The sequence below is a fragment of the Arthrobacter sp. NPDC089319 genome (genome assembly GCF_040684925.1).
Taxonomy (GTDB): domain Bacteria; phylum Actinomycetota; class Actinomycetes; order Actinomycetales; family Micrococcaceae; genus Crystallibacter.
Genome location: NZ_JBFBGZ010000002.1, coordinates 112902 through 170572 on the forward strand (window position 1 = coordinate 112902; position 57671 = coordinate 170572).

Here is a 57671-nt window from a genome sequence, read left to right on the forward strand (position 1 = left end):
CATGGTCGAAGGCATGCAGGGAGCCATGGGCCAGATCGACGCCATCCTCGCGGAAACCGCAACGGTCTGAGCCTGGTAACGGAACACCCGCCCGGAAGGAACTGCGCCCGTGCCCACATTCTCTGATAGCCAGCCCGTGATCGTCGCCTTGCCCACCCAGGACCGCCGCAAGTCGCACGACTTCTACACGGCCCTGGGACTCAAGGCCACCGGCGAGCCCGGCGACGACGGCTTGCCCGAGCCGCTCCAGTTCGACGTGAACGAGGGCCTGCGGCTCATGTTCGTCCCACCCGGAGGCTTCGGCTGGGTCACCAACAACCGGCCCACCGCCACCGGCGAGGCGACCGAATGCCTGCTGGGCCTGCCGGTCGGATCGCCGCAGGACGTGGACAACCTGATCGGCACGGCCAGGCAAGCGGGCGGCAAGATTGTCATGGAGCCGGCCCAGCAGCCGTGGGGCTATTCGGCGGTCTTCGCCGACCCGGACGACCACCTTTGGCAGGTCACCGCGGGGTAGTTCGCACCGCTGGGCCGTGTGGGACACAACGTGGGCCCGCAACACTGAGGGGGAATGACGACGGCGGTGCCCACCGCCGTCGTCGTCCCCCGTTTGAGGTGGGCAACGGTGCGCGGGGGACTACCATTCAGACATGGACGACCGGATCACCCTGCGTTTCCTCGCCTCGCCGACCGATGTCTCGGAGGACGGGACCACGGTGCAGGCCGGCCGGGTGCTGGAGTGGATCGACAAGGCCGGCTACGCCTGCGCCACCGGGTACAGCGGGAGCTACTGCGTCACCGCGTACGTGGGCAACGTGCACTTCACCCGCCCGATCCGCAACGGCGACCTGATCGAGATTGACGCGCGGATTGTGCATACCGGCCGGTCCAGCATGCAGGTGGTGGTCACGGTCGACGCGGCGGACGTCCGCGAACGCGACTTCCGCCCCGCCATGGACTGCATCCTGGTGTTCGTGGCGATGGGCGAGGACCGGCGTCCGAAGCCTATTCCGCAGTGGTCGCCGTCGGACGATGAATCGGCCCGGCTGGCCGAAGGTGCCGCCGGCCGGATTGCCGCGCGGGCGGAGATCCGGGACGCCATGCGCGCTCAGGCCTACACCGATGCGGGCACCACGGCGAAGGAGCACTTCCGGTTCCTGGCCGCACCGTCGGACGTGAACTGGGGCGGGAACGCACACGGCGGCATCGTGATGCGCTGGATCGACGAAGTGGCCCGGGCCTGCGCCATGTCCTGGTGCGGCCGCGACGCGGTGGCTGTCTACTCAGGCGGCATCCACTTCCTGAACCCCGTGCACATCGGCGACCTGGTGGAGGCGGAGGCCCGGCTCATCCACACCGGCCCGCACAGCATGCACATCGCCGTACACGTCCGCGCCCGCGACCCGCGCGGCGGCGAGTGGCGGCCCACCACCCAGTGCATGACCATCTTTGTCACCCGCAACGACGCCGGCCACGCCGCCGAAGTTCCCCAGTTGATGCTGCGCACCGACGAGGACCGTCGGCTGGATGCCCATGCCCTCGACTTGATGCGGCGCCGGGCCGAACTGCCGCCGCTGCAGTTCGCCGTCGAGCGGACGTACTGACCAGGCCGCCGCACCACTGCCCTCGCAGCAACGGCGGTGTCCGGCCCGCGTGCCCTCCGCCGGCTACGGGCTCCAGCGCACCGGGCCGTCCGTGCAGAACACCGTCCCCACGGCGTCGCCGCCCAGGCAGGCCGCGTCGACCAGGTCGCGGTTCCCGACAGGTTCGGACAGCTCCACGTTCACCGGCACGGTGTTGTTTCCTTGGCAGTCGTAGGTATCGCCGGTCAGCGGCTCGACGTCTGTCCGGATGACAATCCGGTCCCTCTCGAACTGAACGTCTGGCTCCAGCACGGTTCCGGTTTCCCCGCCGGCACATTCCAGCCTTGTCACGCCCAGCCGGAGCGATATTGAGGCCGGCCCTACCTCCGCCGCGTCGAGCAGTTCCCACACGCCGGTGGACCCTTCCGACGCGCCGGCGGACCTTTCCGACGCGGCCGGGGCGCCGCAACCGCTGAGAACGACGACGGCGGCGCAACCGATTGCCGCTGCCACCCACCGCGCTACCGGGGGCGGGGCCGCAACCTGGCGTGGTGTCTGCACCCGGACCTCCTTGTGGCTGCCCTGCGATGCGTTCGTGGCAGCTGGCCCGCTTGCCGGGCCACGCCCGCATCCTTCTCCGCCCACTATCCCCTGACCGAGGGTGGGTAGGCTACAGCCATGGCCATCATTTACGACGCTGTGCTCAATCCCTCCAAGCAGGATCTCCTGAAGACGTGGCTGCCGAACCAGCCCTGGTTCCAGGAACTCGGAGCCGACGCTGCCGGGCTGGAGCACCTCGGCGCCTTCCGCTTCGACGACCCGGCCGGTGAGGTCGGAATGGAAACCCATCTGCTCCGCACCGCCGAGGGCGCCATCGTGCACGTCCCGCTGACCTACCGTGGCGCCCCGCTGTCCGGAGCCGAGGAATTCCTCGCCGGGACCATGGAACACTCGGTCCTCGGCGACCGCTGGATCTACGACGCCTGCGCCGACCCGGTCTACGCCACCGCGCTCGCCGCCGTCATGGTGCAGGGCGGCGCCGGTGCCGAACAGTTCCTGGACGTGGACGGAAAACTCGAACCCCTGTCCGGGGCCATTCCGGTCCGCGGCAGCGGCGGTCCCGGCGGCACCATCCCGGAGATTACGACGGCGGCGCCCACCACCTCCGGCACCCTCACCACCATCGACGCCGGCCCGCTGACCCTCACGGTCCACCGCGCCCCGGACGCCGGCGAGCAGCCCGGCACCGGCCTGCAGTTGACCTGCACCCTGCCCGGCCAGCCCCCGCTCATCCTCGCCTCCGCCTAGGAGGCAGCCCTATTCGACCATGGCTCCGGGGAGCCATGGTCGAACTGAAGGATGAACGCTGCGGCCACGTCTGCTGCCGGCACCGGGCCGAGCCGATGCCCTACGCGAGGGTCGGAACCATAGCCGAGCCTTCGCCGTCGTGCGCAACCGCCACGAAGCCCAGAGTGCCCGCCGCCACACCCAAGCACCCTTCTCGATTTGACCCGCGGAGCCGCGGAAGATAAGTTTTCGTGGCGTAGGTCACCAGCCGGCCCCTTCCGGGGCGCGCAGGGAAGGCCTGAAATCGCCATGGCCGGACGCCGAAGAAGCCCGTTCCGGCCGGTCCAACCGGAAACTTCCGCAGCTGCGAAGTCCCACCCTAAGGAACGCATGAGCACCACCAGTACAGAACCCCATCTGCGGCGGGCTCTGTCCAGCCGCCATATCCAGCTGATTGCCATCGGCGGGGCCATCGGCACCGGCCTCTTCATGGGCTCGGGCAAGACCATCTCGGTAGCCGGCCCGTCGGTCATCTTCGTCTACATGATCATCGGCTTCATGCTGTTCTTCGTCATGCGGGCCATGGGCGAGCTGCTGCTGAGCAACACCGAATACAAGAACTTCAGCGACTTCGCCGGCGATATCCTCGGCCCGTGGGCGGCGTTCTTCACCGGCTGGACCTACTGGTTCTGCTGGGTGGTCACCGGCATTGCGGACGTCGTGGCGATCGCGCACTACGTGGCCTTCTGGTGGCCGGACCTGCCGCTGTGGGTGCCAGCCCTGGCCTGCATCCTGCTGCTGCTGGCGCTGAACCTGCCCACTGTGCGGGCCTTCGGCGAGACCGAATTCTGGTTCGCGCTGATCAAGATTGTGGCCATCGTGGCGCTGATCGTGGTGGGCCTGGTCATGATCATCACCGGTTTCGAGCACGACGGCGCCCGCGCCTCCTTCTCCAACCTGTGGGAGCACGGCGGCATGTTCCCCACCGGCTTCATGGGCTTCGTGGCCGGCTTCCAGATCGCCGTCTTCGCTTTCGTCGGCATCGAACTGGTGGGCACCACCGCCGCCGAGACGAAGGACCCGGAGAAGAACCTGCCCCGCGCGGTCAACTCCATCCCCATCCGCATCCTGATCTTCTACGTAGGCGCGCTGATCGTGCTGATGGCCGTGGAACCGTGGACGGCGTTCAGCGCCGACGCCTCGCCGTTCGTGGGCATGTTCGCGCTGGCCGGGCTGGTGGGTGCGGCCGGCGTGGTGAACTTCGTGGTGCTGACCTCGGCAACCTCGTCGGCGAACTCCGGGATCTACTCCACCTCGCGGATGATCTACGGACTGTCCCAGGAGGGCGATGCGCCGAAGCGGTTCGGCAAGCTGTCCGGCCGCGGCGTGCCGCGCAACGCCCTGCTGTTCTCCTGCATGTTCCTGCTGGCCGGCGTGGTGCTCCTCTACGCCGAGGGCAGCGTGTCCGAGGCATTCACCCTGGTCACCACCATCTCGGCGCTGTGCTTCATGTTCGTCTGGACCATCATCCTGCTCAGCTACGTGGTGTACCGCCGCCGCCGCCCGCAGCTGCACGCGGCCAGCAAGTTCAAGATGCCCGGCGGAACGTTCATGCCCTACGTGGTGATGGCCTTCTTCGCCTTCATCCTCTGGGCGCTGACCACCCAGTCGGACACGCTCACGGCCCTGCTGTTCACCCCGCTCTGGTTCGTCGGGCTCGGCATCGGCTACCTGGTGCTGCGCCGCAACCCGGAGCACGCCCGGATCCGCGCCGCCCACGACGCCAAGGTGGCCGAGGAGAAGGCCGACCGCGACGGCCGCGAACGGGAAACCGTCTCCGCACCGTAGCGCCCGGTTTCCCGCGGCCCAGCCGCCGTCGTCGTTTCAACGGAACAACGACGGCGGTGCCCGCCGAACGCTGTGAAGCCGCCTTGCCCGCCACGTGGGCAAGGCGGCTTTGGCGTACCTTCCCAGCCGCGGGAAGACCGGCAAGAATGTTGGCGGCAAGCACCCGCAGACCTTCTGTCCGAAAGGCACACCATGGCACTGGACCTGAACCCCTACCTGCAGTTCAGCGGCAACGCCGCCGAAGCCATCGAGTTCTACCACTCCGTGTTCGGCGGTGAGCTGAACAAGATGACCTACGCAGAGGGAATGGGAGACGACCACCCGGAGACCGGTGCCAACATCATGCACTCCTCGGTGTCCGTGGAGCGGGGGTTTCTCCTGATGGCCTCGGACGTTCCGGCCGACGTGCCCGCCTCGCCCAACGGCTACATCTGCATCAGTTCCAGCGGACAGGATGCGGGCGACGACGCCAAGCTGCGCCAGTATTGGGACGGCCTCAGCGACGGCGCCACCATCAACCAGCCGCTGGAGCAGGCGCCGTGGGGCGACTACTTCGGGCAGCTCACCGACCGGTTCGGTGTGAATTGGATGGTCAACATCACCGGCCAGGGCAGCGCGGGCAGTAGGACCGAGTGAGCATCACCGACTTCGAGCGCTATCCACTCACCTTCGGACCCAGCCCGGTGCACCACCTGCCGCGGCTCAGCCAGCACCTGGGCGGCGCGCAGCTCTGGGCCAAGCGGGAGGACGTGAACTCCGGCCTGGCTTTCGGCGGCAACAAGACCCGAAAGCTCGAGTACATCGTCCCGGACATCCTCGGCGAAGGCGCCGACACGATCGTCTCGATCGGCGGCTTCCAGTCCAACCACACCCGGCAGGTCGCGGCGGTGGCCGCCAAGCTGGGACTGAAGGCGCTGCTGGTGCAGGAGAGCTGGGTGGACTGGCCGGACCCGCTCAATGACCGGGTCGGCAACATCCTGCTCTCCCGGCTGATGGGTGCGGACGTGCGGCTGGATCCGGCCGGTTTCGACATCGGGGTCCGCGACTCCTGGCAGAACGCCATCGCGGAGGTGGAGTCGGCCGGCGGCAAGCCCTACCCCATCCCGGCCGGCGCCTCGGAGCACAAGTTCGGCGGACTGGGCTTCGCCAACTGGGCCTACGAGGTGCAGCAGCAGGAGGCCGAGCTCGGCGTCTTCTTCGACACCATTGTGGTCTGCACGGTCACCGGCTCCACCCACGCGGGCATGATCGCCGGCTTCGCCGCACTGGAGGACGCCGGCGGCCGTCCGCGCCGCGTGGTCGGCATCGACGCCTCCGCCACCCTGGCCAAGACCCGCGAGCAGGTTGGTCGGATCGCGCGCAACACCGCCAAGCTCATCGGCCTGGAGCGGGACCTGCGCGAGGACGAGATCACCGTGCTGGAAGGCTGGGCCGGCGACGTCTACGGCATCCCGGTCGACTCCACCCTGGCAGCCATGCGGCTCAGCGCCTCGCTCGAAGCGATGATCACCGACCCGGTTTACGAGGGCAAGTCCATGGCCGGCATGATCGACCTGGTCAGCAGCAAACAGATCCCCGCCGACAGCAACGTGCTCTACGCCCACCTCGGCGGCCAACCCGCCCTCAACGCCTACAGCGGCCTGTTCAGAAGCTAAAAAACAACGACGGCGGCGCTCGCCTGGGCGCCGCCGGCTCCGGATTCACGGGTGGTTTGCGGACCTGCGGAACTCTCGCGTTCGATGGTTACGGCAGCCGCCCGGGTCTGGGCCGGACCGCGGCACCGGCTTCTTCGGGTCTGAGTTGGACCCGGCTGAGCAGGACCGCCGGTCCGCGATGCAGGATTCCGCTCGACAGCGGCTGGCAGCGCAGGCCGCCGCGCCCGCGCATGGCGGCGTGGGCGCCTGGCGCCAGCATCCTGTCCATCCAGACGCAAGGGTGGGCGTGTCGGCCGCCGCGAAACCGCACTTCTTCGCCCTGGGATTCCACCGCGAACTCCTCGCCAACCAGCGGCGCCAACTGGGCTCCCCGCAGCACCACGTTGCGCCGGGCCAGCAGCGGATCAAACTTCGGAAGATCAAGGTCTGCGGCGATGGCCTCGAGCGACTCCACCGCCATGAACGTGACCGCCGCATCCATGTGGGCCGCCTTGCCGAAGAACCGGTCGCCCACAATGCCCTTGCCCGCCACCACTTCAGCCCGGTCTCGATCCTCCGCGGGCACATCGGCGGCGCCATCCTTCGCCCGGCCAAAGTAGGCATGAGCCGGCGACACCAGCAGGTGCAGGATCTCAACCGGGTACCGGTACGTCGTCATGCCTCCAGCTTGCCGTACATCGGTTGGCAGTGTGGCTGGCTTAAACCGGTGTTCGGCTCAGCTCCACGATCCACTCGGGCGTTTGTTGCCCGATCTTCCGGTCCGTCACCACCCGGAGCTTGGCGGCCCCGGCCATGACGCGTTCGTCCTCCGGGGCGCCGGTGACCCGGGTCGAGGGCTGCTTGGCGTCCACACCCTCAAGGGCCGTGACCTTTTGGGCCAGGCTGTCGTTCGAAGCGACCTGAAGGATTCGGGCTTCTTCTTCGCCGGCCAGACTGCTTTCGGCCAAGAGCGTCAGCACGCCCAAACCGATCACTCGCCGGTCCATGCTGGAGGACATCGACGCATCCAGTGCCCATTCGGCCCGCTCCCACCACTGGGTGCGGCGGTTGGCTTCGGCTTGGGTCTGCATGCTGCGCCAGCCAATGAAAGCAGCGATGAGCGCGGCCACAAGGATCGCCAGCGGACCCAGCGAGGCTAGAACATCCCACCCGTCTGGGGCGCCGTTTTGGACCACAACCTCGACTGGCTCGGGAACCGTCTGCGCGACCATGGGACCAATCTAGGGCACGCTCCCGTCTATAGTGCCGTACGTCGTGCCGCAAGCCGGGTTTCCACCGACATCTATGCGAGCGGGGTCGCTGTGGAGGAGGGGATTAGACACCCGCCCGGAAACTGGGATGATCGGGCCATGAGCAACCCACTGATGATCACCTCGGATCTGGCGCGCGCCGCACGCGCCCTCACGCAGGTCTCCGCCAAGGTCATTGCCAGGAACGCCGGCTTGGACAAGGAACAAGTACGCGACTTCGAGAAGGGCAACGCACCGTTGACTCCGGAAGAAAACCAGCAGCTGCGCCGGGCCTTGGGACAGTTCGGCGTCGTCTTCATCGAGGATGACGACCACGGCGGCTACGGCGTCCGCCGCAAATTCAACCCCACAAAGATCAAGCGCCTCGAAACCTGGGAAGGCGAAGGCGGAACCGCCTACGAGGACGATATCTAGGGAATCCCTCCCAATCGCTTACGGCTTCAGGCTGCCGGACCGATCTCGAAGCTCAGAGATGATTGCTTCCTCCAAGGCGTTGATCGCGCCATCCACAGCGGCCACCCGATTCGCCGCGTCGACGACGTCGCTCAGATCCCCTGACTCGCTGTCTATGCGTCGCCACACCTCGGCGGGGTCGATATCGACGAGACGAGCGAGTTGCTCATCGACCACGTGATGCTTATCCCGGACCAGCCTCACCAGGTTGCGGAACAAAAGGGCTTCTTCATCGGCGATCTTGCTGTCCGCATTAATGACGAGCCACGCCACCCACAGCATAAGTTGAGGGTGCTTACTCCGCTCGCTCAGATTCTCGGCAAGTTCGATTACCTGCGCTTCGTTCCGGAAGACGGCTTGGGCATGCCGCCCTGCGACCAGCGTCGTGTAGCGGTTCAGCACCACTGCGAGCGGTACGCCGACTAGCGGGATGCCGATCTTGATCATGTTGCGCTGCAGGAGGAATTTTCCGACGACGGGAAGCCCCCTTGCTGCGGCCAGGACGCCTCTGGAATAGAAGCGCTTGATGAGAGGCCGCATCATGGCAGGAACAACCCTGACTACGCCCTCACGTACGACTTCCCCGCTCTTGATCGTGAAGGCCACCCGGATGAGCTTCCACATGTCTTCGGGGTCGGACAGATCGAGAGGGATCCGGTAGAGGACCGCGACGTCGTAGGCCAGGCGGAGCTGGAGTTGGGTAAGGAACGCGACATCGAGCATGACGGTCGCGATAGCCGCCGGGACAGTCGCCGGCGAGGAACCACCAAGGGTCCCCAGGGTGGTGATGATGGCCGCCGAGTAGGCGCCGGCGGATAGTCCACCTTCGAGCGCGGCGTATCGAGTCGCCATCTTGATCCGCTGATCCACGATGGCGTCCGCGGGTACGCCCTCGTATCGTTCCTGGAAGTACTGCCAGGTGACCTTGTCGGTGTATGAGCTTAGGGCCTGAGCGCAGAGCTTGGTGAACCATCCGCCCGACCTGATGTCGTCCGGGCTCAGTCCTTTGATGAACTCCCGCAGCCTGGCTTGCTCATCCTCGACAACCATCCGGTCGTCATCGACAGAATCGACGAAATCGTCGGCGTCGACAGCGTCGATCGGAGCTTCGGGCATGGCATGTCCTCCCAGATGGGGTCGATGGCGGCCAGCCCGCAGCGCAGGTGTGCGCGACCCGGAGTGACACCCGCAACATCCTATAGACGGTCGCGAACACTTATGGACTAGCTTCTCGGCGTGTCCCCCGGGTAAGTGAAGTCAACCGATCACAGAGCGCCGGATGGCTTTGTAAGTAGATCTGCCCCGGCGTTCATTCACTTTGCTTCCCCAGCGGCCGCCGGCCCGCTCGACCGTCGGGCTGCTTGTGGCAACTTTAGACCGCGACCGCAGCCTTCGAAGGAGACTTTTCCAGCAGGTAGTTCTAGGTGCGTCGCACGCGGTGGTTCAGGACGCGAAAGATGCCGGCGTGTGGGTGTTCGGCGGCGGCATCGATGAGAGCATCCCGCCCGTTATGGTCGACGGCGATGGCGCCGTGCGTGAAGGCACTGATCCGCAGACGACGCACCTCGAAGGCGGCTACTCGGTGCTGGAGCTGCCCTCATATGATGCGGCCCTGGAGCGGGCCGCGAAGTTTGCGGTCGCTTGCCGTTGCGCCCAGGAGGTGCGGGCTTTCGGATACGAACCCTCCAGCTAGGTCATTTGGCCTACTTGACCGGCTCACGGGGCAACAAGTCCGGTAGCTCGCCGACATCTCGCACAGTGTCCTCAATGGCATCGACCGAAGGCAGCGCAGGCTGAGCCATCGTACTTGGGTGCCGGTTGCCCCGGCCACAGAGGCCGGAGCAAGGAAAATAACGGCGGGAGCCCGCCTCGGCGATGTGCAGCCGGCCGTCTCTACTTAGCGTGTTCTCCTGCCAGTAACGCCCGCGCCTGCTCGGCGTACCAGTCAATCGCTTCGGGATTCGCTAGGGAGCCGCGGTTGACGGCGACGGCAGGGTCGTGGCCTGCGAAGAGTTTCTTGACCGGGACTTCGATTTTCTTCAGGGCGTGCGTGACCGGGACCGCCGGGGCCTGAATGATCACGTCGGGCACGTGGCGGGCGCTCGCGCGTTCCTTGATGGTGGCTGCGATGCGGTCGCGCAGGGCATCCGTGAGCTGCGCGCCGTCGTCCAGGACCACGAACAACGGCATATAGTAGTCGCCGCCGGGCCGCTCCAGCCCGATCACCATGGACTCGCGGACCTCGGACACGTGCTGCAGGGCGGCATAGATATCCGCGGAGCCCAGGCGGACTCCGGCGCGGTTCAGCGTGGCGTCCGAGCGGCCATGCACCACGAATGAACCCCGGGAGGTCTCGGTGATCCAGTCGCCGTGCGTCCAGACATCCGTGAACTCCTTGAAGTAGGCATTGCGGTACTTGGCGCCGTCGTCGTCGCCCCAGAAGAACACCGGCATGGAAGGCATTGGCCGAGTGATGACCATGTCCCCGACGGCATCCACCACACGGTTGCCGGACTGGTCCCACGCCTCCACCGCGACGCCCAGCAGCGGTCCCTGGAGCTCGCCCAGGCGGACCGGCTCCAGCGGATTGGAACCGATGAAGCCGGAGCAGATGTCCGTGCCGCCCGAATCCGACCCCAAATGCACGTCCGGCTTGACCGCCCGGTGCACCCACTGCCAAGTGGAATCGGGCAGCGGCGAGCCCGTGGACATGATGGACCGCAGCCGGGACAGGTCCCAGCCCTGGCCCGGCGCCAGTCCCGACTTTTCCACCAGCTGCAGGTAGGCCGCCCCGGTGGCGAACATGGTGGCGCCGGTGTTGGCGATGATCTGGAACTGCCGGTCCTTGCGGCCGAACATCGGCGAGCCGGCGTAGGTGACCACCGCCGCCCCGGCCATCATGTTGTTGACCAGCGTGTTCCACACCATCCAGGATGTGTTGGCCGCGACGTAGTAGAGGTCGCCGGGGCCCAGGTCCTGGTTCAGCGCAGCACCCTTGACCGCCTCCAGTGCCATGCCGCCGTGGCTGTGCACTATGCCCTTCGGCGCCCCGGTGGTGCCGGAGGAGAACAGGACCCACAGCGGATGGTCGAACGGCAACCGCTCGTAGGAAGGTTCGACGTCGTCGCGCAGTTGCGCGGTGAAGTCCAGCCGTGCTTCGCCGGCCCCGGCGGCGCCTCCGGCGACGACGCCCGGATCGGCGTCAGGGTCCAGTTCGCGGACCAGCAGCGTGTGCTGCAGCGTGGAGAGCCCGGCTTCGACCTCCGCCAAATGGCTCCGGCGGTCGAACTCCTTGCCGTTGAACCGGTAGCCGTCCACGCCGATCAGCACCTTGGGCTCCAGTTGGCGCAGACGGTCCAGGGTGGCCTTGGCCGACAGGTCGGGCGAGTTGACCGTCCAGATGGCGCCGACGGAGGCCGCGGCGAGCAGGCCGATGATGGCCTCCGGAAGGTTCGGCAGCACGGCGGCCACCCGGTCGCCCGGACCGACGCCGAGAGCGCGAAGCCGGCTGGCGAACGAGGCGACCTCGGCCTCCAGTTGCCGCCAACTGCGCGCGGCGGTCGAATCGTCCTCCTGCACGGTCAGCAGCGCCGTCGTGTCCGCAACATCCGGGTCCGCGGCGTGGCGGAAGATGTTCTCCGCGAAGTTGAGCCGGGCGTTGGGGTACCAGGCCGCGCCCGGCATCCGGTCTTCTGCCAGCGCCGGCTCGTCAAAGCCCTCGCCGATCAGTCCGAAGTACTCCCTTACCGCATCCCAGAACCCGGACAGGTCCGTCACCGACCACCGATGGACTTCACGGTAATCCGAAAGCGCCACTGCACGATGCTCACGGACCCAGCCCATGAAGTCCCACAGACGCGAGGCGCGGCGCTGTTCCTCGCTCGGTGCCCACATGACGGTGGGCGCATCCGCTGCGGCTGCCTGCTGGGTAGTCTGTGCGTCGGTCATCGTGGTCCTTTCAGAGTGCCGGTGGTGCTGGTGCGTCGGCGGTGATGGCGGCCCGGCGGAAACGGGGGTGTCAGCCGGCCGCCCTAAACCCCCGCGGCAGTGGCTAAACGAACTCGTTACGGAGGGAGCCGATGCCTTCCACGGTGCTGGTGAGGACGTTACCCGGCTGCAGCGCGATGCCATGCGCCTTGCCCACCCCTGCTGGCGTTCCCGTGAAGATGAGGTCGCCCGGGAAGAGGGTGACGACCCGGGACAGCTCGGCGATGATCTGCGGCACCGAGAAGATCATGTTGCGAGTGTTGCCGTCCTGGACCTTCCAGCCACCGGCCGGGCCCTGTCCCTCGATCACGGTCGAGAGCGGCAGTCCTTCATAATCCGGCAGCTCGTCAAGCGTGACGACGGCGGGGCCGAAGGGGGAGAAGTTCGGGAAGGATTTGCCCAGGCTGAACTGGGGCACCGGCGGGCGCAGTTGGATCTCGCGCTCGCTGAAGTCCTGTCCCACGCTCAGCCCCGCCACACCGTCCCAGGCCTCGGTTTCGTCGACCTTGTGCATCTCCTTGCCGACGACGGCGACCAGTTCCACCTCGTAGTCCACGGTCTCGGAGGGCAGTTCGACGACGGCGTGCGGGCCGGCGAGCGAAGACTGGAACTTGGTGAAAACAAACAGGTGCTCTGGGTACGGCAGGCTCGCCTCGTCCGCGTGGTCCTTGTAGTTCAGGCCGATCGCGAAGATCTGGCGCGGGTTGGGGATCGGGGCACCCAGATCCTTATCGTCGAAGGGCAGAGCGGACGAGTAGTCCGCGTCCACGGCCCAGGCTCGGAAGGCGTCCCAGTCCTCGTAGAGGCCCAGGGGAGCGGGGCCGAACTTGCCGTCCGAGGCCTGTTCAATGTCGAGGGCTAGTCCGTCGCGGACCAGGGCGGCCCGGCCGTGGAGATTGGCGATGCGCATGGAAGTGTCCTTTAGCTGAGGGAGGTAGGGCTTAGTCGATGCCGATGGGGAGGGCGCCTTCGCCTGCGGGGACGCCGTCGGCGAGTTCCGGCTGGGCAGCCAGCCGGGCGGGCCACACATCGGGGAAGGACACGTCCGGGTTGGCGTCAGCCGGGGTGTACTCACCGGCGTAGGCCTTCTTCTGGATGGTGTCGAAGTCCAGGCCTGAAGCACGTGCGGCCAGCAACTGCTCGGGGTCAAACTGCGGGCCCACCTGGTCCTCGCTGAATTCCTGCGAGGCCCACATCCACTCCTTGGAGACGGCCCAGTCGTGCCAGGCGTCCACCTGGATCTCCACGCCGTTGCCGTCCGGGTCGATGTAGTACATGGACATGGTCATCCCGTGGTGCAGGTTCACTGCGGGCAGGATGCCCTGGTCGCGCAGCCGGGCGTAGTTGTCCAGCCACTGGTCGAAGGACTCGTACTCGAAGGCAGTGTGGTGCAGGCCGGCGGTGTGGGGCTTGTCCACCGGCGGCTTGGTGCCGGGCAGCCGGAGCAGCGCGATGCGGTGGTTGGCCTCGTCGTTGGTCAGCCACGCGGCATGTTCGGCGTAATAGACCGGCTGCAAGCCGCAGACCAGTCGTACCAGCGAACCATCGCGTCCACGTCCAGGGTCATGAAGGTGGCGTGGTGCAGCTTCGGCACCGAGATGGGGCGCGGCTTGGGGTTGCGGGCGTAATTGGACTTTTCAATGGCCATGGTGGGCCTCACTTTCTGGAGTTGCGGCGACCGGTTGCTTCAGCCGCACGGGTGAGAAGGAAGGATTACGGGTTGTGTGAGAGTTTGGAACTAGCCGAGCCGTTCGACCACCATCGCCATGCCTTGCCCGCCGCCGATGCACATGGTGGCGAGCCCGAGTTGCTGGTCCCGGGCCTGCAGGCCGTTCAGCAGCGTGGTGAGCAGCCGCGCTCCGGTCGCCCCGTAGGGGTGCCCCAGCGCGATCGACCCGCCGAAGGGGTTCAGTTGGCTTTCGACGTCGATGCCCAGCTTGCGTGCGGACGGCAGCACCTGCGCGGCGAAGGCCTCGTTCAGCTCGACGATGTCGATGGCGCCGATCTCCAGCCGTGCCCGGGCCAATGCCTGCCGGCTTGCCTCCACCGGTCCCAAACCCATGATTTCCGGCGACAGTCCGCTCAGACCGGTGGAGACGATGCGTGCCAGCGCTGTCAGTCCATGCTTCCGGGCCACGGCTCCCGAGACGACCACGACGCCGGCGGCGCCGTCGTTCAACGGGCAGGCGTTGCCCGCGGTCACGGTTCCGTTGGGAGAGAAGATCGGCTGTAGTTCCGCCAGCCTTTCCGCGGTGGTGCCGGGGCGCGGGCAGTCGTCGGTGCTGCGGGTGGAACCGTCTTCGGCGGTGACCGGAATGATCTCCCGGGCAAAGAAGCCTGCATCCACCGCTGCCACCGCCAACTGCTGCGAGCGGGCGGCGTACTCGTCCTGGTCGACGCGGGTGGTTCCGGTCAGCTGCGCGACGTTCTCCGCGGTGTGCCCCATGGCGATGTACGAATCGGGGAGCAAGCCATCATCACGTGGATCGCTCCATCCCGTGCTCTCGGCCATTCGCCGCACCGTCCGCGCCGCCGCCTCCTCGAAGCGGGGGTTGGCTGCCTCCCGCACCTCCTGGTAGCGCGAGACAGACTCCACGCCGCCGACCAGGTACGCGCCGCCCTCACCGGCCCGGATTGCGTGCAGGGCCATGCGAGCACCTTGCAGCGATGAGGCGCAGAACCGGTTGACGGTAGTGCCCGGTAATTCGTCGTGCCCCATGAGGACGGCGACCCGGCGGGCCATGTTCCAGCCATGTTCGTCCTGGGGCATGGCGTTACCCAAAATTAGGTCGCCCAGCTCGTCAACCGGCAGGCCGGGCACCTGGGCCAGCACGCCGGCCAGCGTCTCCGCGGCGAGGTCGTCGGGCCGAATGCCGGTCATGCTGCCCTTGCGGGCGCGGCCGATCGGGGAACGCCCGGCGGCGACGATGACGGCGTCGTCGTTCTTCAGCGTTGTCATGCTGCTCCTGAAGTCTTGGCGGGAACGGTGAGGTGGAGGGCGTCGGGAAGCGAGCGCACCAGGCCGGACAGTTCGTCCTGGTCGGCGGCGCCGCCGTAGATGAAGAAGTCGGGACGGATCAGCTGCGCGATCTGCCCGCGCGCCGCGAGCTCCGGCAGATACCGGTCGTCTTCATCGGTGACGGTCAGGACGCTAGAGGAGCCGCCGGTAGGGGCGGAGCCCTTGGGCAGCACCCTCACTACCAGGGCGGGCAGCCCGTCGGGCAGCAGATTGGCCAGCACCGCGGCCGTATCATCGTCAACCGCGCGTCCGTCGAGGAGCACGGTGAACCGCCCGAAGGTGCTGCGGTCCAGCAGGTCGACCGTTCCGGCGGCGTGTCCGACCCGGCCCTGCACGCTGATCAGCCCGGCCACCGGGGAGAGCGTCGGGTCCGTTTGCGGGAACGCGCCGGGACCCAGCCGCTCCGGCGGGACCGGTGGCAACACGTCCTGGGGCAGCGGGCCGTTGGCCAGGAAGTGCGCGTCGCGCTCCGCCACGGCCGCCGGATCGGTCTGGCAGATCACGCGGCCCAGCTCGACGGACATGCCCAGCGCGAACTGTACGTGCGCCGCACGCTCCGTTGTGTAGGTGTCCAGCAACGCGTCGCCGGCCACCCCGTTCAGGACCAGATCCAACTTCCAGGCCAGATTCGCCGAGTCGCGGATCCCACTGACCAGGCCTTGTCCGTAGAAGGGCGGCATCTGGTGGGCGGCGTCGCCGGCCAGGAACACCCGGCCGTCTCGCCAGTTCTCCACCCACTTTGCCTGGAACCGGTAGATGGCCCGGCGTTCCAGCGTGGCCGTTTCCGGAGTGACGCCCCACGGCGCCAGCAACTGCCAGGCGAACTCGTCGGTGTCGAACACGGTCAGGTCGTCGCCCGGCATCCGCATGAACTCGAAGCGCCGCCGGCCCGGCCCCGCGCTGACCGTCGTCGTGGGTCGATCCGGATCGCAGACCTGCAGGTTGTCCGGTTCCCAGACCCGTCCGTCGGTGGGCAGCAGGTCCACGATCAACCAGTCGTAAAAGAAGCCCAAATCCTTGACCGCCGTGTTCATGTACTGGCGGACAAAACTGTTGGAGCCGTCGGCGCCCACAGCGTACTTTGCCCGCAGCGTCCGCTGCTTCAGCGTGCGGCCGGTGACACGCAGTTCCACTAAGCCGTCCTGCTGGTCGAACCCGACCACCTCGGTGCCGCGGTAGACCTTCAGGTCCGGGAAGTCCGCGCCGCGGGTCCGCAGCCGTTCCTCCAACGCGGGCTGGTTAAACATGGAGGACTCCGGCCAGCCCTGGTTGCCGGCAGCGGAGTAGTCGAATCGGAGCATGGTTTGTCGGTCGGCTGTTTGCCATTCGTAAGAGGCGGTGGGCGATGCGAACTCGGCCATGAAATCGGCCAGGCCCAGACCGTCGAGCAGGCGGGAGACGTCCGGGTCGTAGTGTACGGCCCGCGGCAACGGGTACGGGTTCGGCTGCTTTTCGACGACGACGACGTTGTGGCCGCGTTGTGCGAGCAGCAGGCCGAGGGTTTGTCCCACCGGTCCGAGACCCACGATGGCGACGTCGTAGACGCGGGGAGCGGCGGTCAGTTGGGTTTCGGCGGCATCCGTCCGAGTTGGACGTTCCGCTGGTCTTCCGGCCATGCCTCAACTTCCTTCGCGCTCATCGGCCCGTGGTAACTGCGGATATCCGCCGCCGAGGGCCTGTGTCCTGGGTCATGCCAGCTTGGCAGGCCATATCCGATAAATCAAGCAATTATCGATAATTCCTCAATTCACGGAGAGGATGTACTGTTTTGGCATGGCAACCCAACCCCGCTCCGCCACCCTGACCGCTCACGTGCATGAACAGCTGCGAGCCGAAATCCTCAGCAATGTGTACGCGCCGGGGAGTCCGTTGCGCCTGGCTGCGCTGTCCAAGCACTACGGAACCAGCATGTCGGTCATCCGGGAGGCGCTGGTCCGGCTTGCCGAGCAGCACCTGGTGGTGCTGCTGCCGAACCAGGGGTTCCGGGTTGCTGAGATCTCGCGCGAAGACCTGATCGACCTCACCGAACTGCGCATCATGCTTGAAGGGCTCGCCCTGCGGCGATCCATCGAGCGTGGCGATATGGAGTGGGAAGCGAAGGTCGTCTCCACGCATCACATCCTGGAGCGGGCCGAGCTGCACCGGGAGGGCGAGCCGGGCACAACGGCTGAGTGGAGTGCCGCGCATGCCGCCTTCCATGACGCCCTGGGGGTCGCCTGTGGCAGCCCGCGCTTGATCAGCATGGTCCGCGGCCTCCGTGACAGTTCGGAGCTGTACCGCCAGCTCTCCGGAACCGGTGAGGCCGAAGTGAAGCGCGACATCCCGGCGGAGCACCGCGAACTCATGGAACTCGCGAGGGATCGGCGGCCCGACGAGGCCGTCGAGGCATTGGGGCGCCACTTCCAACGCACAACCGACCTTCTCTTGCAGGCTGTCCTGGCGGACGAAGCCGGCCCCGCACCGGCGATGTATTGATGACAATTTAGAAGATTTTCGATAATCCCTTGCATTGCCCATCAAAATGGTCGATGCTGGCTGAACACGGACGCGCAACGAGATGCGCATCACAGTCTTAAGGGGATTTCACATGACAAGCTCGTCTTCCTCGGGAGCTCATGCGGCTTCGGTCATCGCGGCCGACCCGGGCGGCGGACGAGGCGGCCTGGGCACCGCCTTCCAGGGCGTGCTCCTCCTCCTGGGCAGCTGCCTGCCGGTTCTGGGCGCCGTGCTCCTGGCGCCCGTCCTGCCCACCGTCGCGGCACATTTCGCGGACACTCCCGGCGTCGCCATCCTTGTCCCGATGGTCCTGACCGTCCCGGCCCTGCTGGTCGCCCTGGTATCGCCGGTGGCCGGCGCGGTCGCCGACAAGGTTGGGCGGAAGAACCTGCTGCTCTGGGCAATGGTCGCCTACGCCATCTTCGGCGTCGCCCCGTTCTTCATGGATTCGCTGGTCGGCATCGTTGTAACGCGCGCTTTCGTGGGCGTCTGCGAAGCCTTCATCATGACCTGCTGCACCACACTCATTGGTGACTACTTCCACGAGACCCGCCGCAACAAGTACCTCTCCCTGCAGACCGTCTTTACAACGCTCAGCGCTGTAGCATTCCTGGCCATTGGCGGTTTCCTGGGTGCCGGCGGCTGGCGGAACACTTTCTGGATGTACGGGGTGGCCGTAGTCCTCGCCGCCGTCATGGCGTTCGTGCTCTGGGAGCCACTTAAGAGTCCCACCCGCAATCTGCGCCAGGCCGTCCCGTGGCGGCAGATCACCAAGCCGGCCCTGGTCACGCTGTTCGGTGGTATCGCGTTCTACACGCTGGTAGTACACCTCGCTTACGTCCTCACCGAGCTGGGCCTGAACGACGTAGCCCGCATCGGACTGATGGCGGCCCTCGCCTCGCTCGCCACGGCCATCGGCGCCTTCTCCTTCCGGCTCATTCACGGCCTCGGCACGTACCGGCTGCTGCCTCTCGCGTTCGGCCTGACTGCCGTCGGTTTCGTTGTGATCTGGTCCGCGTCCTCCATCCCGGTAGCAATGACTGGCGCCGTTCTGGCCAGTGCGGGCACCGGGCTGCTGCTGCCTTCCCTGATCACTTGGGCACTGGGTCTGTTGTCACAGGAAGTGCGCGGCACCGGCACTGGCATCTGGACCAGTGCCCTGTGGATCGGTCAGTTCATCTCGCCGTTCGTGATCGCGGCCCTCGGGGCTGCCGCCGGCGGCCTCGCCGGGGGCATCGGCCTTCTGGGCTTACTCGCGGCGGTGATGGCCGTGGTCAGCTTCTTCGTCGCCCGACGGCCTTCCCAGGCCGAAAGCTTGGCCCAAGCGGCAGTCTGAGATGGAAGCGGAAGAAATTCGCCAGGCTGAAGACAGAGGATCGAGGCCTTGGTAAACCGCGACCTCCCGGCCCTCGACCTGCTCTGCGACGATCGGTTGGTCTACACACATTCGGTCGGCCGGCGGGATGACAAGACCGCTTTCCTCGCCGCGGTGGAATCGGGTGCTGTCATCTACCCAACCGTGGAGCATGAGTTTGACGATGTGGCGGCCGAGAACGGGATGGCCTGGACCTCCGGGGGCATACGCGCCAGCATCGCTGCCGGAGGCCAGCAGATCGCCGTCGACGCTTTGACCACCTCCGTCTGGGTTCACCGAGGCAACAGTTGGAAGCTCTTGGCCCTGCAGGCCACCGCCCGCGCTTAGCTCAACCTAGCTGCACAATCGGCACGTAAAACTTCCATCCTCAACGACGAGAGACACGGCCCGGCGGCAGCGCCCGGCCCAACCTAGGAGGCAACCATGAAGCACATCGAAGTTCCCGTACTAATTGTCGGAGCAGGCGGCGCCGGGCTGACGGCCTCGATGCTGTTCGCGGATCTCGGCATCGAATCCCTGACCATCAGCAGCACCGCATCCACCTCCGTGCTGCCCAAGGCTCACGTGATCAACCAGCGTTCCATGGAGGTTTACCGGAAGCTCGGCGTCGCCGAAGACATTTACGCCCACGGCACTCCGCCGGAAAATATGGCCGCCACCGGCTGGTACGCCGGCCTCGTCGGCAAGGACCCCATCTACGGCAAAGAGATCGCGCGCCAAGAATCGTGGGGCGCCGGCTACACAGACCCTGACTACATCGCCGCCAGCCCCTGCCGCCAGACCAACCTGCCGCAGATCCGGCTGGAACCTATCCTGCTCAAGCACGCGCTGAAGAAGTCGCCCGAAGGTGTGCTCTTCAATAATGAGTTGATCTCTTTTGAGCAGGACGACGACGGTGTCACCTCCACGGTGCTCAACAAGGAAACCGGCGAAACGTACACCGTCCGCAGCGCTTACCTGCTGGGCTGCGACGGCGGCCGGACGGTCGGCAGTGCTCTCGGGATTGAAATGCAGGGGCAGCGAAACATCCTCTACAGCGTCTCCGTGCACTTCTCAGCAGATCTCAGCCAGCATGTCAGCGACCCCAGCGTGCTGATCCATTGGATGTGGCCCGCGCATACCGGCCTGCTCACCCTGCTGATTCCCATGGGCCCGGAGAAGTGGGGGCCGGACTCGGAAGAGTGGGTCTTCCACGAGAACTACGCCGCGGACGACAAGCGCATCTTCGACGACGAGGCGATGGTTGCAGATATGAAGATGGCACTGGGGCTGCCTGACCTTGAGCCAGAAGTCCACAAGATCACGCGGTGGTCCTTTGAGGCGCTCGTTGCGGAGCGGTTCCAGGAGAACCGGGCGTTCTTGCTGGGCGACGCCGCGCATCGCCATGGCCCTACGGGCGGACTTGGCCTCAACACAGCCATTCAGGACGCCTACAACATCTGTTGGAAGATCGCCGCCGTGCTGCGTGGCCAGGCCGCTCCGGAGCTGCTGGCCACCTACGAACAGGAGCGTCAGCCTGTCGCCGCGACCAACGTCAGGCGTTCCACCGAGAACGCCATGAACCACATGGCCATCGGCCAGGCGCTCGGCGTCTCGCCAATGCAGTCCGAAGAGGAGAACCTCGCCGCTCTAAAGCGAAATTGGAGCGACGACCCAGCGGACGACGAGTTCCGCGCCAAACTTCGGTCCGCCATCGCGGCGCAGTCCATGGAATTCCGCGAACACAATATCGAAGCGGGCTACCGCTATGAGTCGCTGGCGGTTGTTACGGACGGGAGTCCCGGGCCGCAGCCGGTGGAAGAGATCCGCGTCTACGAACCCTCCACCAGGCCGGGCTCGCCCCTGCCGCACGCATGGCTCGAGGACCACCGTGGAAACCGGTTCGCCCTCCAGGACCTCGGCGACGTGGGACAGTATGTGCTGGTCGCCGGGGAAGCGGGTGCCGGATGGGTGGAGGCTGCCCGCTCCGCCGCTGCTGAAGAAGGGATCGACGTCCTCGCGTTCACGGTCGGTCATACCGAGGGCGACTATCTGGATCCCCGATGCGCCTGGACGCGCAACCGCGGCCACGGTCCAGCCGGCGCCGTCCTCATCAGGCCCGACAAGTTCGTCGCCTGGCGCGCGGATGCGGCGGCGGAAGAAGCCCCCGGCCAACTGCGGCAGGTGCTCCGAGCCATCCACCAGAAGCACTAGCTCCGGGAAAGCAGCAACGAAGAACGCCGGGTGCGGCTCCCTACGTGGAGCCGCACCCGGCGTTTTCATTCGCTGTGCTTCCGCAGGGGCCGCCGGTCCGCCCGACCGTCGGGCTGCATGTGGCGAAAGTAGCGTGGACCTGGCGGCCCTGCGGAAAGTCTTCGGTGCCGGCAGTTGACCAGGGGCTGGCTATTGGACCCCGGTCAACCGCCGGACGGATGGTGGCAACTTAGGCTGCAGCAACCACCTTCAGAGGCGACTTCTCCAGCAGGTAGTTCTGGTAGGCGGGGATCGTCAGGAAGGCCGGGAACTCTTCGCCGAGGGCACACTCTTCGAAGATTTCACGGGCGTCGTCGAACCGGTCGCCGTCGAACCGGGGCAGGGCGGCGAACTCTTCCTCGAGCAGCTCGCGGACCCATTCGCGGGTGACGATCTCGCCGTCGTCGGTCAGGGCGTGGGCGTGGATCCACTGCCAGATCTGCGAGCGGGAGATCTCCGCCGTCGCGGCGTCCTCCATCAGGTTGTGGATGGCCACCGCGCCGTTGCCGCGCAGCCAGGACTCGATGTACTGGATGCCGACTTCCAGGTTGGTGCGGATGCCGGTCTCGGTGATGGTCCCTTCGGTGCCGGCGATGTTCAGGAGGGCACCGTCGTCGGGCGTGACATCCTCACGCTGGCGGTCCATCTGGTTGGGCCGGTCACCGAGCACGGAGTCGAACACCTCGCGGCAGACCGGGACCAGGTCCGGGTGCGCCACCCAGGAGCCGTCGAACCCGTCGGAGGCCTCGCGGGTCTTGTCCGCGTGCACCTTCTCCATGGCGATGGCGTTGGCCTCCGGGTCTAGTGATCGGGCGCTGCCAAAAGTGTGTAACAGTGGCCTCGAAGCAGTACGATGGTTGCGGGCAATAACCGGCAGGCTTTGCGCATGAAGCTGCACTCCTGCCGTCAGAAGTTCCGCTTCCCGCCAATACACGAAGTTTGTTGTCCCGGCTTGGAGTACAAGGGACACTCCCGTGGCATTACCCTGAACAGCTCCTAATGATTGAATCGAATTGAGGCTAGGATGACTGCGACGTCGGATCTCCATCCCTCACGTCTTGAAACTGTTTCCGCAGTTGATGCTGCCGGGGCCTATCTTAGGAGGGAAATCCTCCGCGGAGCCTTCGAACCGGGGGAGCGAATCCGCGAATCTCCTCTTGCCGCTTCCCTCGGAATTTCCCGACACACGTTGCGGGCAGCCTTCGCCCGGTTGGAGTCCGTCGGTCTTGTGACTTATCGGGAGAACCGAGGCTGGTCCGTTCCTGTCTTCGATCGTGCCGAATATGAGGACATCCTCCTGCTGCGCCAGAGCTTGGAATCGACTGCTTATCGGATCATTCTCGAGCGCGCCATCGTCCCGGACGCGCGTGTCGAGGCAGCGCTCCGACGAGTGCAGGGAGTGACGGAAGAAGTGGAATGGTCTGAACGACTTGAAGTTGACGGAGATCTGCATCAGACGTTGGTTGATCTAGCCGGGAGCCGCAGGCTGAGCCAGTCGTTCGCCGACATGCTGATCGAGCTTCGACTATGCCGGCTGCAGTCGGTTGAGTGGCTCGAGCAGCGTGGGCTAGAGCATTGGAAACAGCTTCACGTCGATTTGGTGGAGGCCCTTCGGCGTGGAGACCGCGCCGTGCTGCAAGATGCTGGCTCTCACTTTGCCTCCCACCCGTGGGCCGATGATGCTGAGACGGCCGAGCAAGTATCCACGGACGCCTAGGCCGGATGGTCTAGCCAGAGGCGAAGCGGAAGAGTGTCGCATGGGACAGGATCTGATGAGAGTCATGGCATCAACATACGGGGACCGGGACTTGGTCTGGAGTGTAAAAGACACCTTCATCCGATACATTGGTTCCCTTCCTGACGGCACATTGACGCCGCTGAATGGGGCGGAGCCATTCTCCACCGCTGGGGGCCCGGAGTGGCGCTTCCCGTACGTTGGGCAGAGCGCGGACGATGACGAGCTGACTCTGCGGTACCAAGGTGAGCTGCGGATCAGCGGCCACAACGGAATGCTGCTCGTCATCTTGATGGATCCTTGGCTGACGTTTACTGCCACCGAAACGCAGCTGAGCGTGGTCGAGCTAATGTCTTGGCCTGATACTTCTGTACGAGAGGTCATCGCCACGGGACCTGCTTGCTCCGATGGCTATATGGATGCCGCCGGACAGGGTTTCCCCCTGGGGCTGACGGCGACCGCCGTCGAGCTTTTCAACAATGTCTATGCTGCTGGGACTCCGCTTGGGCCGGCTCGACTTGTGCCACCAGTTGTTTAGCAAGCAAACCGCCGCAATGAGTGGCGTGCAGGAGAATGCTCCATGGGTACGGGCCGGGGAAGCTGGCCGGTCTCTGGGGCCCGTGCCCATGGAGTAGTCGAAGCCAATTGTCCTAAGTTGCGCGAGCGCTCCCGCCAGGGGCCACTACTTAGCGATCTGCTACTTCAAGCTTCCCTTGGCACGTTCTTCCCGTTCTAAGTAACCGTCAAGTCCCAGTACCCGCATCATGTCGAGGTTCGCGGGGAGCGCTTTCGGATTCGTATCAAAGTATTTCTCGGCACTGCCGTGTTCGCGAAGATCGCCATAATAGCCAATCAGCGCAGAGCTTGCCGCCTCGAGCGAGGCCAGGGGGGTAATCACCATTCCGGCGCCCAGAGCGATTACGTCTTCACTCGTGTATCCCGCAGGCGGGTCGAGGGTTACTACCGGATGCCCGATTCGTTCAATGAGGTCGGCATAGATGGCCATACGTTCTTCTGGCCTTCGGTCTGTAATGGGAAATCCATCGAGGTTGCGGACCATCGGCAGCACCAAATCCGCGCCAGCCTCGGCGTACAGGCGGGACCGCTCGATAATTTCGTCCGTGGAGATGTCATCGGCGTCAGTCCGCGCAATGATGAGGAAATCCTCTGAACGTCGGGCTTCGACGGCGGCTCGAACACGACCCACAGCTGCGTCGCGGGGCAGGACTTGGCGGCCTCCGAGGAACGGGCATCGCTTGGGTTCGGCCTGGTCTTCGATCTGCACTGCCGCCACTCCCGCTCGTTCGAAAGCCCGGATCGTGCGGCGTATGCTGTTGGGCCCCCCGAAACCGGTGTCAATGTCGCAAATGACGCTGGCTGAGGTGGCCTCAACCATGCGTGCGGCATGGTCCACCAACTCCGACATTGTAGACATTGCCATGTCTGGCGCGCCCAGCTGCGTCGCCTCGAAGGCAAATCCGGAAAGGTAGACCGCTTCGAACCCAGCACGTTCTGCAAGTACTGCAGACAGCGAATCATGCGCGCCGGGGACCGCTAGGCCTCCGGCCTCAAGCAGCTTTCGAAGTCTTGCCATGGCTTTTCCTCCTTAGCCCCGCTACACAATCCGGTGCGGAGGTCATTAAAAATGGCGCAGGTTGCGCCTGTTTGTTCCACTGTTCCACACCAAGCCAGTTGACGTGTGACTCTAGTCATGTTCTACTGTGTAACAGTTCGACAATACAGCAACGGAGGTCAGGACTCATATGAGCGCCGTCCAGGAAACCCCAATCAGCACGACTTACCCGGTTCCCTACCCTATGCAGTCACGGCAGGACACCATCATCGCGGCGCAGCTGGAGCGCGAGACGCAAAGCCTGCGTGAAGAGTACGGTCCCGTCGTCCCCGCGATCATGCCGTTCGGCGAGGGGCGCGCTTGGATCGCAATCGGGTATGACGAGGCCCAGCAGGTGATGAGCGACGAGCGCTTCGTCGTTTGGAAGCATCGGGGCAACAATTACCCGCGCATGCGTCACAGCGAAGGCCACAAGCCGCCGTTCCGACTTGCCTTCGACAAGATGGACGGTCCGGAACAGATAGCCCGCCGCCGTGTTCTTGCCAGGCACCTCTCGGTCAAGCGGGTCATGGCGCAGCGAGAGCACACCCGCCAGACCATCGAAGGTTTCCTCGATGAGTTCCAGGCCATGGGGCCGGGCGCGGACCTTATGAAGAATTTCGTGGAGCGTGTGCCGTTGGCAGTTATCTCCCGGCTCTTGGGCGTTCCGGAGGAGGAGCAAGGAATCTTCCTCGATGCTGCCTTGGACCTGATGAATGGGCGGGTGACTACAGAGGCGGAAGCGAATCGGCACATCACGGCGGTGAACGACTACTTCGACACTTTGGTAGCCCGCCGACAGGTTGAGCCGGGCGACGACCTGATCAGCGCACTGCTGAACGATGTTGACACGGGCTCCTGGGACGACGAGGAACTCGGTGGTGTCGGTTACGTACTCCTGACGGCGGGACACGATTCCACTGCCTCGACCATGGGCGGCATTCTTTACTGGCTGGCCCACGATCCGGAGCGCTACGCATATCTGCGCGAAAACCGTGACATGCTGCCGCGGGCACTGGAGGAGTTCTTCAGGATCATCCCGGCTGGCACCGGAACACGGGTCCGCATTGCCACCGAGGATGTTGAGATCGGCGGCGTGTTGGTCAAGAAAGACGACGGCATTCACCCCGTAGTCCACCCAGCCAACTTTGATCCGCGGGCGTATTCCGATCCGTATGAAATGGATTTCGCCCGAGACGAGGCAACGCACCTTAGGTTTGGCTTTGGGCCGCATGCCTGCCCGGGCAGTCAGCTGGCACGGATGGAGATCCGAGAGTCCCTCAACGCGATATTTGACCGATTCCCGCGTCTCTGGGCCGTGGACACCGCAGAGGACTGGCGCCAGCACATGTTGATGCGCGGGCCCAAGAGCCTGCGGGTGGCGTGGGACGAGCCGGAAGGGCGCGCAGGCAATGAGTGAAATCAGTGACCGAGTTGTCATCGTCGGTGCTTCAGCCGCCGGCATAGCCACGGCGGAGGCCCTTCGGAGCAATGGATTCGATGGAGAGATTATCCTCATCGGAGAAGAGCCGTACCTGCCCTATGATCGTCCGCCGCTGTCGAAACAGTTGCTTGCCGGCGACCAGGACTTCGATTTTGTCAGGCTCGCGAGCGACGAGCAATGCCGGGATGCACGGTTGGAACTCATGTTGGGCCGCCGTGTCGCGCGCGTAGAGCCAAGCCGCAAAACAGTCGTGCTCGACAACGATCAGGCGGTGGCTTACGACACTCTCATCATCGCCAGCGGCGTCCGGCCGCGTACTCTGCCTGCGACAGCAGATCTGGACTACGTTGTGACCCTTCGCGGTTACGACGACGCCGTCCGCCTGCGTGATCGGCTTGAGACGGGCGCACGTGTGCTCATCGTGGGAGCGGGTTTCATCGGTTTGGAAGTGGCCGCGACTGCCATCAAGAAGGGGTGCGACGTCCATGTGGTTGAACCCGCTCCAGCTGCGCTGTCCGGGCGGTTCCCAGCTGAGCTGGTGGAGCTCATCGAGGACAAGCATCGAGACCATGGGGTGAAATTTCATTTCGGCAATGTCGTGGAAACCTGGCACAGAGCTGATGACGGCGAGGTCTCGTCAGTGACGCTCAGAGATCGAACCGAGCTGGACGTGGACGTCGCCTTGGTCGGTATCGGCACCGTTCCCGCTGTGGACTGGCTGGAGGGAAGCGGTCTGACGCTTGAGAACGGTGTAGTCTGCGACGAACGAGGCTTGGCCGGGGAATCCATCTACGCCGTCGGCGATGTAGCCAACTGGTACCACCCCCGTATTCAGCGGCAATTGCGTGTCGAGCACCGGCTCAGCGCCGGCGAACAGGCCCAAGTCGTGGCCGCCGACGTCACTGGTGCCGAACTGCCCGAACTGGATCTGCCCTTCTTCTGGACGGACCAATACGACGACAAGTGGCAGATGTACGGTTACACGCATCCCGATGCCCAGCTCGAAATCGTGCTGGAGGAACCGCAGTCCAATCGCCTCGTGGCCGTGCTCAAGCGCGACGGCCGCATCGAGAGCGTGATCGGCAAGAACGCTGCGCGACAGCTGATTCCCTATCGGCGGGATCTGAAGACGGCCAACACCTTGGCCCCCCAGTCTTAGTCAAGCCCTGAGAAAGGTACAGGACAAAAACATGCGTATCACAATCGATTCGGAGAAGTGCATTGCTGCCGGGGCCTGCGTCATGGAGGCATTCGAGGTGTTCGACCAACGTGATGAGGACGGCGTAGTGATCCTGCTCGACGCCGAGCCAGACCCTAGCCAGCACACCAACGTGCGGCGGGCGGCAGCTGCCTGCCCGGCCCGGGCGATCGCCATCTCCGGCTAATAACACCCACACACTAAAGGATTCCCATGTCTACAACGGATACTGGCAAGGTCGCGCTCGTCACCGGCGGGGCCAGCGGCATCGGCCTGGCCACCGCTCAGCGGCTGAGCGAGGACGGACACACGGTCGCCATCCTGGACCGTTCGGCCGCGGCACATGACGTTGCCGAAAAATTGAACGACGGCCGACGGGCCAAGGCGTTCGTTGGAGACCTCTCGTCTCCCGAGGACATCAAGCGGCTGACGGATGAAATGACCGAGGCCTATGGCGGGGTCGACATCCTGGTCAACAACGCAGGCATTCATCCAAAGCGGTCGGATGGGAGCCATTTTCCTATCCCGGAAATTTCGCTCGACCAATGGAACCTGGTCATGGCTGTCAACGTGACCGCCCCGTTCTTGCTTTCCCAGTGGGCAATGGCACATATGAAGGAACGCCGCTGGGGGCGCATCATTAACCTGTCCTCGCGGGCCGGACGCGTCTATTCAGACGTCAGCGGAGCCCAGTATTCGGCGAGCAAGGCTGCCATCATCGGTTTCACGCGGAACCTGGCGGGGGAATGCGGACCCTATAACGTAACAGCCAACACTGTTGCGCCTGGCCGCATTAAGACGCCGCTGTCCGACGTTAGCGGCCTCGGATCGAGCCAGAACCTTCACGAAGTTTTCGCCAGTTCAGTGCCGTTGCGGCGCATTGGCCACGCTGACGAACTTGCATCGGTGATGTCGTTCCTGGCCTCCGAGGATTCCAGCTTCGTGACCGGAGCAGTGCTGGACGTCAATGGCGGCATGTTCGGCTGACCTGCGGACGCCCGAGCTAATTGTCAGCGTTTGGCCTTGCTTACACGCCCACAAGCCACGGCTGGTCCCGGGCCGAGGGTGATGGTCGAGCCAATGCGTGTCATTTGAATGGAGGGTGGGCCGGTGGAACCGACCTCGCTGGACAGGCGACTGCCCGTGACAAAACAAGGACGGCGGAGCCAAGCGCCACTGGCTTTCACCTTGCTCGCAGCCATGGGCGCCGCGTCATTGCTGACAACCGGAGTCAGTGCGCTGGGCCCAATGCTGAGCACAGGCCTGGACTTGTCCCGGGCACAATTCGGGGCCTTTGCGGTCGTTCTTTTCACTTCCACTGCCCTTCTCTCGGTTCCATTCGGGCGATGGGTGGATGGGATGAACTACAGAGTGGGCCTGGCGATGAATTTCGGCTTGGCGTTGCTGGCCCTGCTGACTCTGGCGACCGCTGTCTCGTATAGCGGATTCATAGGCAGCGCCGTCCTCGGCGGCGCTGCCTTGGCGTTCAGCAACCCTCTGACCAACAGGATGGTCGGGTTGCTTTCCGATCCGGTTCGTCAAGGTTCCCTGATCGCCACAAAGCAAATCGGACCCCAAGTCTCCCAGATCATTACGGCCACCTTGTACCCGGCCGTCGCGGCCGTCCTGACATGGCGTGCGGGCTTCGGTCTTGGCGCGATCCTCTTGAGCCTGGTTCTTGCTGCCGTCCTCCTCTGGCTGTTGCCCAGGGTCAAGGGCCAGCCTCAACGTCATGAGGCGACGCTGAAGGAAGAAAACACGCGGCGGCTCGCCCACCCCAAGCGCGGCCTGACTGTTTTTACAGTCTTCGCTCTCCTGTCTGGTGTGGTCTACCAAACCGTCTTCTTTACGCTCCCGCTCTTCGCCCACGAACAACTGCACTTCGAGCCGGGACTTGCTGCGCTCACCGGAGGCGTGCTGGGAGCCACGGGCCTCTTAGCCAGATTGGCGTGGGGTGCCTTGGCCGACCGATTGACGAACTACACAACAGCATTGGTGGTCATCGGCGCTCTGACAGTGACGTCCGTCCTGTTGTTTTTGGCGGCGGGAGCCTTTGAAATCAGTTGGGCGCTGTGGACCGGGGCCGCAGTATTCGGTGCGTCCGGTACGGCAGTGACGGTTCTTCTCACAAGCGCGTTGTTGCGATACTATCCACCGGAACGGGCGGGCACTGCCACCGGCCTCGTCTCCATGGGAACTTTTGTCGGGTTTGCCAGCGGCCCATTTCTTTTCGGCGCAATGGCCGATTCGATCGGCTACGCAGACGCATGGACCGCGGTTGCCGTGGTGGCCGCAGTAGCCACTATCCTTCCGTTCGCCGTCGGGCCACAGCGTTCCCGAACGAAAGCACCCACTTTGTCATAGATGCCCCGGGACACCCTGCCCCAAGCCCGAACTATTTTTCGGGGGGCCGCTCGCAGACTTCCAAGATACAAGAGGAGACCTAACTATGAACCAGACCTTTGATCTCGTCGTCGTCGGGTCCGGCATTGCTGGACAGACAGCCGCGACAACAGCCGCGGAAGCGGGGATGAGCGTGGTGATGTTGGAGAAGACAGGCAGCCTGGGGGGCTCTTCGGCGATGAGCGGCGGTTGGTTTGCCTTCTGTGGCACGGAGGAACAGGCCCAAGAACGTGTCGAAGACTCACCGGAACTTTTCCTGCGCGACTTGCTCGAACTCGGGGAACACCGCAATGACCGGAAACTTGTGGAAACGTACATCGAATACCAGGCTGAGGCTTACCGGTGGCTTAAAGCGCACGGTGTGGTTTTCCGGGAAGTCGAAATCAGCTCCGGTCAGTCGGCCCGACGTGGCCACAACACGGACATCAAGGAATTGCTGGTTTCCCTGCACGGAGACTTCACAGCAGCTGGAGGGGAAACACGGACCAATCACCGGGTGGTCCGGTTGGTCCAGGACCAGGCCGGACGGGTCACCGGCGTCGTCGCCCAGACCTCCGAAGGGGAGGTAACGTACTCAGGCCGGGCCGGGGTAATCCTGGCCAGCGGCGGCTTTAGCCGCGGAACTGACATGCTCAAGATCTTCGCACCCGAACAGCTCGCGGCGATCCCCTACGGCGGGAAGGGCAACACCGGAGACGGGCTGCGAATGGCATGGAAGCTCGGCGCCGGAATGGCAGATATGTCCTATGTTTCCGGAACCTTCGGCTCCCACCCTGAGACGGGCGAGGAATTCCACGAGCTGCTCACCGCCTTCTACATGGGCGCGATCATCGTCAACAAGCACGGCCGGCGCTTCGTAGATGAATCCAAGGACTACAAGACACTCGGTCGCGTTGTCCTGGACCAGCCCGACGGGCTCGGCTTCGAAATCTTCGACACGAAGGTTAGGGAACAGTCCCACCGCGGAATCCCCCTGAAAGACATCGACACTCTTGAGGATATCGGCCACGTACACAAAGCGGACACCCTGGAAGAACTGGCTACGAACATCGGCGTTGACCCGGCGGCGTTAAGGGAAACCGTCATCCGATACAACGCGGCTGTTGCGGGACAGGAAACCGATGAACGGGGGCGCACGAGTCTCTGCAATGGGGTCGGTGACCTGTCGCCCATCGACACGGCGCCGTTCTACGCCTACCCCGCCAAGTCCCTGATGACCACTACGTACTGCGGTGTCACTATCACTCCCGATGCCCAAGTCTTGGATGTGGACGGAGAAGCGATCGAGGGGCTTTACGCTATCGGCGAGGTAACCGGCGGGTTCCACGGCGCCGCATATATGACTGGTTCCTCGTTGGGCAAGGGCGTTGTCTTCGGGCACCTGTTGGCGACGAAGCTCTCGTCATCTGAAACAGCAAAGATGCCGGCCTGATTGGTGTTTGAGACAGGCACCGTATCTGATCATTTGAAGGAAAATATGGAGACTTTCGTTTTCGAGGATGCCGTGTCCGTTGTTACCGGAGCGGGCGGCGGTATCGGCCGCGCGATAGCGCTTTCCTTGGCCCGAAGGGGTGGACGCATCGTTGTTGCGGACATTGACCAGGACGCGGCCGAGGCTGTTGCGAGTGAGATCAGGAAGGCCGGTTATGAAGCCATTGCCGTGGCCACTGACGTCACTCAAGCGGAGTCGCTCGAACGGCTCGCCCAAGTGACTCTGAATGCATTCGGGAGAGTAGACCTGCTGTGCAATAACGCCGGCGTCACTATGCGGCCGTTCCGTGCACTGTGGAACGGTGCACCTTCTGACTTCCGCTGGATGATGGACGTGAACTACTTTGGTGTGGTCAACGGGCTGTTGGCGTTCCTCCCGCACATGCTCGATCAACCTGGGAGACGGCACATCGTCAATACCTCCTCAATGTCCACCTTGGATGGTGTCCTGGGGCATTCCATGTATATCGCGTCCAAGAATGCCCTTAACGGGCTGACAGATTCCCTGCGTAACGAGCTCGAGGACCAGACCCAAAACATTGGCGTCACGCTGTTTATGCCCGGAGTCGTTAGTACTCGAATTGCCACGAGCGAGCGATTACGCCCTTCAGTGGAACGCTCGGATTATCGGCGCGTGAGGGAGTACCCCCGCAAGGACAATCTTTTCCGACGAGCGATCGAACCGGAAGCAGTCGGTGAAATGGTTGTCCGGGCCATTGAGTCCGACTCTCCCTACTGCTTAACGCATGAAGCCCCGATTGATCGGATGCGCGAACGCCTCGAGGGAATCGTTCAAGGCCATAGCCCGATTCGGCATCCTGCGCAGCCTATTGACCTGTCCATAGATCCGAGCGATTCGAGAATGATATGAAGACCACCAGTATGAAAAGGACCGCGGCGCTGCGGGCCATCTTCGAGCGTCCCGGCACGACACTTATGCCCTTCGGGGCACTGCCCATCCACGCACAAATGGCTGAACATGCGGGCTTCGAAGCCTTCGAGATATCCGGGGCCACCGCATCCTGGTACGTCGGCGGCAGCCCCGATATCGGGATGATGACAATGACCGAAATGGTCCAACTGGCAGGTTCGGTGGCACGTTGTGTCGATATTCCTGTTTTTTGCGACGCAGACACTGGCTATGGTGGGCCCCTGAACGTTCGTCGAACCACGCAGGAGTTTGTTCGCGCTGGCGTGGCAGGGATCCACATTGAGGATCAGAGCGAGCCAAAAATGGCCGGAGGCCGAAAAGGCATCCGCTTAGCCTCGGATGGCGAAGCTGTCGGTCGTCTGCAGGCGGCCGTCGATGCCAAGAATGAGCTCGATCCGGACTTTGTCATCGTTGCCCGGACCGACGGCTATGACGCTGCGGGGGGAAGCCTCGAAGAGGCAATCCGGCGCGGCAATCTCTATCTGAAGGAGGCCGGAGCAGATGTCGTATTCTACGAGGGGCTGCGGTCCTGGGAAGAAATAGAAATTGCGCTCAAGTCGACCGACGGGCCCGCATACTCGATTCCGGCGCGAACCGTCAGCCGGCACCCGAGCTTGGCGGAAATGTCAGCGATGGGGCAGAAGATCAATATTTTCCGTTTCCTGGTGCCCGGGCTTCAAGAAGCGTGGAAAATGCTTCTGAAGATTCAGCGCGGAGGCGAAATGACCCCCCTGGACGACTATTTGGAGTCTCTCGCGGAGCTGGAGGGCACCAATGAGTATGCCGGTTATGGCGATCTCTTTATCAACCCCACCTACGACGTTGTCCGGCAGATGGAAGAGAAGTACCTCCCTCCGGAACTGCGGCGGAACTACGATGCCCCGACCGGGGGCGACTGATACGGGGAATTCGCCATACCCGCGAAAAAGCGTCCGAAGTGGCATCGCGGCACCGGATTTTGGAAGCCAACAAACCAAAGTAGGAGAGGAACGCATGTCCAATACGGCAGATGTCCTAGTCATCGGGGGAGGCGGATCGGGTATGAGTGCCGCGATCTCCGCGGCAACCAGTGGGTCCACCGTGATTATTTTGGAAAAATGCGAGGAGGTCGGCGGCAGCACTGGCCTGTCCGTAGGATCGTTCACAGCGGCCAACACGGCATATCAGTATCGCGCCGGCGTCAACGACTCGACAGACCTATTCATCGAGGACATGAAGGTCGCGAACGGAACCGATGAAGTACGTGAGAACACGGTGCTCCGCCGAGTGCTGGCGGAAAACGCCGGAGCCACCGTCGAGTGGCTCTCCAGCATCGGCGTTCAGTTCCTCGGGCCCACGCCCGAACCGCCGTATGAAAAACCGCGGATGCACAACGTCCTGCCCAACTCGTCCGCTTACGTGAACGCTTTGTTGCGTGAATGCAGGAAACGAGACGTGCAGGTCGTGACTTCTGCACGGGTGGAAAAGCTGTTGCGGAACTCCGATGGCGAAGTGATCGGTGCGCGTGCCGGCGGCCGCGAGTACTTCGGCCGGCGCGGCGTCGTCCTGGCCACCGGTGATTACTCTGCGGCTGCCGATCTCAAGGCAGCCTTTGTGGGGGAGGCTGCAGCCAAGGTTCAGCCCGTGAACCCGAACAACACCGGTGACGGCTTCCGTCTCGGCAATGACGTCGGCACCGTTATGCTCCAGATGGATCGGCTGTACGAGGGCCTGAGGTTCCCTCCCTCGAAGCTGCCGGATCCGATCAAGATCCTCCCGTCCCACCCGGTCGTTTCCCGCATCGTCCGGACCGTCGTCGAGCGCCTGCCAAAGAACATCTTGGCGTACGTCCTCCGTGGTGCCCTCACCAGCTGGGTGGGGCCCAACAATACGATGTATAGCGCCGGCGCCGTCCTAGTGGACGAGGCAGGAAAGCGGGTGGCCAATGAAGACTCGGACAAGCAATTGGCGCGCGGTGTTGCAGCCGGAGATAACAAGGCCTTCATGATCTTCGACCAGACAGTTGCAGACAAATTCTCGGCCTGGCCGAACCCTGTTTCCACGTTTCCCGGCGTCGCCTACGCCTACATACAGGATTACAAACGGTATCGCCCTGACATCTTCCACAAGGCCGAGACGTTGGACGAACTGGCCGTGAAGGCGGGAATCGGTGTTGTGGGACTGCAGCAGACCCTCAACGATTACCGCGGTTATGTTTCCTCTGGTACCGACCCGGAATTCGGGCGGCAGGAATTCGGCAACGGAATCACCACCGGACCCTACTACGCCCTCGGCCCCCTGCAGGCGTACATCACTTTGGCGGACGGGGGACTTGCCGTCGACAGCCAACTCAGGGCCATCCGGCAGGACGGTGCGGCTATTCCCGGCCTGTGGGCGGCTGGTTCCACTGGCCAAGGCGGCCTCCAGTTGTTGAACCACGGCCTCCATATCGCATGGGCTATGGTCTCCGGCCGTATAGCGGGACGGCACGCAGCCCAAGCTCCTGTCCGAGACAATATGGGCACTGACGGTGAGGACCTGCGCTCGGTGCTTGATACTCCGGTTGAAGATTTGACGGTAGTGGTTTAGCGACCAGGGATTTGGATAGAACGCCTAAAACGTGCTTCGGCAGCGGTAACGTTCGGGTAAATATCGAATAAGGCTACGATGCTTGTTGGTTCACCGCGGGTCTTCGACCGTGCCGACGACCTGATGCGACCGGTTATGGATGGTGAAGTAGGCATGGAGCGCAAAACGTCCGGCGAGTCAGGATTGGCTCGGGCGTTGAGAATTATCGAGGCGTTCACCAGCGAACAAACGACCTTGACGGTCGCAGAGATCGCTCGGAGAGCTGATTTGCCTGTCTCGACAACGTATCGTTTGGTGGGGGAGATGCTCTCCCACGGTGTGCTGACCAAAGCAGAAGACGGATATGTCCTAGGCATGCGGCTCTGGGAATTAGCCACGAGGGGTTCGAAGACGGTTGGACTGAGCCGAGCGGCCAGACCGTATATTGAAGATCTCCAGCATACGTTTGGACAGCATGCCCAGTTGGCTGTCCTTGAGGGCACAGATGTCCTCTATGTGGACCGCCGTTCCGCAGAGCGCGGTGCGGTGGTGAATATCATTGATGTCGCCTCGCGGCTGCCTGCAAGGCTTTCATCATCCGGGATGGTTCTAGCCGCCTACGCGGACTACGTTACTCAGCGCAGGATTCTCAGCTCACCGGTCGAACAGCTCACAGCCAACACTCCCATCGAACCCGAGCGGCTAAAGCTATTGTGGGCCGAAATCCGGAGGCAGGGTTTCTGTCGTGCGGACGGCTGGATGGAAGACGACGTCAGCAGTGTTGCCTCCCCGGTGAGGGATATGTCAGGTGTAGTAGCGGCCGTCAGCCTGTTCTTGCCTAATGATGGGAAAGCTCCACGTGCGGCTATTCCCGCCGTTCAGATGGCTGCTGCAGGCATTTCGCGGGCGCTGGGATGGAGACCTTCCCAGCACCCGCGGTAACAACATTGATGGCACGGAGGGGTCTAGCTAGGCTGCAGTCTCCGCCGCAGGCTTCGCAGACTTTTCCACCGCGGCCGCGCCTCCGTCGACCATCAGGCTGACACCAGTGATACCGGAAGCCAACCCGCTGTTCAAGAAGATCAAGGCCTTGGCAGGCTCCTCCGGCTTGAGGTACCGCTGCAGCGGCGTGGGGTACTTTTCGAAGTAGCCGTCCCCGAGGACTTCACGGAATTCAGCTCCCATCGGTGTCTCCGTGAAGCCCGGCATGACTGCGTTCTGCCGGATACGTCGGACGCCTAAGGCGGGCGCTGCCAGAATGCTCCATGCATTGGCCGCCTCCTTGGAGACGCGGTAAGCCGAGGTCGCTTTGCCTGGAGTGAGAAGTTCTTGGTGGGCTGCGAACCACTCCGTGGCTTCGTTGAATGTTTCGGCGGCGACGAGTTCTGCGTATGCGTCTTTGGCGCGTTCCCAGTTTTCGCCTGCGTTGGAGGCGATCGTGGCGATAGCACCGCCGTCGTTCATCCGCTTGACGACCTCTTGAGTGAGATGGCGAACTCCGGCGAAGTTGATAATGAACGTATCCAGATCGCTCGTTCGGTTGCCCGGCACGCCCACGCAATTGAACAACGCGTCGATGCCGTATCCGATGCTGTCGATCGCCCGGGTCATGGCTTGGGGATCCTTCAGGTCAACTGACTGATGGCTGGCAACCGGTACCGGCGGTTCCTTGAAGTCGAGGACGTGGACTTCGGCACCCAGGCCAGCGAGGATGCTGACGGCGGCGGCTCCCATGCCTGCCCCGCCGCCACCGGTCACAATGACCTTCTTGCCGGCGTATCCGAGAAGTGACGTACTCATGGGTGTTTCCTTTGCTCTTGTCGATGTAAAAGTGGGTCGGTCTGTCTAGCCCTGGGAGATGCCCCAGCTGATGCTCTTGCTCTGGAGGTATTCGTCGATGCCCCAGCGGCCGTATTCACGGCCAAGTCCGCTTGCCTTGTAACCGCCGAACGGCAGCGTGGTGTTCGGGAAGGCGCCACCGCCTCCATTGATGACAACGCCGCCGGTGCGCAGCCGGCGCGCAATGCTGTAGGCCCGCAGCGGGTCCTTGGCATGTACGGCTGCGGAAAGCCCGTACGGGTTGTCGTTGGCCAGTTGCACGGCTTCTTCATCGGTATCGAACGGGATAACAACGTTCACCGGTCCGAAGAACTCCTCACGGGCAATGCGCATCGAATTGTCGACATCAACGAACAAGGTCGGCTCCAAGTAGTAGCCGCGTTCCAGCCCCTGCGGGCGCTTACCGCCAAAGACTACCCGTGCGCCTTCTTCGACACCGGCTTCGATCAGCGCTTCGACTCGTTCCCGTTGGTCCGCCGAAATCAGCGGTCCCATGGTGGACTCCGGGTCCATCGGGTCACCGACCTGTATATTCTCCAGGCGCTGCTTGACCAACTCAACCAGTTCATCGTGGCGGGAGCGGTGCACCAGCGTCCGCATCAGCAGGGAACACCCTTGCCCGGAATGCTTAATCGTGTGGACGGCAACCTCATCGGCTACGGCCTCGAGGTTGGCGTCTTCAGTGATGATGTTCGCGGATTTGCCGCCCAGCTCGAGAACAACCTTCTTGAGGGTGGAAGTCGCCTGGGCATAGATCTGTTTGCCGACTTCGTCGGATCCGGTGAAGCTCACCATGTCGATGTTGGGATTCGTGGTCAATTCGTAGGTCGCCGCACGGCCGCCGGTGATGACGTTCAGCACGCCGGCAGGGAGGCCCGCCTCCTCGCCGATGTCGGCCAGGATCAGCCCTTCGAGAGGAGTGGTGGAGGCTGGCTTGAGTACAACGGTGCATCCCGCTGCCAAGGCAGGAGCAAGCTTGGTGATATTCAGCCAAAGCGGGAAATTGTAGGCGCTGATGAGGGCCGCTACCCCGTAGGCTTCCCGCAACACAAGGCCTTGGCCGATTCCGTTTCCGAAATGGGGCCGGGAGGGCTCCTCCCACTCAACGCGGTCCATGGAATCCGCCGTGTCCCGCAGGTGGGCGATGGCGCCTCCAACTTGCCCGGATTCGGCGAAGGATTTGATGGATCCGCATTCCGCAACATTGATGTCGACCAGCTCGCTCTTGCGCCGCTCCATGATGTCGACCATGCGGTAGAGCACCGCCTGGCGTTCCTTCGGAGTCATCCGAGGCCACGGACCGTTGTCGAAGGCTTGCCGGGCGGCGAGTGCCGCCCTCGCAGCGTCCTCCGCATTGCCCTGGGGCACCCGGAAAATCGCTTCCTCTGTAGCCGGATTCAGGACGTCGATGACTGACCCGTCGCTGCTCTGCACCCGTTCTCCACCAATGTGCATGGGGTATAACGTGAGGGAAGACTTTTCGGTTGCGATGGCGGTCATGAGACTCCTTATCAGGAAGGCTTCGGCGGGCAGTCCGTTGTGCCCGTCGATCGAATAGGGGGCTGGCGGTCTGATTGATCCGACTCGCCTGACCTCCGCAATGCTGTCAGACAGAACACATGGCAGCGTGACCGTTCTCACTGGTTGAGAAAGTTCTGCCAGTGGCAGCCAGCACGGTGTTAGCTACCTGTGTTAGTGATGCACATCTCACCAGGACTGCACGTATTTGAGGCACGGTCGACGACTGACGGCAGCTTGCAGGCTTGGATAACCTCGACTATGTGAGGACTCTCATGACAGACGCTTCAATCAGCACGCCAAAGGTGGGACCTGCGAAGGGCGGCCAAAGCCGCAAAGCTTCGATGGCCTCCTTCTTCGGCGGAGCGCTGGAGTACTATGATTTCGCCCTTTTCGCCGCCGCCGCAGCGATCGTGTTCCCCACTGTGTTCTTCGGCGATGGCGCCGCAGCGACAGTGGGCTCCCTAGCCACGTTCGGCGTGGCATACTTGGCGCGTCCGATTGGAGCCATCGTGACGGGCCACATTGGCGATCGGGTTGGCCGCAAGCAGGCCCTGATGCTGACGCTGATCCTGATGGGAGTGTCCACATTCCTCATCGGCTGCCTACCGACGTTCGAACAGGCCGGCATGCTTGCGCCGATCCTCTTGGTGTTGCTTCGCTTGCTGCAGGGTTTCTCGGCGGGCGGCGAGCTGGCAGGCGGTAGCTCGTTGTCTGTTGAGCACGCTCCCGAGGGGCGTCGTGGATTTTTCAGCAGCTGGACTATTACCGGCATCGGAGCCGGCATGCTGCTGTCGAACCTCGTGATGATCCCGGTCGCAGCACTTCCGGATGAGGCTTTGTATACCTGGGGTTGGAGGATCCCATTCTGGGCGAGCATTGCGGTTTTTGCCATCGGTTACTTTATTCGCCGGCGGCTGGAGGAACCCGAGGTCTTCGAGGAGATAAAGCAGGAGAAGCGGACGGCCGGTGTTCCGCTCTTCGAGGCCTTCCGACTGAATTGGCAGGGCATTATCCGCGTTGCCTTCGCTAACCTCTTTACGGTACTGAACACGGTCACCAACGTCTTTGGCATCGCCTACGCAATCAGTGTCGGGGTCGACAGGACTACGATGGTGCTCGTTGCTGCGTTGGCGCAGGTTCTCGGCCTGATCTTCCGTCCGGTGGGTGGCTTGCTAACCGACCGGTTCGGGCGGAAGCCCATCTTCATCCTGGGCGTCCTCGGCAGCGGCGTCATGATTTTCGCCTACTTCGCCTCGATCCAGGCGGGTAACGTCCCCATGATCTTCATTGTCAACGCCATCATGACAGGCGTGTTCCTCTCCCTCAGTGACGGCGTCTACCCCGCGTTCTTTGCCGAAATGTTTTCCGCAAAGGTCCGCTATACGGGGATGGCCGTGGGGCTGCAGGTCGGTCTCTTGGTAGCGGGATTCGCCCCGAGCATTGGCAGCACCCTGACAAAGGGGGACGCCAATAACTGGCTGCCTATTGCCATCTTCACCTGCGTCTGCTCGGTGCTTGCTGCCATCGCTGCACTGACTGCCAAGGAGACGTTTAGGACTCCGCTCCGAGACGTGGGGATCACACCGCAAATCCGCCGGCAACAGGAGAGCCAAAAAATGCGAGAGTCTGCAAGCGTATAAAAACGCGTTTCTGCAAACCGGACCAGGGGTGGTTTCCTTCAAAGGAGGCCGCCCCTGCGGCTTCCATCCGCCTCCAGGCTTCCGGCAGTTAGAACTAGCCTCATCGTGCATTCGTAAGTCGGACATCTGAGGTGGGTGGATCCGCCGAACTCGTCCTCCTGATGCACAGGGAAGCACGACAGTATCCACTCCACCGGCCGTGCTGCACTACTGATTTCGGAGGTGCGGTCAGGGCATCCAGTTGACGCGACCGTAAGGCCATGACCCTACCCCGAGCAGTTCCACCCTTGGCCTGAGGCTGCTGGAAAAGACCCGTCAGCGTAACACCTTGAAAGAGCCAAGGAATCTCGATTAGAGTGTGATCCGCTACACACTTACACTGTGGCACAGTTCATCAGTGTCACACTCCATAATTGGCGCAAGGCTTTGCGCCCATTCCCGTGGGCGGGAACGAAGGGAATATCAGTGCATCAGAAAAGTAGGCGCAAATTGCTTGCGGCAGCCGTGGCGATCGGGATGACGGCGCTGGCCGGATGCGGCAGCGCCGGGGCACAGGCTGGAGGAAACGCAGACACGTCAATGGAGGAGATGAGTGAGCGCACTCTGACCTACAGCGACCTCAGCCCTTCGACTAGTGATCCGGGCAAGGCTGTTCAGCGGTGGGTCGAGAACTTGGATGAGCTGACCGGAGGGAAACTCGTCGTCGAGCCCTATTTCTCCAGCTCGCTCCTGACCAGCGATGATGCACTCTCCGGGACCACGAATGGTGTCTCTGACATCACGTATACGGTCGTCACCTACCAACCGCAGGAACTGTCGGTTACCAACTGGTTCAATAATGCCGGCTCCAGTCCGGTTGATGTCTATCCGCACAATCAGCTGCAAATGACCGGAGCCATCAACGAGGTCTTTTCCTCTGCAGCCGCCACAGCAGAATTCGAAAAGCACAACCTGAAGTTCCTCTTCACCGCCAGCCCGGCAGGAAAATACGACCTCTTGTGCAAGGAACCGCTTACATCGCAAAGCGATCTTCACGGACTTCGGGTTAGGGCCCCCGGGCCGGCATGGGCAGCAGAAGCCGAGGCCCTTGGCATGACCGTTGTGAACATTGCCCAGGGCGAAGCTTATGAGGGCTTGCAAAGAGGCGTCATCGACTGCCAGATCGGCATGCCGCAGATGTACGAGACGTACGGCCTGTCCGAAATTGCGAAGGAATACTATCCCGCGGCCTTCAGCGCCAATATGGGAGCAGTTTTCATCATGAACCTTGATACATGGAATGAGATGCCACTAGCGGCCCAACAGACTCTGCACGACTCGGTTGAAAGTTATGCCTTCGATCGGTTGCAGGAGAATATCAACGCCCAAAAGGTCTTTTTCGACAAGGCCGAGCAAAACGGCATCACCACCCACGACGTCACAGAGATGAATGCCACATTGGCCGAATTCCAAGAAGCCCGCTCCGCCGACTGGGTTGGGCAAGCACCCGATGCAATACAGGACTCGGAAAAAGAGGCATCTGCGTTCATGGAAATAATGTCTTCCTGGGGTGATGTAGTCATGCAGGATGTGCCGGAACAAGGATCTGACGACGCGAGGACGTGGACCTTGGAAGACTTCCCAGGGTGGGAGGCGAAGCTGCATGAGCATTTTGACTCTGTTCGTCCGGAATAGTCCAGCAGACGTTCGAATCGGATCAGCAAAGGATTCAGGATGAAGACTCCGACCCGTCCCCTCTCATGGGCCTCGGCCTACGTCACCCTTGTTGGACGAGGCAGCGGCGCCTTGAACGTTCTGTCTGGTTTGGCACTCGCGGCGATGATGATCCTGGTAGCCCTGGACGTCACACTCCGGAACACGATGGGAACGGCCCTAACGGGATCGGTGGAATATACGAGCCAGTGGATGATGCCGTTGATCGTTCTTTTTGCTCTGGCGTACACAGAAAAATCGGGCGAACACATCAGGGTCACGATCGTTGAGGATGGGCTGCGGGGCAAATCACAACTTATTCTTGCCCTCTTCGGCCAAATCTGTACCTTTGCCCTTGCGTTGGTGCTAGCAGTGACAAGTTGGGGAGTTGCGGCCGATTCTATCGCCATCGGCGAAACGGTCCCGATGGGCACTGGAGCTCTCATTATCTGGCCGATCAAGGCATTGATCGTCCTCGCATGGATTTGGTTTGCAGCACAAGCGTTCGCAAATGTGCTTCTCCGTCTCCTGCCGTCAATAAGCACAGCGGAGAGAGATTCGTTGCCCGGCACCAGGCTGGAAAAGGTGGAATCCGATGGTATTAGTTAAGAGCCGCACGGCCGAGACCGGGCCCGGTGAGGTCAAAAAAAGTCGTCAAAAACTTGGACCGTGGATAACAGCAGGAACACTCGCGGTGATTGTCGGACTGAGCGTGTTCATGCTTTTCGGTGACAGTTCGCGTCAGCTGACCGGACTCTTTGCCGTCGTGCTCGTCTTGTTGATGATGCTCGCCGGAATCCACATTGGCTTGGCCATGATTGCCGCCGGCGTCATCGGATTGTGGTCCCTAGGCGGCGTATCCATGGTAGCCAACAGTCTTGAGCATGCGGTCTATGACCCGGCTGCCACGTGGGAACTGAGCGTCATTCCCACATTCATCTTAATGGGCACGGCGCTTTGGAAATCAGGTTTGACGCAGCGCGCGTTTGACGCAGCCAAGTTGTGGCTCGGCAAAGTTCCAGGCGGGCTGGCCTTGACCACGAATGTTGCAGGTGCGGGCCTGGCAGCTACCAGCGGATCCACCATCGCCCTAACTCACGCATTGGGCAGGGTGGCGATACCAGAGATGCTCAAAGCAGGTTACAAGCCTGGCATCGCCGTTGGAGCAACGGCCATGGCGGGAACCCTTGGTCAGATTATTCCTCCGAGCGTGATGCTGGTCGTCTATGCCGGTGCGGCACAAACTTCCGTCGGAAAACAGCTGATGGCAGGTATTGCACCAGGTATACTTCTCGCTGTCCTCTTTGGGCTGTTCATTCTGTTCCGGGCTCTCAGGAACCCTACGCTGGCTCCTCGGATCGAAGGACCCAGCGTCCCCATGATTGACAAATTGCGGGGCTTGGCTGGCGTGGTTCCGCTCATGATTGTGGCCGTGATCGTGGTGGGTGGCATTGGGTCGGGTATTTTCACCCCAACAGAAGCCGCTGCCTGGGGCGCGTTGGTGTCAATTGTTTTGGGTTGGGCAATCCGCCAAGGACATGAACGGACGGTCAAGTCCTTCCTCATTTTCTGCAAGGAAGTGTTTTCGCTAGCAGTCGTCTCGACAGCAGGCATCTTCCTGCTGCTGATCGGGGTCCATGTGCTCACGCGCGTTATGACCTTGAGCCGACTGGCTAACGGCTTGGCGGACCTCGTGCTGACCGCCGGCCTGACTGCGACGGGCTTCCTTCTGGTCCTTGTCCTCGTGTACCTGATCCTCGGAATGTTCATGGACACTATGGCAATTGTGCTTCTGACCGTACCGATCCTGGCGGTGCCGCTGACAGAGCTGGGGGTCGATCTCGTCTGGTTCGGAATTTTCATAGTCATGATGGTGGAGATCGCCATGGTCACTCCGCCGATGGGGATCCTTAGCTTTGTCCTCCATCGGATAGTTCAAGATAAAGACGTCAACCAAGGTCATAAAATCTCGTTGCCGGCGGTATTCGCCGGATCGATGCCTTTTGTTGCCGTGGCCATAGGCTTCACAGTCTTGCTGATCTTCTTTCCCGAAATCGTCATGTGGCTTCCGAATCAGCTGGCCACTGGGGGGTAGGACGGATTTCTTCGGGGGAAGGCCGTAGGGCGTTCCCCCGAAGATATTCTCAGGGCCTCACCTCGCCAGCCTGAACGCTGCAGTTTTCTTACTGATAGAGACGCGATGCGTGCCCCCACATGAGGTCAATCGAACGTCACGAACTAGGAGTCAGAATGGACCCGGACAACAGAGACGAGTCCCTGTTTCATATCCTGGCTGAATTCGCACACTCTGTTGGAGGAAGCTCCACCCCGGACAGAGTGCGCAGTGAAGCCCGGCTGTGTCTGCTTGACACGCTCGGGTGCGTGCTTGCCGGTTCTAATACTAGGGAAGCAATCGCTTTTAGACAGGCGGAACAGCACATCGCCGGCGTCGCCCATCCGTTGCCCACTAGCGTAGGGAGCCGCGTCTTGGGCTACATGGGGGACGTTCTGGAGCTGAACGACTTGATCGGCGGTCACGCCAGCATCGGTATTGTGACAGCGTCGATAAGTGCGGCGCAAAATTTGCAGATTACCGGCAAACAACTGACCGGTGCCATAATTGCCGGTACCGAAATAACTGCCCGGCTTTACGAGGCGGCGGTTCACACTCTCAAACCTTTCTCTGAATCAGGAATGGTCACTCCAGGTCTGTTTTCAGCGATTGGTGCAGCAGCATCACTGGCTTACCTTCGCCAACTCCCGCTGGATACGACTGCGCATGCCATGGCCATTGCCGGGGCGATCGCCAGCTGGGGTCCTGCGGAGGTAATCTTCGGAAACGGCGGAACGATTAAGCCGATCCTTTTCGGCGCCTCGCCGGCCGACAGCGCGATAAAGGGAATCGAATATGCCATCCAAGGGATCACCGGTCCCCTGAACTTGGTCGAGAGCCCGCTCGGCATGATGGCTGCGCTGGCGCATGGGTTCAGGGAAGAAGCGCTCCGGGCACCCAACCTTTGGCACTTGCTTCGGCCTCAACGTAAATTGCATGCCTCTTGCGGATACACACATTCCAGCGTGGACACGATGGTTGAGTTGGTGTCGCAAGGAGTAGACGTGGTTGGTGCGCAGCGAATTACTGTTCAAGTCCCGGAATATATACTCAGCGCCGTGCGCAAGGCCTCCCCGCCGGAAAGTCCCAACGAAGCGCGCTTTCATCTTCAATACTGTGTGGCGATAGCGGCGAGCGGGGCAGATGTTATCGAACCAATTCATACCCTGGATTTCGACCGCTACATCGCCATGCCAATGATCCAGCAACTCATGGAACGGATCGAGGTAGAGCCGTTGACTAAAAAATCCATGAACACGGCTAAGCCGTACAACGTCTCTCGAATCCTTATTACAGACACAGACGGCAGCGTGCTGGAAGGCCATTGTGACGCCCCTCGAGGATCTGCCGCCAATCCACTGTCAGATCATGACGTCATTGAGAAGTTCAGAAGGTTGGCCTCGGGAATGCTCTCGGAGCCCGAAGTGGAGTACATCATTAGAGCATCGCTGACGTTTGACGGCGACGACGATCAGCAATGGCTGCGACCCATAATCGACGATTTATTACAGTCGCGTCCCGGTTACAACCGAACGAACTAAGAGATCGTGCCCGGGGACAACGACCCTGCAGTTCCGAAGGGCGTTTGCACGAGTGGGGCAGTGCTTCCGCAGGACCGGCCCGGGCCGCCCGGATTTCGGGCCGCCTGTGGCGAACGGCGTGGACCGGGCGGTCCCGCGGAGTTGGTGGCTTCCGCTCAGTGAACGGAGGCCGGGATGTCCCGGTGATGGCACCGGCACGTGAATCCGGCGGCTGACCGGGGGCTGGCTATAGGACCCCGGTCAACCGCCGGACAACTTAGGCCGCGGCTGCTGCCTTGGCGGGAGACTTCTCCAGCAGGTAGTTCTGGTAGGCGGGAATCGTAAGGAAGGCCGGGAACTCTTCGCCGAGGGCACACTCTTCGAAGATTTCGCGGGCGTCGTCGAACCGGTCACCGTCGAAGCGGGGCAGGCCGGCGAACTCTTCCTCCAGCAGTTCCCGGACCCATTCGCGGGTAACGATCTCGCCGTCGTCGGTCACTGCGTGGGCGTGGATCCACTGCCAGATCTGCGAGCGGGAGATCTCCGCCGTCGCGGCGTCCTCCATCAGGTTGTGGATGGCCACCGCGCCGTTGCCGCGCAACCAGGACTCGATGTACTGGATGCCGACTTCCAGGTTGGTGCGGATGCCGGTCTCGGTGATGGTCCCTTCGGTGCCGGCGATGTTCAGGAGGGCGCCGTCGTCGGGCGTGACATCCTCACGCTGGCGGTCCAATTGGTTGGGCCGCTCGCCGAGCACAGAATCGAACACCTCGCGGCAGACCGGGACCAGGTCCGGGTGCGCCACCCAGGAGCCGTCGAACCCATCGGAGGCTTCGCGGGTCTTGTCCGCGTGCACCTTTTCCATGGCGATGGCGTTGGCCTCCGGGTCGCGGCGGCTGGGGATGAACGCGGCCATCCCGCCGATGGCCATGGCGCCGCGGCGGTGGCAGGCGCGGACCAGCTGCTCGGTGTAGGAGCGCATGAACGGCGCCGTCATGGTCACCTGCGTGCGGTCCGGCAGCACGAACCGCGGCCCGCGGGCGCGGAAGTTCTTGATCACCGAGAAGATGTAGTCCCAGCGGCCGGCGTTCAGCCCCGAGGCGTGCTCGCGCAGCTCGTACAGGATCTCCTCCATCTCGAACGCGGCGGTGATAGTCTCGATCAGCACGGTGGCCCGGATGGTGCCCTGCGGGATGCCCAGCAGGTCCTGCGCCAGGATGAACACGTCGTTCCACAGCCGGGCTTCCAGGTGCGACTCGATCTTCGGCAGGTAAAAGTACGGTCCGCGGCCCTGCGAGATGAGCCGCTGGGCGTTGTGGAAGAAGTACAGGCCGAAGTCCACGATGCCGCCGGCCACCGGTTCGCCGCCGATCAGCATGTGCTTCTCCGGCAGGTGCCAGCCGCGCGGCCGGACCACGATGGTGGGCAGGTCGGTCAGCGTCTGGCCGGTGAGCTTGTATTCCTTGCCGGCGTCGGAGGTGAAGTCGATCCGCCGCTCCAGCACGTCGGTCAGGTTCAGCTGCCCGTTGATCACGTTGGACCAGCTGGGCGTGGAGGAGTCCTCCATGTCCGCCAGCCACACCTTGGCGCCGGAGTTCAGCGCGTTGATGGTCATCTTCTTCTCCACCGGCCCGGTGATCTCCACCCGGCGGTCCTCCAGCCCGGGCGCCGGGGGAGCAACCCGCCACGAGGAATCCTCGCGGATGTGCCGGGTGCCGGGCAGGAACTTCGGGTCATGGCCGCGGGCGATCGACTTGCGCCGGCTCTCCCGCTGGACCAGCAGCTCCCGCCGCCGGGCCGAGGTAGCCTGGTGCAGCTTAGCCACAAACTCCAGCGCCTGCGGCGTCAGCACTTCCTCCTGCCGGCACACCTGCGGGCCCGTCAACGTAATCCCGTTCAACGTAATCGGATCGTTCATCGCTCATTCACTCCTCAAGAAGTGCATCGACTATTCAGCTGGCGCCCTTCCCAGCCCTGAGAAGGGCGCCTGCTGACTCCTCGATGCGGAAAGACGGTTAGTGGAACTGGCCTTCTTCGGTGGACCCGACCAGTGCCAGGGTGCTGCCGTTGGGGTTGAGGGCAGTGGAGATGGTGTCGAAGTAGCCGGTGCCCACTTCGCGCTGGTGCTTGGTTGCGGTGTAGCCGCGGTCTTCGGCGCCGAACTCGCGCTCCTGCAGTTCGACGTACGCGCTCATCCCGTCCCGGGCGTAGCCGTGGGCCAAGTCGAACATCGAGTAGTTCAGGGCGTGGAAGCCGGCCAGGGTGATGAACTGGAAGGTGAAGCCCATCGCCCCGAGCTCGCGCTGGAACTTGGCGATGGTGGCATCGTCCAGGTGCTTCTTCCAGTTGAAGGACGGCGAGCAGTTGTAGGAGAGCATCTGGTCCGGGAACTCGGCCTTGACCGCCTCCGCGAACTTGCGGGCCAGCTCCAGGTCCGGGGTGCCGGTCTCCATCCAGATCAGGTCCGAGTACGGGGCGTAGGCCTTGGCCCGGGCGATGCAGGGCTCAATCCCGTTGCGCACCTTGTAGAAGCCCTCCGGGGTGCGCTCGCCGGTGATGAACTCGCGGTCGCGCTCGTCCACGTCGGAGGTGATCAGCGTGGCCGCCTCGGCATCGGTGCGGGCAATGATGACGCTCGGCGTGCCGGCCACGTCGGCGGCCAGCCGGGCCGCGTTCAGCGTGCGGATGTGCTGGGCGGTGGGGATCAGCACCTTGCCGCCCAGGTGGCCGCACTTCTTCTCCGAGGCAAGCTGGTCCTCCCAGTGCACGCCGGAGGCGCCGGAGGCGATCATGGACTTCATCAGCTCGTAGGCGTTCAGCGGCCCGCCGAAGCCGGCCTCGGCGTCGGCCACAATCGGCACCAGCCAGTCCTCAACCGTCTGGATGCCTTCGGAGAACTCGATCTGGTCGGCCCGCAGCAGTGCGTTGTTGATCCGGCGGACCACCTGCGGCACCGAGTTCGCCGGGTACAGCGACTGGTCCGGGTAGGTGTGGCCGGAGAGGTTGGCGTCGGCGGCCACCTGCCAGCCGGAGAGGTAGATGGCGCGCAGCCCGGCCTTGACCTGCTGCACCGCCTGGTTGCCGGTCAGCGCGCCGAGCGCGTTGGTGTAGCGGCCCTCGGCGGCCTCCTCGGTCAGCTGCTTCCACAGCTTCTGTGCGCCGCGCTTGGCCAGCGTGTGCTCTTCCTGGACCCGGCCGCGGAGGCGGACGACATCCGCTGCGGTGTAGTCGCGAGTGATGCCCTCCCAGCGGGAATCGGCGGCCCACTCGAGCTCCAGTGCCTTGGCCGCTTCCTCAGCGTTCATCGGGGCCGGCTCAAATGATGCAGTCATTGCTGTTCTCCTTAGTGGCCGTCGGTCGAGCTTGTCGAGACCAGGCCATCTTCGGCCTAACCTGCCGGAAGGACCGGCACCGAACTTCTTCGTGAAACCGACTATTCCGTAGGTCACAACAGGTAATCCATAAAAAATGCTGGAAAGATTTGCACTTCTTCTCGTATCCTCAAGAAATGGCAACCACCAGCTGGAATCGTCCCGTCAAGCACGACGACGGTGCCTCCGCAGAGCCCGAAGTCGACGTCATCAGCCTGGGCCGGCGGGTCCGGCACCTGCGGAAGTCGCAGGGCATGACGCTGGACGATCTCGGGACAGCCGTCGGCGCCGCGCCGTCGCAGCTCTCGCTGATCGAAAACGGCAAGCGCGAGCCCAAGCTCGGCATGCTCCAGGCCCTCGGCAAGGCCCTCGGCGTGGGCATCGACCAGTTGCTTGGGGCCGAACCGCCCAGCCGCCGGGCTGCACTGGAAATCGAGCTGGAACGCTACCAGCGCGGGCCGCTGTACGAATCGCTCGGACTCCCGAAAGTCCGCGTCAGCTCGCGGCTTTCTATGGACGTGCTGGAGTCGCTGGTGGGGCTGCAGCATGAGCTGGAGCGCCGGCTGGACGAGCAGGCCGCCACCCCGGAGGAAGCCCGCCGCGCCAACACCGAACTGCGGGCGGAAATGCGCGCCCGGAACAACCACTACGAGGACATCGAAGCCCAGGCCCAGGAGCTTCTCAAAGCAGTTGGTTTCAAGGGCGGCCCGCTGTCCCATCACGTGGCCGCGGACATCGCCGAGCACCTCGGTTTCAGCCTGCAATACGTCAGCGACTTGCCGCATTCCACCCGTTCCGTGACGGATTTGAAGAACAGCAGAATTTACCTAACCCAGGGCCACCGGTCGGAACACGACCCGCGGTCGGTTCTGTTGCAGGCCGTCGGCCATTACGTCCTAGGGCACCAGACGCCCACCGACTACGCGGACTTCCTCCGTCAGCGCGTGTACACCAACTACTTCGCCGCCGCCCTGCTCATGCCCGAGCACGCCACGGTGGACTTCCTGAAAAAGGCCAAGGCCGCCAAGGAACTGGCCATAGAGGACCTACGCGACGCGTTCAGCGTTTCCTACGAGACTGCGGCCCACCGCTTCACCAATCTGGCCACGCACCATCTGGGCATCCCGTGTCACTTCCAGAAGGTCCACGTTTCCGGCATCATCCACAAGGCCTACGAAAATGACGGCGTGAATTTCCCCGCCGACCACACCGGCGCTATTGAAGGCCAACCCGTCTGCCGCAACTGGACCTCAAGGGCAGTGTTCGACGTGCCGGACAAGTTCCGTGCCTTCAACCAGTACACGGACACCAAGGCCGGGACATTCTGGTGCACCGCCATCACCGAGCGACACTCGTCGGGAGAGTACTCGCTGAGCATCGGGATTCCCTACAAGGAAGTGAAGTGGTTCCGCGGTCGCGACACCGCCGAACGCTCCGTCTCCAACTGTCCCGACGAATCCTGCTGCCGCCGCCCGCCGGCCGACCTCGCCGCCCAATGGGCCGGCAACGCCTGGCCGAGTGCGCGTGCCAACTCGCACCTCCTCGCCGCCCTTCCGCCCGGCGCGTTTCCGGGTGTCGATGAAACCGAGGTGTATTCGTTCCTGCAGGCGCACGCGGAGCGCTTGTAGCAGATTGAACCACCGGTTGTGGATCAAAATCTCGCAGCGTGGGGCTCGGAGTTGCACGTCAACACAGCGTTACGGGATACGACGTGCAGCGGCTTCAACGCGCACGGATCAGGAAGGTGGGGGCACGCCGATAGGCCGAACACCTGACATCTCCAGGTTGTTACTCGCGCGGGTTGGCACATCGGGTCACAGGTTGGGTCTTAAAACACCGGAGCGTCCATCCTTTGCGCTTGCATACATTTCCAAGTTACTTGAAATTGTCTAAGAATTTTGCTTTGCAGTGGTGGTTTACACGCGGGCTGATGACCCACCCGGGCCAAGGGCTGGTCATGCTGGCTACCCGTACGGCGGAAGCGTGGATTGTTCGCGACTCGACGGGACCCTTCGGGCTGGTGTCAGACCCATCCATTACGCTGAACTGAGCAAGATGCGATCGGAACCCGGAACCCCGGCACCGGTGGTCGTCCAATGCGGCCCAACGCGTACCTTGACGAGCGCAGCAGAAAAAGAATGTGATGGTGAGCTCAACCGACATGGTTGACCCGACGACTCCGGACAATGAACCCGAGCCCAGCACGGAGGATGAGGCACAGGTGCGACACCTCGACGAGGGCTACCTCGTCGACTTCCTTACGGACAAGCCCATCAAGGACACGCCGAAGGAGCAAGTCCGGCAGCGGATCGTGCGGGTGCTTTTCCATGAGTATCAGATCGCCCCGGAGGACATGGCGCTCGACTTTGCAATTCAGGTCGAGACAGAAAAGGGCAAGCGCCGAAAGAAAATCGACATCGCGATCTTCGCCCCAGGCAGCGAGCACAAGGCTGATAATTTGCGACGTGTGGTGGTCACCAATAGGGAGCCAAACCGCGGTAAGAACGTCGTCAAACTGCGCACCTACGACCAGATGAAGTCCGAGATGGCGCACGTCCAAGACCTGCTCGGCGCTGAAGACTTCCCGGAGCGCACCTGGGGCCTGTGGACTGACAACGTCGACTTCTTCTTCATCGAGAAGGAGACCACCCGTTGGGGCGCGGACTTCCACGAGCGCTCCGACTGGCCGATGTCGGACGGCACCGTGGGCAGCGGCCAGGTGGTCTCTGCCCAGCAGCTGCGGCGCGCCGAACCGGAGATGCTGAAGGTCACCTTCCGGCGCTGCCACAACTACGTCCACGGCAACGAGGGTATGCCTAAGGACGTCGCCTTCTGGCAGTTCCTCTTTTTACTCTTCGCGAAGATGTATGACGAGCGGGCCGTCCGCAAAGGGAACCCGCGTCGCTTCTACGCTTCTATGACAGAGCCATACGATGACAAGGGCCGCGCTGCGATCCGGGAACGGATCACGGACCTCTTCGAGGACGTCAAGAAGCAGTACGTCAACTCCGGGCTCTTCAAGGCCAATGACGAGATCGCCCTAACCGACCGGGCACTTGCCTTTATCGTCTCCGAGCTGGCCCCGTACGATCTCGGTCTGACCGACATCGACGCTAAGGGGCTGGCCTACCAAGAGCTCGTCGGCACAAACCTGCGCGGCGATCGCGGTCAGTACTTCACCCCCCGCGGCGCGGTGAAACTGATGATCGACATCCTCGACCCGCAGGAAGACGAAACGGTCCTTGACCCGACCTGCGGCACTGGCGGCTTCCTGCACGCTACCCTTACACACCTTCACCACAAGATGCAGGAGGAAGACGGCACCCGCGGCCTTCCTAACTCCCCGGAGCAGGCCGAGCGCTACCGCGACCGCCTTCGCAGGTACTCAGACGAGCACCTATTCGGCGCCGACTTCGACCCGTTCCTCGTGCGTGCAACCGCGATGAACATTATGACACTGGCCGACACACCCGGCAATGTCTTCCACATGGACTCCCTTGCCTTCCCGAAGGGGCATCTGAGCGGCGTCGCCGAAGCGAACAAAAGGATTCCTCTGGCCAGAGACGGCCGGAGCGGTGTCGTGGACGTGCTGCTCACCAACCCGCCGTTCGGAGCTGACATTCCCATCAACGACGAGTCGGTGCTCGGTGAATTCCGTGAAGGCGTCGCTAGACTGTGGTCACGCGACAAGAAGACCGGCGATCTGGTGATCAGTCCCAATGTTCCCGGTTCCATGGCTCCCGAGCAGCTCTTTGTACAGCGGGCCATAGAGTGGGTCAAGCCCGGCGGACGGGTCGGTATCGTGCTGCCGAATGGCATCCTGTCGAACCCCGGTCCGGCCGACGAGGGTATTCGTCGCTATATCCTGCAGGAATGCTGGGTACTGGCTAGCGTCGAGCTGCCGGTTGAAACTTTCATTGTCGATGCCAACGTCAACATCCTCACAACCCTGCTCTTCCTAAAGCGTAAGACGCTCGACGAGAAGATCAACGAGAATCTCAATGGCCCGATCTCTTACCCGGTCTTCATGGCAGTGGCGGAGAAGGTCGGCTTCGACCGGCGCGGCAACGAACTCTACAAGCGGGCAGCCAACGGCGACCTAATCATAGAGACGTACGAGGAAACCGAGTACCTCAGCATCGGCGGACATCGACGTGCACGCAAGGTGAGGCGCAGCCGTCCCGTTATCAATAACGATTTGCCGCTGATCGCTCAGAAGTACTGGGAGTTCCGAGAGAAGTACCCGATGCCGGGTCAAGACCCGCGGGAGACGCGAGGAGCCGACGCGTGAAGGCTGTCAGCATCGAGAGTCCGGTCCGAGCGGACTGGTTCTTGGACCAGGGTTTCCGTTTAGACGCGTCACCGTACCTCTCGGGGGCGCTGGAGGCGCGCAAGCGCATGGATGCGTTGCCCAACACGGTCAGGCTCGAGAGCGTTACGGCGGGCCACAACGGTGGAATCTTCAATGGGCCCAAGTTCAGCCGCGTTTACCTCGAAGACCCGGAGCAGAGCGTTCCGTTCCTCGGCAGCACAGACATGCTGGAGGCCGACTACAGCTACGTTCCAAAGCTCAGCAAGCAGATCGCCGAAAAGCTCTCCTATCTGGAGGTAGAGCCTGGTATGTCGCTGGTCTCGTGCTCGGGCACGATCGGCCGGATCACCTATGTGCGCCCTGACATGGCCGGGTTCTGGTCCTCGCAGCATGTAATGAAAGTGCAGGCTGATCCGGAAGTGATCCCGCCAGGGTATCTCTACACGTTTCTTCGCAGCCCTTTCGGCGTACCGATGATTTCCTCATCCGCATATGGGGCGATCATCCAGCACATCGAGCCCCATCATCTGGTCGGTCTGCCGGTACCGCGCTTCGAGGATTCGTTGGAGGGTAAGATTCACGATTTGGTTGCCAAAAGTGCGAGTCTGCGGGGCGCCTTCCAGGCAAGCCTTGTCGCCGCCACTGAGGACTTCTTTCATAGCGTCGGCTTGCCAGAGCTCATTGACTACCGCTGGCATGATGAGGAGCCTGACCTTGGCTTCGTCGTCCCCGGTGTTACGCCTGCCACATTGCGGGCATTAAACTTTCGGCCGCGTGCACAACGTCTGATCGACATGCTTCGATCGGTTCAGGGCACGACACTCGGGCAGGTGTGTGAGGGAGGAACTCTCCGGACCGGTGCGCGTTTCAAGCGGATTGATGCCGACGAAGAACACGGTGTTCGGCTTGTAGGACAGCGGCAAGCGTTCTGGGTGCGCCCAGAAGGTCGCTGGATAAGCGCCGCAGCGGCGCCGAGCGACATCCTTCAGAAAGACGAGACGATTCTAGTGGCTGCACATGGCACTTTCGGTGAGAACGAGGTGTATGCCCGGTCGGTATTCATTACCGGGAACCTGATGAGAAATGCGTATAGCCAGGACTTCGTTCGAGTGCTTAGCGGTGCGCCCGATGTTCCCGGCGCGTACCTCTTCGCCCTCTTCCGGAGCAACGCGATGTTCCGAATCCTCCGGTCCATCAGCGTCGGAGGAAAACAGCAGGAGTACCATACCAAGTTCCTTCGTGACATGCCGATTCCGCTTGCGGCGGAGGCTGATCGGGAGCGCATCGCGGAAAAGGTCCGTCAGGCTTACCGATACCGTGACCGAGCCGACATGTTAGAAGATGAGGGGTTGTCCTTGCTCACGCAGGCGATCGAGGGGGCTGAGGGCTGATGGCGAGGATCGTTCCGATCGGACCGCCCGTAAACGATGCGGAGCGTGCGGTCATCGCTCACCTGCGTGATCACGGGCCGGACGACTGGACGGTCCTGCATTCGCTGGAGATTCCCGACTCCCGAGGCCGACTTTTTGAGGTCGACCTGGTAGTCGTGACCGGACACATGGTCTACGTGATTGATGTGAAGGGAACATTCGGCCGGATCGACGTGCAGGGGTCGCGGTGGATGCCGGCGGGACGGTCGCCATTCCATACACCGCTGCCGAAGCTGCGAGAGAACGCCAAGCGGCTAAAAAGCCTCCTTGAGGAGGCACATCCGCAACTTTCTCGGGTATACGTCGACGCAGTTGTCGTGCTCCCGGCGCCCGACGCGCGGCTAGTCGACCGCAACACTCCGCAGCGGGACGCAGCCTCGACGGTCAACCTGCAGCACTTGGTCACGCTGCTCTCCGACGACTCCCGTGTGCCGACCGGTTCGTTCTCGGTAGACGCCACCATCAGGCGTCATCACGAGAAGATCGTGGACGAGGTCAAGCGGATCGGTCAGGTGCCGACCGGACCGTTGCAATTCGGCAATTGGCTAGTGCTCGACACACTGAGCGAGACCATCCATGCCGACGGGATTGACGTGGTGGGGGAATACCGCGCCAAGAACGCCAATGCCGTGCAGGGTTCGGGCACCGTGCGGCTTGTGGTCCGGCAAGCCGACGTGTATGCCCCAACACGGGAACGGGAGAAGAAGCAGAAGCAGATCGGGATCTCTTACGAGGCGCTCGGCAAGCTACCGCCACATCCGGCGATTGTCGGGGTGAAGGACTTCTTCCCAGATCCCGACGACCGTGGGTTTGTCACCGTCTACGACGACATTCCCGGTCATGCTCTGCGGCTGCATTTAGGGGAGAAACCGGTCGAGCCGTTGACCAGGGATCGGAAGCTGTTGATCCTGCGGCAGGTTCTTGCCGGACTGGCGCACGCCCAGTCCCGCAAGATCGTGCATAGGGCACTGAGCCCGGTCACGATCCTGCTCACCCAAGATGGCAGAGCGATGATAACCGGCTTCGACTACGCCAAGACTGCTCAAATGCGTGCCCACACCGTCGCCATCGACGCTCACGCCGCCGCAGACAACGCCTACCTCGCTCCTGAGGCGCTGGAGAGCCCGACCGCGATGACTGACAAGGCCGACATCTATTCCCTCGGCGTCATCGGGTTCGAGATGCTCACCGGCCACCTGCCTTTCGGATCGGTCACCGCGCAGGTCAAGGCTGGCGGGCTACTTCCGGAGAAGGATTTGGAGGAGGCCGATGTGCCTGCTCCACTGCGCCACTGGCTCTCACTGCTGTGCGCTGCCAGACCGCAGGACCGGCCCGATGCGCGCGAGGCAATCCGCCGCTTCGAACTGGCCATAGGCGAGGTCAACCGACCCAAGCGCCGGCTCACCTCTGGAAGCGGGGGGGAACCACCCGCGTCCCCAGCGCCCTCACAGTCAAATGACGACGACAAGCGTCGCGACCCGCAATACTGGCGGAATCTGCCGCGGGACTTCGCCCTCGGCACAAAGTACATCGTGCAGCAGCGGCTAGGCAGGCCTGGAGCGAGCGGTGTAGCGTACAAAGTCTTCGACACAATGCGCAACGTCGACCGAGTGATTAAGCTGATACTGCGTGACGAGGAGGGCACCCGAGAGCGTGCTCGCCGTGAAGGCATGGTTCTATCTCGGCTCCAGGATGCGAAGGAGCATCCGAACGTGGTTCGGATGCTCGACGTCGATGTCCTACCGCAGCCATACCCGCTTCCCTTCCTCGTCTTCGAGTTCGTCAGTGGGGAGGACCTTGGGGAGGTAATCCGCGGCGGGACGCTTACCGGGAGCGACGTGCTGCGCATTGGCCTCGACGTCGCCGAGGGGCTGAACTACCTGCATAGCCTGGACGTGTGGCACTGCGACATTAAGCCCGGCAATCTGCTGTGGACCGAGGACGGCGTGAAGATCCTTGACTTCGGCATCGCCAAGACCCCCGAGGCCACCCAGGGCCACACCGCCAGTACCCCGCGCTACACGCCGCCCGACCTGGATCAGGTGCCCGCCAGCGCTGCAGGCTATATCGACAGGGACCTTTACGCGCTTGGGATCACGTTGTACGAGGCGCTCACCAATGCCTACCCGTGGGACGGTGCCAGCACACCGCCGCCCGCGTTGGCGGCCGAGGATCCGCGCGACCGGTTCAACATTCCCGGGGTGCCGCCCAAGCTGGTGGAGACGATCCGCAAGGCCATCGCGCCAGATCGCGGTAGCCGGTTCACCAGTGCTGAGGAGTTCCTCACAGCGCTCTTGGCAGCTGACGAGGAACCGAAGCCGAAACCCACGAAGCCAGCGATACACTCTCCGGTCGTGGCGAATGATGACGCCGACACCTCGTCCGAGCACAATACGTTCGTCGCCTACCTTCAGACCCTTTATAGCCAGAGCAGGCGCAGCAATCGCGGTACTCGCGGCATGGACGACGCCAATCTACGCGTCTACGTTCCCACCGCGCTCGACTTGGCTCTGACCCCGGCCGTGCTCGCGGGCAGACACTCGCTGGTGATCGTCACCGGTAACGCCGGTGACGGCAAGACCGCGTTCCTGGAAAGTCTCGCCGCAACCGCGCGGGACCGGGGTGCGACCTTCGCCTCCGAGCGGGCCAACGGCGCCGACTTCCAGCTCGGCGGACGCCACTTCCACACTAACCACGACGGCAGCCAGGACGAGGATGGAGTCGTCAGTGACGATGTGCTCTCGAAGTTCTTCGCTCCTTTCGCTGGTGCTGATGGCGTCGGTGAGCTGACCGGCGAAACACGGCTGATCGCGGTCAACGAGGGCCGACTGGTCGATTTCCTCAGCCACCACTCCGAGCAGTTCGCAGCTCTCACCCGGATCGTCGAGGCAGGGCTTCGTGGTGAGGACGGCGCCCCGGGGCCGGTAGCGGTTGTCAACCTCAACCTCCGCGATGTCACCGTCCGCCAGACCGAGACGCTGACCGGCAAAGGCTCTAGGGACTCCATCCTCGAGCAAATGCTCGATTCGATGGTCCGCCCGGACTTCTGGGCCTCTTGTAAGGGTTGTGCCCTCGTCGAGGGCTGCTACGCCCGGCAGAACGCGGCCACTATCGCCCACCCGGTCGTGGGGCCGCAGGTCAAGGAGCGCTTGCGGCGAATCTACGAGGTCGCCCAGCTTCGTGGCAGCCTGCACATCACCCTGCGCGACCTGCGTTCCGCCCTCGCATACACCCTGACCTCAGGGCGTGACTGTGCCGAGATCCATGACCTCTACAAGGCCCAGCAGCCCGCGCCGATCCTGGACAGCCATTACTTCAACGCCTATCGAGGTGGCGATGCTGCGACCGAGCGTGACCGGCTGCTCATCCAGCTTCGTCACGTCGATGTCGCTCGACCGCCCCAGCCGGTGCTCGACAGACGCCTGGCCAACGAAGGTCTGCTGGAGCACTACCTGGTAAGCGCTACCGATCGCGTCACCCCGGAGCGAGACCTGCTCCGTACGTTGCACGCTAAAGCCAGCGGTGCCGACGCAGGCCCTGATGAAGTTATCGGCTTCTTGTCGGGGGCCCGCAGACTGTCGTACTTTGAAATGCGAGATCCCGGCGAGGCGATCAAGATGCTGCCCTATGCTTCCGTGCAGTCCTTCCTGGAACTGCTCGACGGCAAGCGGGCAGTGCCGACCGAAC

49 protein-coding genes and 1 pseudogene (2 of these 50 cut by a window edge) are annotated in these 57671 nt (G+C 63.0%); 34 read left to right on the forward strand and 16 right to left on the reverse strand.

Annotated features, from left to right (window positions below):
- The 3 genes from AB0N75_RS03365 to AB0N75_RS03375 all read left to right on the forward strand — a co-directional run.
- A protein-coding gene (locus AB0N75_RS03365) for an SRPBCC domain-containing protein (RefSeq protein WP_364645101.1) crosses the window boundary here: on the forward strand, positions 1-70 show its end. 428 nt of this gene lie to the left of the window's left edge; the window shows 70 of its 498 coding nt (coding positions 429-498); the start codon falls outside the window, past its left edge; the stop codon is at positions 68-70.
- A gap of 39 nt (positions 71-109) precedes the next feature.
- Complete coding sequence (locus tag AB0N75_RS03370; protein WP_364645104.1) at positions 110-517, forward strand: VOC family protein; 408 nt, start codon at positions 110-112, stop codon at positions 515-517.
- Between the two features lie 133 nt (positions 518-650).
- Entirely contained in the window at positions 651-1604 is a 954-nt protein-coding gene (locus AB0N75_RS03375; RefSeq protein ID WP_364645107.1) for a hotdog domain-containing protein, read from the forward strand.
- A gap of 63 nt (positions 1605-1667) precedes the next feature.
- Here AB0N75_RS03375 and AB0N75_RS03380 read toward each other — a convergent pair whose 3' ends face one another.
- Complete coding sequence (locus AB0N75_RS03380; RefSeq protein WP_364645110.1) at positions 1668-2144, reverse strand: hypothetical protein; 477 nt, start codon at positions 2142-2144, stop codon at positions 1668-1670.
- A gap of 117 nt (positions 2145-2261) precedes the next feature.
- Between AB0N75_RS03380 and AB0N75_RS03385 the strand changes: the two genes are divergently transcribed.
- The 4 genes from AB0N75_RS03385 to AB0N75_RS03400 all read left to right on the forward strand — a co-directional run bounded on the left by AB0N75_RS03385 (position 2262) and on the right by AB0N75_RS03400 (position 6373).
- Entirely contained in the window at positions 2262-2891 is a 630-nt protein-coding gene (locus tag AB0N75_RS03385) for a hypothetical protein (RefSeq protein WP_364645113.1), read from the forward strand.
- A gap of 369 nt (positions 2892-3260) precedes the next feature.
- Positions 3261-4718 (forward strand): D-serine/D-alanine/glycine transporter, encoded by a 1458-nt coding sequence (gene cycA, locus AB0N75_RS03390; protein WP_364645116.1) that lies wholly within the window; start codon positions 3261-3263, stop codon positions 4716-4718.
- A gap of 192 nt (positions 4719-4910) precedes the next feature.
- On the forward strand, positions 4911-5354 hold the full coding sequence (locus tag AB0N75_RS03395; RefSeq protein WP_364645119.1) for a VOC family protein: 444 nt from the start codon (positions 4911-4913) through the stop codon (positions 5352-5354).
- Positions 5351-6373, forward strand: coding sequence for a 1-aminocyclopropane-1-carboxylate deaminase (locus AB0N75_RS03400; protein WP_364645122.1), 1023 nt, complete (start codon positions 5351-5353; stop codon positions 6371-6373). The genes AB0N75_RS03395 and AB0N75_RS03400 overlap by 4 nt, the downstream gene beginning before the upstream one ends.
- Before the next feature lie 88 nt (positions 6374-6461).
- On the opposite strand, the gene AB0N75_RS03405 is transcribed toward AB0N75_RS03400, so the two are convergent.
- Complete coding sequence (locus AB0N75_RS03405) at positions 6462-7031, reverse strand: molybdenum cofactor biosysynthesis protein (RefSeq protein WP_364645125.1); 570 nt, start codon at positions 7029-7031, stop codon at positions 6462-6464.
- A 40-nt stretch (positions 7032-7071) separates the two neighbouring features.
- Complete coding sequence (locus AB0N75_RS03410) at positions 7072-7584, reverse strand: hypothetical protein (protein WP_364645127.1); 513 nt, start codon at positions 7582-7584, stop codon at positions 7072-7074.
- Positions 7585-7722: 138 nt separating this feature from the next.
- On the opposite strand from AB0N75_RS03410, the gene AB0N75_RS03415 reads away from it, so the two are divergent.
- Positions 7723-8037 carry a hypothetical protein gene (locus tag AB0N75_RS03415; protein ID WP_364645130.1) on the forward strand — a complete coding sequence of 105 codons (315 nt, stop codon included), beginning with the start codon at positions 7723-7725 and terminating at the stop codon, positions 8035-8037.
- Positions 8038-8055: 18 nt separating this feature from the next.
- On the opposite strand, the gene AB0N75_RS03420 is transcribed toward AB0N75_RS03415, so the two are convergent.
- Complete coding sequence (locus AB0N75_RS03420) at positions 8056-9192, reverse strand: hypothetical protein (RefSeq protein ID WP_364645133.1); 1137 nt, start codon at positions 9190-9192, stop codon at positions 8056-8058.
- 322 nt (positions 9193-9514) lie between these two features.
- On the opposite strand from AB0N75_RS03420, the gene AB0N75_RS03425 reads away from it, so the two are divergent.
- Positions 9515-9769, forward strand: a complete 255-nt coding sequence (locus tag AB0N75_RS03425) for a transcription initiation protein (protein WP_364645136.1) — start codon at positions 9515-9517, stop codon at positions 9767-9769.
- 200 nt (positions 9770-9969) lie between these two features.
- Here AB0N75_RS03425 and AB0N75_RS03430 read toward each other — a convergent pair whose 3' ends face one another.
- The 6 genes from AB0N75_RS03430 to AB0N75_RS03455 form a co-directional block, all read right to left on the reverse strand.
- On the reverse strand, positions 9970-12024 hold the full coding sequence (locus AB0N75_RS03430) for an acetoacetate--CoA ligase (protein ID WP_364645139.1): 2055 nt from the start codon (positions 12022-12024) through the stop codon (positions 9970-9972).
- Positions 12025-12127: 103 nt separating this feature from the next.
- Positions 12128-12973, reverse strand: a complete 846-nt coding sequence (locus tag AB0N75_RS03435) for a fumarylacetoacetate hydrolase family protein (RefSeq protein WP_364645142.1) — start codon at positions 12971-12973, stop codon at positions 12128-12130.
- Positions 12974-13004: 31 nt separating this feature from the next.
- A complete protein-coding gene (locus tag AB0N75_RS03440) occupies positions 13005-13580 on the reverse strand; it encodes a VOC family protein (RefSeq protein ID WP_364645145.1) in 576 nt (191 codons plus the stop codon).
- Positions 13541-13711: a hypothetical protein gene (locus tag AB0N75_RS03445; protein ID WP_364645148.1), complete on the reverse strand. Its 171-nt coding sequence runs from the start codon at positions 13709-13711 to the stop codon at positions 13541-13543. The genes AB0N75_RS03440 and AB0N75_RS03445 overlap by 40 nt, the downstream gene beginning before the upstream one ends.
- Positions 13712-13801: 90 nt before the next feature.
- Positions 13802-15022 carry an acetyl-CoA C-acetyltransferase gene (locus AB0N75_RS03450; protein WP_364645150.1) on the reverse strand — a complete coding sequence of 407 codons (1221 nt, stop codon included), beginning with the start codon at positions 15020-15022 and terminating at the stop codon, positions 13802-13804.
- Complete coding sequence (locus tag AB0N75_RS03455; protein WP_364645153.1) at positions 15019-16698, reverse strand: bifunctional 3-(3-hydroxy-phenyl)propionate/3-hydroxycinnamic acid hydroxylase; 1680 nt, start codon at positions 16696-16698, stop codon at positions 15019-15021. The genes AB0N75_RS03450 and AB0N75_RS03455 overlap by 4 nt, the downstream gene beginning before the upstream one ends.
- A gap of 157 nt (positions 16699-16855) precedes the next feature.
- Between AB0N75_RS03455 and AB0N75_RS03460 the strand changes: the two genes are divergently transcribed.
- The 4 genes from AB0N75_RS03460 (at position 16856) to AB0N75_RS03475 (ending at position 21146) form a co-directional block, all read left to right on the forward strand.
- Positions 16856-17557 carry a GntR family transcriptional regulator gene (locus tag AB0N75_RS03460; RefSeq protein ID WP_364645156.1) on the forward strand — a complete coding sequence of 234 codons (702 nt, stop codon included), beginning with the start codon at positions 16856-16858 and terminating at the stop codon, positions 17555-17557.
- Between the two features lie 112 nt (positions 17558-17669).
- On the forward strand, positions 17670-18914 hold the full coding sequence (locus AB0N75_RS03465; protein WP_364645158.1) for an MFS transporter: 1245 nt from the start codon (positions 17670-17672) through the stop codon (positions 18912-18914).
- A 39-nt stretch (positions 18915-18953) separates the two neighbouring features.
- Positions 18954-19280 (forward strand): nuclear transport factor 2 family protein, encoded by a 327-nt coding sequence (locus tag AB0N75_RS03470; RefSeq protein WP_364645974.1) that lies wholly within the window; start codon positions 18954-18956, stop codon positions 19278-19280.
- Positions 19281-19376: 96 nt separating this feature from the next.
- Complete coding sequence (locus AB0N75_RS03475) at positions 19377-21146, forward strand: FAD-dependent monooxygenase (RefSeq protein ID WP_364645161.1); 1770 nt, start codon at positions 19377-19379, stop codon at positions 21144-21146.
- A gap of 229 nt (positions 21147-21375) precedes the next feature.
- Here AB0N75_RS03475 and AB0N75_RS03480 read toward each other — a convergent pair.
- A pseudogene (locus tag AB0N75_RS03480) lies at positions 21376-21978 on the reverse strand (malate synthase A); the annotation flags it as partial.
- 231 nt (positions 21979-22209) lie between these two features.
- Here AB0N75_RS03480 and AB0N75_RS03485 point away from each other — a divergent pair.
- Both AB0N75_RS03485 and AB0N75_RS03490 read left to right on the forward strand, forming a co-directional pair.
- Positions 22210-22902 (forward strand): GntR family transcriptional regulator, encoded by a 693-nt coding sequence (locus tag AB0N75_RS03485; protein WP_364645164.1) that lies wholly within the window; start codon positions 22210-22212, stop codon positions 22900-22902.
- A 40-nt stretch (positions 22903-22942) separates the two neighbouring features.
- Positions 22943-23458 carry an HtaA domain-containing protein gene (locus tag AB0N75_RS03490; RefSeq protein ID WP_364645167.1) on the forward strand — a complete coding sequence of 172 codons (516 nt, stop codon included), beginning with the start codon at positions 22943-22945 and terminating at the stop codon, positions 23456-23458.
- A gap of 159 nt (positions 23459-23617) precedes the next feature.
- Here AB0N75_RS03490 and AB0N75_RS03495 read toward each other — a convergent pair whose 3' ends face one another.
- Complete coding sequence (locus AB0N75_RS03495) at positions 23618-24514, reverse strand: isocitrate lyase/PEP mutase family protein (RefSeq protein ID WP_364645170.1); 897 nt, start codon at positions 24512-24514, stop codon at positions 23618-23620.
- 169 nt (positions 24515-24683) lie between these two features.
- Between AB0N75_RS03495 and AB0N75_RS03500 the strand changes: the two genes are divergently transcribed.
- The 10 genes from AB0N75_RS03500 (at position 24684) to AB0N75_RS03545 (ending at position 35488) form a co-directional block, all read left to right on the forward strand.
- The gene (locus tag AB0N75_RS03500; protein WP_364645173.1) at positions 24684-25952 is read left to right on the forward strand and encodes a cytochrome P450; all 1269 of its coding nucleotides are present in this window, start codon (positions 24684-24686) and stop codon (positions 25950-25952) included.
- Entirely contained in the window at positions 25945-27135 is a 1191-nt protein-coding gene (locus AB0N75_RS03505; protein WP_364645176.1) for an FAD-dependent oxidoreductase, read from the forward strand. Before AB0N75_RS03500 ends, AB0N75_RS03505 begins: the two co-directional genes overlap by 8 nt.
- A gap of 31 nt (positions 27136-27166) precedes the next feature.
- Complete coding sequence (locus AB0N75_RS03510; RefSeq protein WP_364645179.1) at positions 27167-27361, forward strand: ferredoxin; 195 nt, start codon at positions 27167-27169, stop codon at positions 27359-27361.
- A 26-nt stretch (positions 27362-27387) separates the two neighbouring features.
- Entirely contained in the window at positions 27388-28161 is a 774-nt protein-coding gene (locus AB0N75_RS03515; RefSeq protein WP_364645182.1) for an SDR family NAD(P)-dependent oxidoreductase, read from the forward strand.
- A gap of 213 nt (positions 28162-28374) precedes the next feature.
- Positions 28375-29538 carry an MFS transporter gene (locus AB0N75_RS03520; protein WP_364645977.1) on the forward strand — a complete coding sequence of 388 codons (1164 nt, stop codon included), beginning with the start codon at positions 28375-28377 and terminating at the stop codon, positions 29536-29538.
- A gap of 85 nt (positions 29539-29623) precedes the next feature.
- Positions 29624-31009, forward strand: a complete 1386-nt coding sequence (locus AB0N75_RS03525) for a flavocytochrome c (protein ID WP_364645185.1) — start codon at positions 29624-29626, stop codon at positions 31007-31009.
- A 45-nt stretch (positions 31010-31054) separates the two neighbouring features.
- Positions 31055-31939, forward strand: coding sequence for an SDR family NAD(P)-dependent oxidoreductase (locus AB0N75_RS03530; protein ID WP_364645188.1), 885 nt, complete (start codon positions 31055-31057; stop codon positions 31937-31939).
- Positions 31936-32898: an isocitrate lyase/PEP mutase family protein gene (locus AB0N75_RS03535; protein WP_364645191.1), complete on the forward strand. Its 963-nt coding sequence runs from the start codon at positions 31936-31938 to the stop codon at positions 32896-32898. Before AB0N75_RS03530 ends, AB0N75_RS03535 begins: the two co-directional genes overlap by 4 nt.
- A 94-nt stretch (positions 32899-32992) precedes the next feature.
- The gene (locus AB0N75_RS03540) at positions 32993-34567 is read left to right on the forward strand and encodes an FAD-dependent oxidoreductase (RefSeq protein ID WP_364645194.1); all 1575 of its coding nucleotides are present in this window, start codon (positions 32993-32995) and stop codon (positions 34565-34567) included.
- Positions 34568-34645: 78 nt separating this feature from the next.
- Positions 34646-35488, forward strand: coding sequence for an IclR family transcriptional regulator (locus AB0N75_RS03545; RefSeq protein WP_364645196.1), 843 nt, complete (start codon positions 34646-34648; stop codon positions 35486-35488).
- Positions 35489-35515: 27 nt separating this feature from the next.
- On the opposite strand, the gene AB0N75_RS03550 is transcribed toward AB0N75_RS03545, so the two are convergent.
- On the reverse strand, positions 35516-36346 hold the full coding sequence (locus AB0N75_RS03550; protein WP_364645198.1) for an SDR family oxidoreductase: 831 nt from the start codon (positions 36344-36346) through the stop codon (positions 35516-35518).
- Positions 36347-36391: 45 nt separating this feature from the next.
- Entirely contained in the window at positions 36392-37885 is a 1494-nt protein-coding gene (locus AB0N75_RS03555; RefSeq protein WP_364645200.1) for an aldehyde dehydrogenase family protein, read from the reverse strand.
- 293 nt (positions 37886-38178) lie between these two features.
- On the opposite strand from AB0N75_RS03555, the gene AB0N75_RS03560 reads away from it, so the two are divergent.
- The 5 genes from AB0N75_RS03560 (at position 38179) to AB0N75_RS03580 (ending at position 44892) form a co-directional block, all read left to right on the forward strand.
- A complete protein-coding gene (locus AB0N75_RS03560) occupies positions 38179-39546 on the forward strand; it encodes an MFS transporter (RefSeq protein ID WP_364645202.1) in 1368 nt (455 codons plus the stop codon).
- A 381-nt stretch (positions 39547-39927) separates the two neighbouring features.
- Positions 39928-41220, forward strand: coding sequence for a C4-dicarboxylate TRAP transporter substrate-binding protein (locus AB0N75_RS03565; RefSeq protein ID WP_364645204.1), 1293 nt, complete (start codon positions 39928-39930; stop codon positions 41218-41220).
- 39 nt (positions 41221-41259) lie between these two features.
- Positions 41260-41847: a TRAP transporter small permease subunit gene (locus tag AB0N75_RS03570; RefSeq protein WP_364645206.1), complete on the forward strand. Its 588-nt coding sequence runs from the start codon at positions 41260-41262 to the stop codon at positions 41845-41847.
- A complete protein-coding gene (locus tag AB0N75_RS03575; RefSeq protein WP_364645208.1) occupies positions 41834-43333 on the forward strand; it encodes a TRAP transporter large permease subunit in 1500 nt (499 codons plus the stop codon). Before AB0N75_RS03570 ends, AB0N75_RS03575 begins: the two co-directional genes overlap by 14 nt.
- A 155-nt stretch (positions 43334-43488) precedes the next feature.
- Complete coding sequence (locus tag AB0N75_RS03580; RefSeq protein ID WP_364645210.1) at positions 43489-44892, forward strand: MmgE/PrpD family protein; 1404 nt, start codon at positions 43489-43491, stop codon at positions 44890-44892.
- 256 nt (positions 44893-45148) lie between these two features.
- Here AB0N75_RS03580 and aceB read toward each other — a convergent pair whose 3' ends face one another.
- A complete protein-coding gene (aceB, locus tag AB0N75_RS03585; RefSeq protein WP_364645213.1) occupies positions 45149-46789 on the reverse strand; it encodes a malate synthase A in 1641 nt (546 codons plus the stop codon).
- A 97-nt stretch (positions 46790-46886) separates the two neighbouring features.
- Positions 46887-48203, reverse strand: coding sequence for an isocitrate lyase (aceA, locus tag AB0N75_RS03590; protein WP_127514291.1), 1317 nt, complete (start codon positions 48201-48203; stop codon positions 46887-46889).
- A 149-nt stretch (positions 48204-48352) separates the two neighbouring features.
- Between aceA and AB0N75_RS03595 the strand changes: the two genes are divergently transcribed.
- The 4 genes from AB0N75_RS03595 to AB0N75_RS03610 form a co-directional block, all read left to right on the forward strand.
- Positions 48353-49870 carry a helix-turn-helix domain-containing protein gene (locus AB0N75_RS03595; protein WP_364645216.1) on the forward strand — a complete coding sequence of 506 codons (1518 nt, stop codon included), beginning with the start codon at positions 48353-48355 and terminating at the stop codon, positions 49868-49870.
- A 518-nt stretch (positions 49871-50388) separates the two neighbouring features.
- Positions 50389-52533, forward strand: a complete 2145-nt coding sequence (locus AB0N75_RS03600; protein WP_364645219.1) for an N-6 DNA methylase — start codon at positions 50389-50391, stop codon at positions 52531-52533.
- Positions 52530-53945, forward strand: a complete 1416-nt coding sequence (locus tag AB0N75_RS03605; RefSeq protein ID WP_364645222.1) for a hypothetical protein — start codon at positions 52530-52532, stop codon at positions 53943-53945. The genes AB0N75_RS03600 and AB0N75_RS03605 overlap by 4 nt, the downstream gene beginning before the upstream one ends.
- Positions 53945-57671, forward strand: the 5' portion of a protein-coding gene (locus AB0N75_RS03610) for a protein kinase (RefSeq protein ID WP_364645225.1). It continues 500 nt past the right edge of the window; only the first 3727 of its 4227 coding nucleotides appear in the window; it begins with the start codon at positions 53945-53947; its stop codon lies beyond the right edge, outside the window. The genes AB0N75_RS03605 and AB0N75_RS03610 overlap by 1 nt, the downstream gene beginning before the upstream one ends.

Excerpts from the sequence above, each read along its gene's own strand:
- AB0N75_RS03375 (WP_364645107.1), top strand. The coding sequence starts at position 651 with ATGGACGACCGGATCACCCTGCGTTTCCTCGCCTCGCCGACCGATGTC.
- AB0N75_RS03385 (WP_364645113.1), top strand. The coding sequence starts at position 2,262 with ATGGCCATCATTTACGACGCTGTGCTCAATCCCTCCAAGCAGGATCTC.
- cycA (WP_364645116.1), top strand. The coding sequence starts at position 3,261 with ATGAGCACCACCAGTACAGAACCCCATCTGCGGCGGGCTCTGTCCAGC.
- AB0N75_RS03395 (WP_364645119.1), top strand. The coding sequence starts at position 4,911 with ATGGCACTGGACCTGAACCCCTACCTGCAGTTCAGCGGCAACGCCGCC.
- AB0N75_RS03405 (WP_364645125.1), bottom strand. The coding sequence starts at position 7,031 with ATGACGACGTACCGGTACCCGGTTGAGATCCTGCACCTGCTGGTGTCG.
- AB0N75_RS03410 (WP_364645127.1), bottom strand. The coding sequence starts at position 7,584 with ATGGTCGCGCAGACGGTTCCCGAGCCAGTCGAGGTTGTGGTCCAAAAC.
- AB0N75_RS03415 (WP_364645130.1), top strand. The coding sequence starts at position 7,723 with ATGAGCAACCCACTGATGATCACCTCGGATCTGGCGCGCGCCGCACGC.
- AB0N75_RS03420 (WP_364645133.1), bottom strand. The coding sequence starts at position 9,192 with ATGCCCGAAGCTCCGATCGACGCTGTCGACGCCGACGATTTCGTCGAT.
- AB0N75_RS03430 (WP_364645139.1), bottom strand. The coding sequence starts at position 12,024 with ATGACCGACGCACAGACTACCCAGCAGGCAGCCGCAGCGGATGCGCCC.
- AB0N75_RS03435 (WP_364645142.1), bottom strand. The coding sequence starts at position 12,973 with ATGCGCATCGCCAATCTCCACGGCCGGGCCGCCCTGGTCCGCGACGGA.
- AB0N75_RS03445 (WP_364645148.1), bottom strand. The coding sequence starts at position 13,711 with ATGGCCATTGAAAAGTCCAATTACGCCCGCAACCCCAAGCCGCGCCCC.
- AB0N75_RS03450 (WP_364645150.1), bottom strand. The coding sequence starts at position 15,022 with ATGACAACGCTGAAGAACGACGACGCCGTCATCGTCGCCGCCGGGCGT.
- AB0N75_RS03455 (WP_364645153.1), bottom strand. The coding sequence starts at position 16,698 with ATGGCCGGAAGACCAGCGGAACGTCCAACTCGGACGGATGCCGCCGAA.
- AB0N75_RS03460 (WP_364645156.1), top strand. The coding sequence starts at position 16,856 with ATGGCAACCCAACCCCGCTCCGCCACCCTGACCGCTCACGTGCATGAA.
- AB0N75_RS03465 (WP_364645158.1), top strand. The coding sequence starts at position 17,670 with ATGACAAGCTCGTCTTCCTCGGGAGCTCATGCGGCTTCGGTCATCGCG.
- AB0N75_RS03475 (WP_364645161.1), top strand. The coding sequence starts at position 19,377 with ATGAAGCACATCGAAGTTCCCGTACTAATTGTCGGAGCAGGCGGCGCC.
- AB0N75_RS03485 (WP_364645164.1), top strand. The coding sequence starts at position 22,210 with ATGACTGCGACGTCGGATCTCCATCCCTCACGTCTTGAAACTGTTTCC.
- AB0N75_RS03490 (WP_364645167.1), top strand. The coding sequence starts at position 22,943 with ATGGGACAGGATCTGATGAGAGTCATGGCATCAACATACGGGGACCGG.
- AB0N75_RS03495 (WP_364645170.1), bottom strand. The coding sequence starts at position 24,514 with ATGGCAAGACTTCGAAAGCTGCTTGAGGCCGGAGGCCTAGCGGTCCCC.
- AB0N75_RS03500 (WP_364645173.1), top strand. The coding sequence starts at position 24,684 with ATGAGCGCCGTCCAGGAAACCCCAATCAGCACGACTTACCCGGTTCCC.
- AB0N75_RS03505 (WP_364645176.1), top strand. The coding sequence starts at position 25,945 with ATGAGTGAAATCAGTGACCGAGTTGTCATCGTCGGTGCTTCAGCCGCC.
- AB0N75_RS03510 (WP_364645179.1), top strand. The coding sequence starts at position 27,167 with ATGCGTATCACAATCGATTCGGAGAAGTGCATTGCTGCCGGGGCCTGC.
- AB0N75_RS03515 (WP_364645182.1), top strand. The coding sequence starts at position 27,388 with ATGTCTACAACGGATACTGGCAAGGTCGCGCTCGTCACCGGCGGGGCC.
- AB0N75_RS03520 (WP_364645977.1), top strand. The coding sequence starts at position 28,375 with ATGGGCGCCGCGTCATTGCTGACAACCGGAGTCAGTGCGCTGGGCCCA.
- AB0N75_RS03525 (WP_364645185.1), top strand. The coding sequence starts at position 29,624 with ATGAACCAGACCTTTGATCTCGTCGTCGTCGGGTCCGGCATTGCTGGA.
- AB0N75_RS03530 (WP_364645188.1), top strand. The coding sequence starts at position 31,055 with ATGGAGACTTTCGTTTTCGAGGATGCCGTGTCCGTTGTTACCGGAGCG.
- AB0N75_RS03535 (WP_364645191.1), top strand. The coding sequence starts at position 31,936 with ATGAAGACCACCAGTATGAAAAGGACCGCGGCGCTGCGGGCCATCTTC.
- AB0N75_RS03540 (WP_364645194.1), top strand. The coding sequence starts at position 32,993 with ATGTCCAATACGGCAGATGTCCTAGTCATCGGGGGAGGCGGATCGGGT.
- AB0N75_RS03545 (WP_364645196.1), top strand. The coding sequence starts at position 34,646 with ATGCTTGTTGGTTCACCGCGGGTCTTCGACCGTGCCGACGACCTGATG.
- AB0N75_RS03550 (WP_364645198.1), bottom strand. The coding sequence starts at position 36,346 with ATGAGTACGTCACTTCTCGGATACGCCGGCAAGAAGGTCATTGTGACC.
- AB0N75_RS03555 (WP_364645200.1), bottom strand. The coding sequence starts at position 37,885 with ATGACCGCCATCGCAACCGAAAAGTCTTCCCTCACGTTATACCCCATG.
- AB0N75_RS03560 (WP_364645202.1), top strand. The coding sequence starts at position 38,179 with ATGACAGACGCTTCAATCAGCACGCCAAAGGTGGGACCTGCGAAGGGC.
- AB0N75_RS03570 (WP_364645206.1), top strand. The coding sequence starts at position 41,260 with ATGAAGACTCCGACCCGTCCCCTCTCATGGGCCTCGGCCTACGTCACC.
- AB0N75_RS03575 (WP_364645208.1), top strand. The coding sequence starts at position 41,834 with ATGGTATTAGTTAAGAGCCGCACGGCCGAGACCGGGCCCGGTGAGGTC.
- AB0N75_RS03580 (WP_364645210.1), top strand. The coding sequence starts at position 43,489 with ATGGACCCGGACAACAGAGACGAGTCCCTGTTTCATATCCTGGCTGAA.
- aceB (WP_364645213.1), bottom strand. The coding sequence starts at position 46,789 with ATGAACGATCCGATTACGTTGAACGGGATTACGTTGACGGGCCCGCAG.
- aceA (WP_127514291.1), bottom strand. The coding sequence starts at position 48,203 with ATGACTGCATCATTTGAGCCGGCCCCGATGAACGCTGAGGAAGCGGCC.